Origin of the sequence: Pseudomonas spelaei (assembly GCF_009724245.1) — a bacterium.
In the GTDB taxonomy this organism is placed as follows: domain Bacteria; phylum Pseudomonadota; class Gammaproteobacteria; order Pseudomonadales; family Pseudomonadaceae; genus Aquipseudomonas; species Aquipseudomonas spelaei.
In genome coordinates this window covers 1-56,348 of record NZ_WNNK01000010.1, presented here as the reverse complement: position 1 = coordinate 56,348, position 56,348 = coordinate 1, and the positions used below count along the sequence as shown (strand labels likewise).

54 protein-coding genes and 1 other RNA gene (1 of these 55 running past the window's edge) are annotated in these 56,348 nt (G+C 59.3%); 19 read left to right on the top strand and 36 right to left on the bottom strand.

Annotated features, from left to right (window positions below; all coding sequences use genetic code 11):
- Positions 1 to 284 carry the beginning of a GlxA family transcriptional regulator gene (locus GNF76_RS13550; RefSeq protein WP_155583655.1) on the bottom strand. 682 nt of this gene lie to the left of the window's left edge, so 284 of the gene's 966 nt are visible here — the first part of the coding sequence; the start codon lies at positions 282 to 284; its stop codon lies off the left edge, out of view.
- Between the two features lie 288 nt (positions 285 to 572).
- Here GNF76_RS13550 and GNF76_RS13545 point away from each other — a divergent pair, with 288 nt between their 5' ends.
- Entirely contained in the window at positions 573 to 1,214 is a 642-nt protein-coding gene (locus tag GNF76_RS13545; RefSeq protein WP_155583654.1) for an HD domain-containing protein, read from the top strand.
- Positions 1,215 to 1,342: 128 nt separating this feature from the next.
- On the opposite strand, the gene GNF76_RS13540 is transcribed toward GNF76_RS13545, so the two are convergent.
- The 8 genes from GNF76_RS13540 to GNF76_RS13505 form a co-directional block, all read right to left on the bottom strand.
- Complete coding sequence (locus GNF76_RS13540) at positions 1,343 to 2,227, bottom strand: ABC transporter permease subunit (protein WP_155583653.1); 885 nt, start codon at positions 2,225 to 2,227, stop codon at positions 1,343 to 1,345.
- Positions 2,224 to 3,144, bottom strand: coding sequence for an ABC transporter permease subunit (locus tag GNF76_RS13535; protein WP_155583652.1), 921 nt, complete (start codon positions 3,142 to 3,144; stop codon positions 2,224 to 2,226). The genes GNF76_RS13540 and GNF76_RS13535 overlap by 4 nt, the downstream gene beginning before the upstream one ends.
- Positions 3,141 to 4,283 carry an ABC transporter ATP-binding protein gene (locus GNF76_RS13530; RefSeq protein ID WP_155583651.1) on the bottom strand — a complete coding sequence of 381 codons (1,143 nt, stop codon included), beginning with the start codon at positions 4,281 to 4,283 and terminating at the stop codon, positions 3,141 to 3,143. The genes GNF76_RS13535 and GNF76_RS13530 overlap by 4 nt, the downstream gene beginning before the upstream one ends.
- Positions 4,284 to 4,358: 75 nt before the next feature.
- Complete coding sequence (locus GNF76_RS13525; RefSeq protein ID WP_155583650.1) at positions 4,359 to 5,453, bottom strand: polyamine ABC transporter substrate-binding protein; 1,095 nt, start codon at positions 5,451 to 5,453, stop codon at positions 4,359 to 4,361.
- 240 nt (positions 5,454 to 5,693) lie between these two features.
- The gene (locus GNF76_RS13520; RefSeq protein WP_155583797.1) at positions 5,694 to 6,788 is read right to left on the bottom strand and encodes a polyamine ABC transporter substrate-binding protein; all 1,095 of its coding nucleotides are present in this window, start codon (positions 6,786 to 6,788) and stop codon (positions 5,694 to 5,696) included.
- Positions 6,789 to 6,988: 200 nt separating this feature from the next.
- Entirely contained in the window at positions 6,989 to 8,353 is a 1,365-nt protein-coding gene (locus GNF76_RS13515) for an aspartate aminotransferase family protein (protein ID WP_155583649.1), read from the bottom strand.
- Between the two features lie 57 nt (positions 8,354 to 8,410).
- Complete coding sequence (locus GNF76_RS13510) at positions 8,411 to 9,769, bottom strand: glutamine synthetase family protein (protein ID WP_155583648.1); 1,359 nt, start codon at positions 9,767 to 9,769, stop codon at positions 8,411 to 8,413.
- 39 nt (positions 9,770 to 9,808) lie between these two features.
- Complete coding sequence (locus tag GNF76_RS13505) at positions 9,809 to 10,588, bottom strand: gamma-glutamyl-gamma-aminobutyrate hydrolase family protein (protein WP_155583647.1); 780 nt, start codon at positions 10,586 to 10,588, stop codon at positions 9,809 to 9,811.
- A 278-nt stretch (positions 10,589 to 10,866) separates the two neighbouring features.
- Between GNF76_RS13505 and GNF76_RS13500 the strand changes: the two genes are divergently transcribed.
- Complete coding sequence (locus tag GNF76_RS13500) at positions 10,867 to 12,243, top strand: glutamine synthetase family protein (RefSeq protein WP_003213894.1); 1,377 nt, start codon at positions 10,867 to 10,869, stop codon at positions 12,241 to 12,243.
- Between the two features lie 220 nt (positions 12,244 to 12,463).
- Entirely contained in the window at positions 12,464 to 13,105 is a 642-nt protein-coding gene (locus GNF76_RS13495; RefSeq protein ID WP_155583646.1) for a TetR/AcrR family transcriptional regulator, read from the top strand.
- Positions 13,106 to 13,234: 129 nt separating this feature from the next.
- Here the strand turns inward: GNF76_RS13495 and GNF76_RS13490 are convergent, their stop codons facing one another.
- The 8 genes from GNF76_RS13490 to GNF76_RS13455 form a co-directional block, all read right to left on the bottom strand.
- Positions 13,235 to 13,450 (bottom strand): TOBE domain-containing protein, encoded by a 216-nt coding sequence (locus GNF76_RS13490; RefSeq protein ID WP_003213899.1) that lies wholly within the window; start codon positions 13,448 to 13,450, stop codon positions 13,235 to 13,237.
- 28 nt (positions 13,451 to 13,478) lie between these two features.
- Positions 13,479 to 14,285 (bottom strand): aliphatic sulfonates ABC transporter ATP-binding protein, encoded by an 807-nt coding sequence (ssuB, locus tag GNF76_RS13485; RefSeq protein ID WP_155583645.1) that lies wholly within the window; start codon positions 14,283 to 14,285, stop codon positions 13,479 to 13,481.
- Positions 14,282 to 15,070, bottom strand: coding sequence for an aliphatic sulfonate ABC transporter permease SsuC (ssuC, locus tag GNF76_RS13480; protein WP_155583644.1), 789 nt, complete (start codon positions 15,068 to 15,070; stop codon positions 14,282 to 14,284). The genes ssuB and ssuC overlap by 4 nt, the downstream gene beginning before the upstream one ends.
- Positions 15,071 to 15,079: 9 nt before the next feature.
- The gene (ssuD, locus tag GNF76_RS13475) at positions 15,080 to 16,228 is read right to left on the bottom strand and encodes an FMNH2-dependent alkanesulfonate monooxygenase (protein WP_155583643.1); all 1,149 of its coding nucleotides are present in this window, start codon (positions 16,226 to 16,228) and stop codon (positions 15,080 to 15,082) included.
- Between the two features lie 25 nt (positions 16,229 to 16,253).
- On the bottom strand, positions 16,254 to 17,222 hold the full coding sequence (locus GNF76_RS13470) for a sulfonate ABC transporter substrate-binding protein (protein ID WP_155583642.1): 969 nt from the start codon (positions 17,220 to 17,222) through the stop codon (positions 16,254 to 16,256).
- Between the two features lie 92 nt (positions 17,223 to 17,314).
- Positions 17,315 to 17,908 (bottom strand): NADPH-dependent FMN reductase, encoded by a 594-nt coding sequence (gene ssuE, locus GNF76_RS13465; RefSeq protein ID WP_155583641.1) that lies wholly within the window; start codon positions 17,906 to 17,908, stop codon positions 17,315 to 17,317.
- Between the two features lie 282 nt (positions 17,909 to 18,190).
- Positions 18,191 to 18,829, bottom strand: a complete 639-nt coding sequence (locus GNF76_RS13460; RefSeq protein WP_155583640.1) for a peroxiredoxin — start codon at positions 18,827 to 18,829, stop codon at positions 18,191 to 18,193.
- A 271-nt stretch (positions 18,830 to 19,100) separates the two neighbouring features.
- Positions 19,101 to 20,429, bottom strand: a complete 1,329-nt coding sequence (locus tag GNF76_RS13455) for an OprD family porin (RefSeq protein ID WP_155583639.1) — start codon at positions 20,427 to 20,429, stop codon at positions 19,101 to 19,103.
- 369 nt (positions 20,430 to 20,798) lie between these two features.
- Here GNF76_RS13455 and tauA point away from each other — a divergent pair, with 369 nt between their 5' ends.
- The gene (gene tauA / locus GNF76_RS13450) at positions 20,799 to 21,785 is read left to right on the top strand and encodes a taurine ABC transporter substrate-binding protein (RefSeq protein ID WP_155583638.1); all 987 of its coding nucleotides are present in this window, start codon (positions 20,799 to 20,801) and stop codon (positions 21,783 to 21,785) included.
- 157 nt (positions 21,786 to 21,942) lie between these two features.
- On the opposite strand, the gene argA is transcribed toward tauA, so the two are convergent.
- Together argA and argE are read right to left on the bottom strand one after the other, a co-directional pair.
- Positions 21,943 to 23,241, bottom strand: coding sequence for an amino-acid N-acetyltransferase (argA, locus tag GNF76_RS13445; protein ID WP_155583637.1), 1,299 nt, complete (start codon positions 23,239 to 23,241; stop codon positions 21,943 to 21,945).
- Positions 23,242 to 23,375: 134 nt separating this feature from the next.
- On the bottom strand, positions 23,376 to 24,524 hold the full coding sequence (argE, locus tag GNF76_RS13440) for an acetylornithine deacetylase (protein WP_155583636.1): 1,149 nt from the start codon (positions 24,522 to 24,524) through the stop codon (positions 23,376 to 23,378).
- A 159-nt stretch (positions 24,525 to 24,683) separates the two neighbouring features.
- On the opposite strand from argE, the gene GNF76_RS13435 reads away from it, so the two are divergent.
- On the top strand, positions 24,684 to 26,051 hold the full coding sequence (locus tag GNF76_RS13435) for a CYTH domain-containing protein (protein ID WP_155583635.1): 1,368 nt from the start codon (positions 24,684 to 24,686) through the stop codon (positions 26,049 to 26,051).
- Between the two features lie 103 nt (positions 26,052 to 26,154).
- Here the strand turns inward: GNF76_RS13435 and GNF76_RS13430 are convergent, their stop codons facing one another.
- Complete coding sequence (locus GNF76_RS13430; RefSeq protein WP_155583634.1) at positions 26,155 to 26,628, bottom strand: Lrp/AsnC family transcriptional regulator; 474 nt, start codon at positions 26,626 to 26,628, stop codon at positions 26,155 to 26,157.
- A gap of 127 nt (positions 26,629 to 26,755) precedes the next feature.
- Here GNF76_RS13430 and GNF76_RS13425 point away from each other — a divergent pair, with 127 nt between their 5' ends.
- Positions 26,756 to 27,094: a hypothetical protein gene (locus GNF76_RS13425; protein ID WP_155583633.1), complete on the top strand. Its 339-nt coding sequence runs from the start codon at positions 26,756 to 26,758 to the stop codon at positions 27,092 to 27,094.
- Positions 27,095 to 27,179: 85 nt separating this feature from the next.
- On the top strand, positions 27,180 to 28,919 hold the full coding sequence (tfpB, locus tag GNF76_RS13420; RefSeq protein WP_155583632.1) for a type IV pilus assembly ATPase TfpB: 1,740 nt from the start codon (positions 27,180 to 27,182) through the stop codon (positions 28,917 to 28,919).
- A 10-nt stretch (positions 28,920 to 28,929) separates the two neighbouring features.
- Here tfpB and GNF76_RS13415 read toward each other — a convergent pair whose 3' ends face one another.
- Positions 28,930 to 29,946 (bottom strand): hypothetical protein, encoded by a 1,017-nt coding sequence (locus GNF76_RS13415; RefSeq protein WP_155583631.1) that lies wholly within the window; start codon positions 29,944 to 29,946, stop codon positions 28,930 to 28,932.
- A gap of 164 nt (positions 29,947 to 30,110) precedes the next feature.
- Between GNF76_RS13415 and GNF76_RS13410 the strand changes: the two genes are divergently transcribed.
- From GNF76_RS13410 to GNF76_RS13395, 4 genes are all read left to right on the top strand, one after another.
- A complete protein-coding gene (locus GNF76_RS13410) occupies positions 30,111 to 31,031 on the top strand; it encodes an SPFH domain-containing protein (RefSeq protein ID WP_155583630.1) in 921 nt (306 codons plus the stop codon).
- A gap of 10 nt (positions 31,032 to 31,041) precedes the next feature.
- The gene (locus GNF76_RS13405; protein ID WP_155583629.1) at positions 31,042 to 31,488 is read left to right on the top strand and encodes an NfeD family protein; all 447 of its coding nucleotides are present in this window, start codon (positions 31,042 to 31,044) and stop codon (positions 31,486 to 31,488) included.
- 69 nt (positions 31,489 to 31,557) lie between these two features.
- Positions 31,558 to 31,875, top strand: coding sequence for a DUF2388 domain-containing protein (locus GNF76_RS13400; protein ID WP_041161049.1), 318 nt, complete (start codon positions 31,558 to 31,560; stop codon positions 31,873 to 31,875).
- Between the two features lie 164 nt (positions 31,876 to 32,039).
- Entirely contained in the window at positions 32,040 to 33,179 is a 1,140-nt protein-coding gene (locus tag GNF76_RS13395) for a DegT/DnrJ/EryC1/StrS family aminotransferase (protein WP_155583628.1), read from the top strand.
- A gap of 42 nt (positions 33,180 to 33,221) precedes the next feature.
- On the opposite strand, the gene gcvH is transcribed toward GNF76_RS13395, so the two are convergent.
- From gcvH to GNF76_RS13355, 8 genes are all read right to left on the bottom strand, one after another.
- On the bottom strand, positions 33,222 to 33,605 hold the full coding sequence (gcvH, locus tag GNF76_RS13390; RefSeq protein ID WP_088422155.1) for a glycine cleavage system protein GcvH: 384 nt from the start codon (positions 33,603 to 33,605) through the stop codon (positions 33,222 to 33,224).
- A 51-nt stretch (positions 33,606 to 33,656) separates the two neighbouring features.
- Positions 33,657 to 34,739: a glycine cleavage system aminomethyltransferase GcvT gene (gene gcvT / locus GNF76_RS13385; RefSeq protein WP_155583627.1), complete on the bottom strand. Its 1,083-nt coding sequence runs from the start codon at positions 34,737 to 34,739 to the stop codon at positions 33,657 to 33,659.
- Between the two features lie 156 nt (positions 34,740 to 34,895).
- A complete protein-coding gene (locus tag GNF76_RS13380; RefSeq protein WP_155583626.1) occupies positions 34,896 to 36,512 on the bottom strand; it encodes an ABC transporter permease in 1,617 nt (538 codons plus the stop codon).
- Positions 36,513 to 36,710: 198 nt separating this feature from the next.
- Complete coding sequence (locus tag GNF76_RS13375) at positions 36,711 to 37,715, bottom strand: extracellular solute-binding protein (RefSeq protein ID WP_155583625.1); 1,005 nt, start codon at positions 37,713 to 37,715, stop codon at positions 36,711 to 36,713.
- 104 nt (positions 37,716 to 37,819) lie between these two features.
- Positions 37,820 to 39,037 carry a 2-octaprenyl-3-methyl-6-methoxy-1,4-benzoquinol hydroxylase gene (locus GNF76_RS13370; RefSeq protein ID WP_178123335.1) on the bottom strand — a complete coding sequence of 406 codons (1,218 nt, stop codon included), beginning with the start codon at positions 39,035 to 39,037 and terminating at the stop codon, positions 37,820 to 37,822.
- Positions 39,038 to 39,110: 73 nt separating this feature from the next.
- Positions 39,111 to 40,298: a 2-octaprenyl-6-methoxyphenyl hydroxylase gene (gene ubiH / locus GNF76_RS13365; protein ID WP_155583623.1), complete on the bottom strand. Its 1,188-nt coding sequence runs from the start codon at positions 40,296 to 40,298 to the stop codon at positions 39,111 to 39,113.
- Entirely contained in the window at positions 40,295 to 41,617 is a 1,323-nt protein-coding gene (gene pepP / locus GNF76_RS13360; protein ID WP_155583622.1) for a Xaa-Pro aminopeptidase, read from the bottom strand. Before pepP ends, ubiH begins: the two co-directional genes overlap by 4 nt.
- A 20-nt stretch (positions 41,618 to 41,637) precedes the next feature.
- Positions 41,638 to 42,195, bottom strand: a complete 558-nt coding sequence (locus tag GNF76_RS13355; protein WP_155583621.1) for a YecA/YgfB family protein — start codon at positions 42,193 to 42,195, stop codon at positions 41,638 to 41,640.
- 138 nt (positions 42,196 to 42,333) lie between these two features.
- Here GNF76_RS13355 and GNF76_RS13350 point away from each other — a divergent pair, with 138 nt between their 5' ends.
- The 4 genes from GNF76_RS13350 to GNF76_RS13335 all read left to right on the top strand — a co-directional run bounded on the left by GNF76_RS13350 (position 42,334) and on the right by GNF76_RS13335 (position 43,743).
- On the top strand, positions 42,334 to 42,543 hold the full coding sequence (locus GNF76_RS13350; protein WP_003213954.1) for a TIGR02449 family protein: 210 nt from the start codon (positions 42,334 to 42,336) through the stop codon (positions 42,541 to 42,543).
- Positions 42,540 to 42,857 carry a cell division protein ZapA gene (locus tag GNF76_RS13345; RefSeq protein WP_003213956.1) on the top strand — a complete coding sequence of 106 codons (318 nt, stop codon included), beginning with the start codon at positions 42,540 to 42,542 and terminating at the stop codon, positions 42,855 to 42,857. Before GNF76_RS13350 ends, GNF76_RS13345 begins: the two co-directional genes overlap by 4 nt.
- Before the next feature lie 30 nt (positions 42,858 to 42,887).
- Positions 42,888 to 43,066: non-coding RNA, 6S RNA (gene ssrS, locus GNF76_RS13340), on the top strand.
- A 56-nt stretch (positions 43,067 to 43,122) separates the two neighbouring features.
- A complete protein-coding gene (locus GNF76_RS13335; protein WP_155583620.1) occupies positions 43,123 to 43,743 on the top strand; it encodes a 5-formyltetrahydrofolate cyclo-ligase in 621 nt (206 codons plus the stop codon).
- A gap of 17 nt (positions 43,744 to 43,760) precedes the next feature.
- Here the strand turns inward: GNF76_RS13335 and GNF76_RS13330 are convergent, their stop codons facing one another.
- Positions 43,761 to 44,075, bottom strand: a complete 315-nt coding sequence (locus tag GNF76_RS13330; protein ID WP_155583619.1) for a hypothetical protein — start codon at positions 44,073 to 44,075, stop codon at positions 43,761 to 43,763.
- Positions 44,076 to 44,106: 31 nt separating this feature from the next.
- Between GNF76_RS13330 and GNF76_RS13325 the strand changes: the two genes are divergently transcribed.
- Positions 44,107 to 44,556 (top strand): EVE domain-containing protein, encoded by a 450-nt coding sequence (locus GNF76_RS13325; protein ID WP_155583618.1) that lies wholly within the window; start codon positions 44,107 to 44,109, stop codon positions 44,554 to 44,556.
- A gap of 34 nt (positions 44,557 to 44,590) precedes the next feature.
- Here GNF76_RS13325 and GNF76_RS13320 read toward each other — a convergent pair whose 3' ends face one another.
- Entirely contained in the window at positions 44,591 to 44,998 is a 408-nt protein-coding gene (locus GNF76_RS13320) for a flagellar basal body-associated protein FliL (RefSeq protein WP_178123325.1), read from the bottom strand.
- A 149-nt stretch (positions 44,999 to 45,147) separates the two neighbouring features.
- Between GNF76_RS13320 and GNF76_RS13315 the strand changes: the two genes are divergently transcribed.
- Together GNF76_RS13315 and glpT are read left to right on the top strand one after the other, a co-directional pair.
- Positions 45,148 to 46,128 (top strand): NADPH:quinone oxidoreductase family protein, encoded by a 981-nt coding sequence (locus tag GNF76_RS13315; protein ID WP_155583617.1) that lies wholly within the window; start codon positions 45,148 to 45,150, stop codon positions 46,126 to 46,128.
- Between the two features lie 297 nt (positions 46,129 to 46,425).
- Complete coding sequence (gene glpT / locus GNF76_RS13310) at positions 46,426 to 47,763, top strand: glycerol-3-phosphate transporter (RefSeq protein ID WP_155583616.1); 1,338 nt, start codon at positions 46,426 to 46,428, stop codon at positions 47,761 to 47,763.
- Here the strand turns inward: glpT and GNF76_RS13305 are convergent.
- Both GNF76_RS13305 and GNF76_RS13300 read right to left on the bottom strand, forming a co-directional pair.
- Positions 47,760 to 48,413 (bottom strand): gamma-glutamylcyclotransferase, encoded by a 654-nt coding sequence (locus GNF76_RS13305; RefSeq protein ID WP_155583615.1) that lies wholly within the window; start codon positions 48,411 to 48,413, stop codon positions 47,760 to 47,762. The genes glpT and GNF76_RS13305 overlap by 4 nt on opposite strands.
- A 27-nt stretch (positions 48,414 to 48,440) precedes the next feature.
- Positions 48,441 to 50,828, bottom strand: a complete 2,388-nt coding sequence (locus GNF76_RS13300) for a TonB-dependent receptor plug domain-containing protein (protein WP_155583614.1) — start codon at positions 50,826 to 50,828, stop codon at positions 48,441 to 48,443.
- A 327-nt stretch (positions 50,829 to 51,155) separates the two neighbouring features.
- Here GNF76_RS13300 and GNF76_RS13295 point away from each other — a divergent pair, with 327 nt between their 5' ends.
- Positions 51,156 to 51,632: a sn-glycerol-3-phosphate transporter gene (locus GNF76_RS13295; protein ID WP_155583613.1), complete on the top strand. Its 477-nt coding sequence runs from the start codon at positions 51,156 to 51,158 to the stop codon at positions 51,630 to 51,632.
- A 106-nt stretch (positions 51,633 to 51,738) separates the two neighbouring features.
- Here GNF76_RS13295 and GNF76_RS13290 read toward each other — a convergent pair whose 3' ends face one another.
- From GNF76_RS13290 to GNF76_RS13280, 3 genes are all read right to left on the bottom strand, one after another.
- On the bottom strand, positions 51,739 to 52,707 hold the full coding sequence (locus GNF76_RS13290) for a CDP-6-deoxy-delta-3,4-glucoseen reductase (RefSeq protein WP_155583612.1): 969 nt from the start codon (positions 52,705 to 52,707) through the stop codon (positions 51,739 to 51,741).
- Positions 52,707 to 54,173 carry a 4-hydroxy-3-polyprenylbenzoate decarboxylase gene (gene ubiD / locus GNF76_RS13285; RefSeq protein ID WP_155583611.1) on the bottom strand — a complete coding sequence of 489 codons (1,467 nt, stop codon included), beginning with the start codon at positions 54,171 to 54,173 and terminating at the stop codon, positions 52,707 to 52,709. Before ubiD ends, GNF76_RS13290 begins: the two co-directional genes overlap by 1 nt.
- Before the next feature lie 89 nt (positions 54,174 to 54,262).
- A complete protein-coding gene (locus tag GNF76_RS13280; RefSeq protein ID WP_155583610.1) occupies positions 54,263 to 56,248 on the bottom strand; it encodes an acyltransferase family protein in 1,986 nt (661 codons plus the stop codon).
- Positions 56,249 to 56,348: the final 100 nt, after the last annotated feature.

Here is a 56,348-nt window from a genome sequence, read left to right as displayed (position 1 = left end):
AACCAGTCATCGAACGCCCGGCCAAAATCCAGGAACGGCAGCTGTGGACCGCCGGCCATCAACAGCAAGTCATACGGCTGCAGCGCTTCACTGAAATGCCGATGGGCCTGCAAGGACAAACCGTTGGAACAGGCCATGCTGCCGTGGTCCAGGCCAAGCACCTCCAACTGGTAGTGCTCCTGCGGCGGCAGAAAACGGTTGGCCTCGCAAAACACATCCATAGGGCCGGTCACGTCCAGAGACTGGACGCCGGGGAAGATCAGGATGGCGACGGTTTTGCCCATGGATAGAGACACCTTTTTTTCAACTGAATAAATGCAACCCCCCTGTGGGAGCGGGCTTGCTCGCGAAAGCGTTGGGCCAGTCGACACATGTATTAACTGACACACCGCTTTCGCGAGCAAGCCCGCTCCCACATTTGATCTTCACAGTTTTCAAGAGACTCGTCCGGTTGGCACGATGTGGCAGCACATTGGCCAGGATCGCGCCCTCACGGCGATTGTCCCCTCGCGGGCACGCGACCAGACTGGACTCATCAGCGCCAACCCGGCGCTTTCTTGAGGATAACGACCATGAGCACCACCATCGCCGGCATCAAGATCCCGGACAGCGCCCTGGCCAAAGCTACCACTGAATACATCCGTGATATCGAATCCGACCTGTTGTACCACCATTCCCGCCGGGTATTTCTGTTCGGCGCCTTGAGCGGTGAGCGCCAGCAGCTGGCCTACAACCCAGAACTTTTGTACGTCGGAGCAATGTTCCATGACCTGGGCCTGGTGGAAGGCCACCGCAGCGACGACGAACGCTTCGAAGTAGACGGTGCCAATGCCGCCGCCGACTTCCTCAAGCCTTACGGGCTGAGCGATGACGATATCGAACAGGTCTGGTTATCCATCGCCCTGCACACCACGCCGGGAGTGCCCAAACATCTGCGCCCTACCGTCGCCTTGCTCACGGCAGGCGTGGAAATGGACGTGCTGGGCATGGAATACGCCGCCTTTACTCAGGTGCAGCGCGAAGCCGTGGTGCATGCGCATCCACGCGGTGAAGGGTTCAAGGAGTGCATCATCTGCGCCTTTGCCGACGGCCTGCGCCATCGCCCGCAGACCACGTTTGGCAACGTGAAGACGGATGTGCTGGTGGATCAGGAGCCGGGGTTCAAGCCGATGAACTTTGTCGAGGTGATTCGCAAGTCGCCTTGGAGCGCCTGAAACACAATCTGCAGCAGTGTGGGAGCTGGCTTGCCTGCGATGGCGGCGGATCAGTCGGCAGATATGCCAACTGACAGGACCTCATCGCAGGCAAGCCAGCTCCCACATTTTCAAACCGGTCCAGTCAATTAGACCGGGGCTTGCGCCCGACGCGCATCCGGCTGTTTCCAGCCATCAGCCGCCGCTTCTTCGATGGCCTGCTGGATCGCTTTCTTGCGCAGCTCTTCGGCACGACGGCTGAAGAACCACACCAGGAAGGTCACCAACGACACCGCCAGCAGAATCAGGCTGGCCACGGCGTTGATCTCCGGTTTAACCCCCAGGCGCACCGCCGAGAACACTTCCATCGGCAAGGTCGTGGAGCCCGGGCCGGACACAAAGCTGGCCAGTACCAGGTCATCCAGAGACAGCGCGAAGGACATCATCCCCCCCGCCGCCAACGACGGCGCGATCATCGGGATGGTGATCAGGAAGAACACCTTCCACGGCCGCGCGCCCAAATCCATCGCCGCTTCTTCAATCGACAGGTCCAGCTCACGCAAACGTGCCGACACCACCACCGCCACATACGCCGCACAGAACGTCGTGTGGGCAATCCAGATAGTGACGATGCCACGCTCCTGGGGCCAACCGATCATCTGCGCCATGGCCACGAACAGCAGCAACAGCGACAGACCGGTGATGACCTCGGGCATTACCAGCGGCGCAGTCACCAGGCCGCCAAACAGCGTGCGGCCCTTGAAGTGGCTGATACGCGTCAGCACGAACGCCGCCAACGTACCCAGCGCCACTGCGGCCACCGCCGTATAGCAGGCAATTTCCAGGGAGCGGGCCACCGAGCCCATCAGTTGGGTGTTATCCAGCAAACCGACGTACCACTTGATCGACCAGCCGCCCCACACCGTCACCAGTTTGGATTCGTTGAACGAGTAGATCACCAGGATCAGCATCGGCAGGTAGATGAACAACAACCCCGCCACCAGCATGAAGCTTGAGAAACTGACGCGCTTCATATCTTGCCCTCCATCTCTTTGGCTTGGCTGCGGTTGAACAGAATGATCGGCACGATCAGGATCGCCAGCATCACCACCGCCAGGGCAGACGCCACCGGCCAGTCACGGTTGTTGAAGAATTCTTGCCACAACACTTTACCGATCATCAGGGTTTCCGGGCCGCCCAGCAGTTCCGGAATCACGAACTCGCCCACCACCGGGATAAACACCAGCATGCAGCCGGCGATGATGCCGTTCTTGGACAGCGGCACGGTGATTTTCCAGAAGCTGTTGAAGGTGCTCGAACCCAGGTCCGATGCCGCTTCCAGCAGGCTCTCATCATGTTTGACCAGGTTGGCGTACAGCGGCAGGATCATGAACGGCAGGTAGGAATACACCACGCCGATATACACCGCGATATTAGTGTTGAGGATCTGCAACGGCTCGTTGATCAGCCCCATGGACATCAGGAAGCCGTTGAGCAAGCCGTTGTTGCTGAGGATGCCCATCCACGCATAAACGCGGATCAGGATCGCGGTCCAGGTCGGCATCATGATCAGCAGCACCAGCACGGTCTGCATTTCCTTGCGGGCGCTGGCAATGGCGTAGGCCATCGGGTAGCCGATCAGCAGGCACAACACCGTGCTGAAAAACGCCATCTTCAGCGAGCCCAGGTACGCGGCGATGTACAACTCGTCGTCGCCCAGCATCGCGTAGTTGGCCAGGTTCAACACCAACTGCAGTTTCTGCTCAACGAAGGTGTAGATCTCGGTATACGGCGGGATCGCTACGTCGGCTTCGGCAAAACTGATCTTCAAGACGATGAAGAACGGCAGCATGAAGAACAGGAACAACCAGAGGAAAGGGATCCCGATGACCACATGCCGGCCACCGGGGGTTATTCGTTGCAACTGGCGCTTGAGCTTCTTCATGTTCATGAGCGAAGTACCACGCCGCTGTCGTCTTCCCACCACACGTAGACCTGGTCGCCCCAGGTAGGCCGTGCGCCACGACGTTCGGCGTTGGCGACAAAGGATTGCACCAGCTTGCCGTTCGGCAGTTCGACGTAGAACACCGAATGCCCGCCCAGATAGGCGATGTCGTGCACCTTGCCGCTGGACCAGTTGTGTTCACAGGTCGGCATCTCGGAGGTGACCAACAGTTTTTCAGGGCGGATGGCGTAGGTCACCGACTTGTCTTCTACCGCCGTGGCAATGCCGTAGCCGACGTAGATGTCGCGGTCCAGGTCCGCGCACTTGAGCACCGCGTGACCTTCGGCGTCGTCCACCACCTGGGTTTCGAAGATGTTGACGTTGCCGATGAACTCGCACACCAGGCGGCTGGTAGGGGTTTCATAGATGTCGATCGGGCTGCCGATCTGGGCAATCCAGCCCAGGTGCATGATCGCGATGCGCTCGGCCATGGTCATGGCCTCTTCCTGGTCGTGGGTCACCATCACGCAGGTCACGCCGACGCGCTCGATGATCTCCACCAGCTCAAGCTGCATCTGCGAACGCAGCTTCTTGTCCAGCGCACCCATCGGCTCATCCAGCAGCAACAGCTTCGGACGCTTGGCCAGGGAACGCGCCAGAGCCACCCGCTGACGTTGACCGCCAGACAGTTGATGCGGCTTGCGCTTGGCGTACTGGCTCATCTGCACCAGCTTGAGCATCTCGGCCACACGGGCGTCGACCTCAGACTTGGGAATCTTGTCCTGTTGCAAGCCAAACGCGATGTTCTGGGCCACAGTCATGTGGGGGAACAAGGCGTAGGACTGGAACATCATGTTGATCGGCCGCTCGTAGGGCGGCATGTCGGTGATGTCCACACCGTCGAGGTAAATGCGTCCTTCCGTTGGGCGCTCGAAGCCTGCGAGCATGCGCAGCAAGGTGGATTTGCCCGAACCTGACCCGCCGAGCAAGGCGAAAATCTCGCCTTTCTTGATTTCCAGGGACACATCGTCCACGGCGATCGTCTCGTCGAATTTTTTCGTGACCCGGTCGATTTTGACCAACACCTTTTTCGGTGTCTGGTCGCCCTCGAGGGCTTTCTTATAGGCGCCGGAGGCAACTGCCATTTACGAAACTCCCAGAAAAAAAAGAGTGCAGCGGGCCCAATACGGGCCAGCCTTGGATAGTTTGAGCTTTAAGCCTTATTTGCCCGTCTTGACCTTGGTCCAGCTACGGGTCATCAAACGTTGCACTTTCGGGGGTAACTCGAAGTTGACAAAAGTCCGGTCGAGAACCGCCTGCGGTGGGTAAACCGCTTCGTCGGTGCGTATCGATTGCTCCATCAGTTTGTCCGCCCCTGGGTTAGGGTTGGCATAACCGACGTAATCACTGACCTGAGCGATCACTTCAGGTTGCAGTAAATAGTTGATGAAGGCGTGGGCCTCTTTGACGTTGGTGGCGTCCTTGGGGATGGCCAGCACGTCGAACCAGAGGTTGCCGCCTTCTTTCGGAATCGCGTAGGCGATGTTCACGCCTTTGCCAGCCTCGGCCGCACGGGCCTTGGCCTGGAATACATCCCCGGAGAAACCGGCAGCCACGCAGATGTTGCCGTTGGCCAGGTCAGAGATGTATTTGGAAGAATGGAAGTAGGTCACGTAAGGACGCACTTTCAGCAGTTTCTCTTCAGCCTTTTTGTAGTCGGCCGGGTTTTCGCTGTTGGGGTTCAAGCCCATGTAATTGAGGACCGCCGGCAGCATTTCATCCGCCGAGTCCATGAAGGACACGCCGCAGCTGGCCAGCTTCTTCATGTTTTCCGGCTCGAACAACACGGCCCAGGAGTCGATCTTGTCGACGCCCAGCACTTCTTTGACTTTATCGACGTTGTAACCAATGCCGTTGGTGCCCCATAGATAGGGAACAGCGTACTGGTTGCCCGGGTCGTTCTTTTCCAGGCGCTTGAGCAACGCCGGGTCAAGGTTGGCGTAATTAGTCAGCAACGACTTGTCGATCTTCTGGAACGCCCCGGCCTTGATCTGCTTGCCGAGGAAATGGTTGGACGGCACCACCACGTCATAACCGGTACGGCCGGCCAGGAGTTTGCCTTCCAGGGTTTCGTTGGAATCGAACACGTCGTAGACCGGCTTGATGCCGGTGGCCTTTTCAAAGTTGGCCAAGGTGTCGGGGCCGATATAGTCCGACCAGTTATAAATATGCACGGTCGGCGCGGCCTGCACGCTGACAGCCAGCGTGATACCTGCACCCACCAGCAAGGCTTTGCGAAATAAAGAAATTGGCAAGTGGAGGTCCTCTTGAATAGTTGGGCCCAAGTTGCCCGGGTCGCACGGTAGTAAACCCGCTCGACTTTTAAACCGGCGCGCAACTTACCCTCGATAAACCGATCCGGCAAAACTTTTATGTGGTTCAAATTCCCTGTAGCCGCTGCCGAAGGCTGCGATCGATGGCGAGGCCGACGCGCTCTTGCCATCGCTGGGGACCTTCGGCCCCATCGCAGCCTGGCGGCAGCGGCTACAGAGGTGTTACTTACCGGACTTGATCTTGGTCCAGCTGCGCGTCATTTCACGCTGAGTTGCAGCGGGCAAGTCAGCAATGGCATACAGCTTGGCTTGCACATCAGCCGGCGGGTAGATGCCTGGGTCGCTGGTAATGCTCTTGTCGACCAGAGCGGTCGCCTTCTCGTTGCCGTTAGGGAAACGCACGCTATCCGTGATCGCGGCCATCACTTCAGGCTTGAGCAGGTAGTTCATGAACTTGTAGGCGGCGTCGACGTTTTCAGCATCTTTAGGGATGGCGACCATGTCGTAGAAGCTACCTGCACCTTCTTTCGGAATGTCGTAGGCAACCTTGACCTTGCCACCGGCTTCAGCAGCACGGGACTTGGCCTGCTGGATATCACCGGAGTAACCGACGGCTACGCAGATGTTGCCGTTGGCCAGGTCGGAAATGTACTTGGAGGAGTGGAAGTAACCGATCGAAGGACGCAGCTTGAGGAACAGTGCCTCAGCTTGCTTGAGGTCTTCTTTCTTCTGGGTGTCGGTCGGCAGGCCCAGGTAATGCAACGCCACCGGCAGCATTTCGGTTGGCGAATCAAGGAAGCTCACACCACAGCTCTTGAGCTTGGCAATGTTCTCTGGCTTGAGCAGCACGTCCCAGGAGTCGATCTTGTCGACACCCAGTGCAGCCTTGACCTTCTCCGGGTTGTAGCCGATGCCGATGGAGCCCCACATGTAAGGGAAGGCGTGCTTGTTGTCCGGGTCGCTGATGGACACGGCTTTAAGCAGCGATTTGTTCAGGTTGTCGTAGTTAGGCAGCTTGGACTTGTCCAGCTCCTGGTAAACGCCAGCCTTGATCTGCTTGGCCAGGAAGTTGTTCGACGGCACAACGATGTCATAACCGGATTTGCCGGCCAGCAACTTGGCTTCCAGGGTTTCGTTGCTGTCGAACACATCGTAGACCACCTTGATCCCGGACTCTTTTTCAAAGTTCGCGATGGTGTCCGGTGCAATGTAGTCGGACCAGTTATAGATGTGCAGTACTTTATTGTCGGCCTGTGCCGCGCCTGCCATCGCCCCCATCAGGGACAAGGCCAGGAGGGTCTTGCCAGCGTTCTTCAAACCTAATGCCTTCATTCGGTCATGCTCCAATTTTTCTTTTTTGGGCCACAGCTTTTTTACAGTGTTGAGTGGCCTGTTGAAGGGCAACAAAACAGGGCGACAGTCTGGCAAGTTCAAGGGCCGGCTTTCAACCAAAGCCCTACATTTATAACGTTTCCAGACGGAGCCCCTTGCAGGCGACTCCGCACTGAGCCTAGCACTTAGCCTTGCAATGCCGCCAAGGTCAGGTCCAGGCAGTGGCGCGCCTTGGTGACCAACTCGTCAACTTCAGCCTTAGTGATCACCAGCGGCGGCGAAATGATCATGGTGTCGCCAACGGCGCGCATGATCAGGCCGTTATTGAAGCAGAACGTGCGGCAAATCATGCCGACGCCACGGCCTTCATAACGCTTGCGTGTGGCCTTGTCCTGCACCAGTTCAATCGCACCCAACATGCCAACACCGCGCACTTCACCCACCAGCGGGTGATCGGCAAGCTCACGTAGACGCTTCTGCAAATAGGGTGCCGTTTCGTCGTGAACGCGGCTGACAATTTTTTCATCGCGCATGATGCGGATGTTTTCCAGAGCGACCGCAGCCGCCACCGGGTGACCGGAATAGGTGAAGCCGTGGTTGAAATCGCCACCTTCATTCAGCACCGCGACCACCTCATCGCGCACGATCAGGCCGCCCATCGGGATGTAGCCCGAGGTCAGGCCCTTGGCGATAGTCATCATGTCGGGTTTGAGGTCGTAGAAATCGCTACCGAACCATTCACCGGTGCGCCCAAAGCCACAGATCACTTCATCGGCGACAAACAGGATGTCGTACTTGGCGAGGATTTCCTTGATGCGCGGCCAGTAGCTGTCTGGCGGCACGATCACGCCGCCGGCACCCTGGATCGGCTCGGCAATAAAGGCACCGACGTTGTCCACGCCCAGTTCCAGAATCTTCTCTTCCAACTGGTTGGCCGCCCAGACCCCGAACTCTTCGGGGCTCATGTCGCCGCCTTCGCCGAACCAGTACGGCTGGGCGATGTGGACGATGCCCGGGATCGGCAAGTCGCCCTGTTCATGCATATAAGTCATGCCGCCCAAGCTGGCGCCGGCCACGGTGGAACCGTGGTAGCCGTTCTTGCGGCTGATGATGGTTTTCTTGCTCGGCTGGCCTTTGATCGCCCAATAGTGGCGGACCATACGCAGCATGGTGTCGTTGCCTTCGGAGCCGGAACCGGTGAAAAACACATGGTTCATGCCTGCCGGGGCGATGTCGGAGATCGCCTTGGCCAACTCCAGAACCGGCGGGTGGGCGGTCTGGAAGAACAGGTTGTAGTACGGCAGTTCTTTCATCTGCTTGGCGGCGGCGTCAGCCAGTTCATCGCGACCGTAACCGATCGCCACGCACCACAGGCCGGCCATGCCGTCGAGGATCTTGTTGCCTTCGCTGTCCCACAGGTACACACCGTGGGCTTTGGTGATGATCCGGGGGCCTTTCTCTTTCAATTGCTTGAAGTCGCTGAACGGCGCCAGGTGGTGATCATTGCTCAAGGCTTGCCATTCACGGGTTTGCGGGTTGTTGCTAGTCATACCAATCTCCAAAAGTAGCAGGTGAAGGTGCGGCGTCTGACAGCCGCACCCGGCGCATCAGACGGCAAAGAGCAGGAATTCCCGCTCCCACGAACTGATCACGCGCTTGAAGTTTTCATGCTCGGCCCGCTTGACCGCGACGTAGCCTGTGATGAATTTTTGACCCAGGTATTTCTCGATGGTCTTGCTGTTTTCCATACGCTCCAAGGCGTCTTCGATGGTCAACGGCAGGCGCAGGTTGCGTCTCTCATAACCACGGCCGACCACTGGCGCACTTGGGTTAATGCCTTCGACCATGCCGATGTAGCCACACAACAGGCTGGCGGCAATCGCCAGGTACGGGTTGGCGTCAGCACCCGGCAGGCGGTTTTCCACCCGACGGTTTTGTGGGCCGGCGTCCGGTACGCGCAGGCCGACGGTGCGGTTTTCTTCGCCCCATTCCACGTTCACCGGTGCCGAGGTGTCCGGCAGGAAGCGGCGGAACGAATTGACGTTGGGCGCGAACAGCGGCAACAGCTCGGGGATGAATTTCTGCAGGCCACCGATGTGGTGCAGGAACAGCTCGCTCTTGGAACCGTCTTCATTAGAGAAAACGTTCTTGCCCGTGGCGATGTCGATGATGCTCTGATGCAGGTGCATGGCGCTGCCGGGCTCGCCGGTCATCGGCTTGGCCATGAAGGTGGCCGCCACGTCGTGCTTGAGCGCCGCTTCGCGCATGGTGCGCTTGAACACCAGGATCTGGTCGGCCAGGGACAGAGCATCGCCGTGACGGAAGTTGATTTCCATCTGCGCCGTGCCGTCCTCGTGGATCAGGGTATCGAGATCCAGCTCTTGCAGTTCGCACCAGTCATAGACGTCTTCGAACAACGGGTCGAATTCGTTGGCAGCTTCTATAGAGAAGGACTGGCGACCGGTTTCCGGGCGCCCGGAACGGCCGATCGGCGGTTGCAGCGGGAAGTCCGGGTCTTCGCAGCGCTTGGTCAGGTAGAACTCCATCTCCGGCGCCACGATGGGCTGCCAGCCTTTGTCGGCATAGAGCTTGAGAACTTTCTTGAGCACGTTGCGCGGCGACAGCTCGATCGGGTTGCCCTGCTTGTCGTAGGTATCGTGGATTACCTGGGCCGTAGGCTCGATGGCCCAGGGCACGAGGAATACCGCGTTCTCGTCCGGGCGGCAGATCATGTCGATGTCAGCCGGGTCGAGCAGTTCGTAATAGATGTCGTCTTCGACATAGTCGCCGGTCACGGTCTGCAACAGAACGCTCTCGGGCAGGCGCATGCCTTTTTCGGCGATGAACTTGTTGGTCGGCGAGATCTTGCCCCGGGTGATACCGGTGAGGTCGCCAATCATGCATTCGACTTCTGTGATCTTGTGGTCTTTCAACCAATCGGTGAGCTGGTCGAGGTTGTTACTCATAAATGCCTCTGGGCTGTGTTTCCTGACGTCCATTAAAGGTCAGGCGTTGGTTGACGCAGTATCCGCGTCGCGTTGCATCGCCCGCTTTCGACAGGCGTTGCCAAATGCCTGGAAGATCGCGAGATAGTGCGGGTTAGAGCTTACCTGCCATTCGGGGTGCCATTGCACTCCTAAAGCAAAAGCCTTGCCCTCTTTCACCGAGAAGGCTTCGATCAAGCCATCCGGAGCTGTCGCTTCAACCTGTAAACCCGGTGCCAGTCGATCAACGCCCTGGGAGTGAATCGAGTTGACCTGGATCGTCTCTGGCAGCCCCAGGCTTGCCAATACCCCATTCGGGGAGATCGTCACCGGGTGCGCCGGGCCGTACTGGACTTCCAGTGGCTGGGTGTCGTCTTCACGGTGATCCATCATGCCCGGCACTTCGTGAACCTTCTGGTGCAGGCTGCCGCCGAAGGCCACGTTCATTTCCTGGAAACCACGGCAAATCCCCAGTACCGGAACGCCTGCCAACAGGGCGGCGCGGATCAACGGCAAGGTGGTTTGGTCCCGTGCAGGATCATGAGCAGTCCCGGGCGCACTGGCCGGACCGTCGTAGTGAAAGGGCTCGATATTGGAAGGTGAACCGGTAAAAAGAATGCCGTCCAGGCCGTCAAGAATATTGGCCGGCGCGAGCAAATCCGCCAAAGACGGAATAATCAATGGCAAGCCCTTGGCAGCGGTGGCCACGGCACGGACGTATTTGTCGCCACTGATGTGATAAGCATGCAGACCGACCTGTTTGGAGCAGGCGGTGACGCCGATTAACGGCAGGCGAGACATGAAGCACCCCGGTATTATTGCTGTTATGGGTTTGAATCGAGCTTAGCCTTGTTCATTTTTTTACACAACACCCCCGTAAAAAATACAACACGGCCCGCTCAAGCGTGCTGGGTCCAAGGCCCCCAAACACAAAAAATCGCCCCAAAAAGCCACAAAAATGCCCTCAAGGCGCTTTTTTAGGGCAAAAAAGGCCTCGCTTGACTTCGGCATGCCGTTCGGGTTGACTGAAACCCGAAGAGATCAATGATTGATATTTTTAACAACAAAGGTGTTGCATCATGTCGGTACCCCCGCGTGCCGTTCAGCTTAACGAAGCGAACGCGTTCCTTAAGGATCATCCTGAGGTTCTGTACGTAGACCTTCTAATTGCGGATATGAATGGTGTGGTGCGCGGTAAGCGCATCGAACGCACCAGCCTCCACAAGGTTTACGAGAAAGGCATCAACCTGCCTGCCTCTCTATTTGCCCTGGATATCAACGGCTCGACGGTGGAAAGCACCGGCCTGGGTCTGGATATCGGTGATGCTGACCGAATCTGCTATCCAATCCCCGACACCCTGTGCAATGAACCTTGGCAAAAGCGCCCAACCGCGCAATTGCTGATGACCATGCACGAACTCGAAGGTGAACCTTTCTTCGCCGATCCTCGCGAAGTGCTCCGCCAAGTTGTAAGCAAATTTGACGACCTCGGTCTGACCATCTGCGCCGCATTCGAGCTTGAGTTCTACCTGATCGACCAGGAGAACGTGAATGGCCGGCCACAACCGCCCCGCTCGCCGATCTCCGGCAAACGCCCGCACTCGACACAGGTCTACCTGATCGACGACCTCGATGAATACGTCGACTGCCTCCAGGACATTCTGGAAGGTGCAAAAGAGCAAGGCATCCCTGCCGACGCCATCGTCAAGGAAAGTGCCCCGGCGCAGTTCGAAGTGAACCTGCACCACGTTGCCGACCCTATAAAGGCCTGCGACTACGCGGTACTGCTCAAGCGTCTGATCAAGAACATCGCCTACGACCATGAGATGGACACCACCTTCATGGCCAAGCCTTACCCAGGCCAGGCAGGCAACGGCTTACACGTACACATTTCGATCCTGGACAAGGACGGCAAGAACATCTTTGCCAGCGAGGATCCCGAGCAGAACGCCGCATTGCGTCACGCGATCGGCGGTGTGCTGGAGACCCTACCCGCCCAAATGGCGTTCCTGTGCCCTAACGTCAACTCCTACCGTCGTTTCGGCGCACAGTTCTACGTGCCGAACTCGCCGTGCTGGGGCCTGGATAACCGCACCGTGGCGATTCGCGTACCGACCGGTTCGTCCGACGCCGTACGTATCGAACACCGTGTGGCCGGCGCCGATGCCAACCCTTACCTGCTGATGGCTTCGGTCCTGGCGGGCGTGCATCACGGTCTGACCAACAAGATCGAACCGGGCGCTCCGGTGGAAGGCAACAGCTACGAGCAGAACGAGCAAAGCCTGCCGAACAACCTGCGCGATGCCCTGCGCGAGTTGGACGACAGTGAGGTGATGGCCAAGTACATCGATCCTAAATACATCGATATCTTCGTCGCCTGTAAGGAAAGTGAGCTGGAAGAGTTTGAACACTCCATCTCTGACCTTGAGTACAACTGGTACCTGCATACCGTGTAAGCGGTTGCAGTAAAAAAAGAACGCCGCAGGCTTTTGGCCTGCGGCGTTTTTTTTGGGGTTGATCAGGTAGCCCGAGGTGACTTCATCGCAGGCAAGCCAGCTCCCACATTTTGATTTGTGAACTCATTCAAAGGTGGGAGCTGGCTTGCCTGCGATGGCGGCTTTGAAGACAACACACCTCCCTGCTCATACAATGCCCTCTGCTTTGTAGGAGACATCCATGACAACCCGCCCCGCCGCCCCTCGCAAACCCCGCGCCCGCAGCCAGGCCCGGATCGACGCGATCCTCGACGCCGCCCGCACCTTGCTGGCCGCCGAAGGCGTGGCCAGTCTGTCGATCTACAGCGTGGCCGAACGGGCGCAGATTCCGCCGTCGTCGGTGTACCACTTCTTCGCCAGCGTACCGGCGTTGCTGGAAGCGCTGACCGCTGATGTCCACGCCGCTTTCCGCGCGGCGCTGCAAGCCCCTATCGATCACGCAACACTCAACCACTGGCGCGATCTGTCCCGCGTTGTAGAACAACGCATGCTCAGCATCTACAGCAAGGATGCCGCCGCTCGCCAGTTGATCCTCGCCCAGCACGGACTGACCGAGGTCATGCAGGCTGACCGCCAGCATGATCTGGAGTTGGGGGACTTGATGTACGAAGTGTTCAACCGCCACTTCGAAGTGCCGGCCTTGCCCACTGACGTCGCCGTCTTCGCCCTGGCCCTGGAGCTGAGCGACCGCGTATATGCGCGCTCGGTGCAGCAGCACGGGCAGATCACGCCGCGCATGGAGGAGGAAGGGATGCGGGTGTTTGATGCGTATGTGGGGCTTTATTTGCCGGTGTTTTTGCCTAAGCGGGTGGCTGCGCCCTGAGTGATGTTTGGCCTGTTCCGGCCTTATCGCGGGCAAGCCCGGCTCCCACATTTGAATGAGTTCACAAATCAAAATGTGGGAGCTGGCTTGCCTGCGATAACGGTTTCAAGAGCGACAGGAACCGTTTGGTCACAACTTGGCGATCGACACCTCGGTTGATTTCACGAACGCGATCACTTCACTGCCAATCACCAGCTCCAACTCTTTCACCGAACGCGTAGTGATAACCGACGTCACGATGCCAGACGCGGTCTGCACATCGATTTCCGACAGCACGTCGCCTTCGACGATTTCCTTGATGGTGCCTTTGAACTGGTTACGCACGTTGATGGCTTTAATAGTCATGGTCTTCTTCCTTCAGGGGACAAGTGAGTTATTGAGCCCAACGCAATTGCGTAGGCAGCGGTGAAACAGGTTCGGGGTCCGGCGCAGAGCCGGGCAGCGACAGCACACGGTTAAGCACTTCGGTTTCCAGGGCTGCCAGGCGGTGGGAGCCACGGACCCGCGGGCGTGGCAGCTCCACGTGCAGGTCGAGGCCGACTTCACCGTCTTCGATCAGGATCACCCGGTCGGCAATGGCCACGGCTTCGCTGACATCGTGGGTCACCAGCAATACGGTGAAGCCGTGCTTGCGCCAGAGGTTCTCGATCAGTTGCTGCATCTCGATCCGGGTCAGGGCATCCAACGCGCCCAGGGGTTCGTCCAGCAGCAACAGGCGCGGCTGGTGAATCAAGGCGCGAGCCAGGGCAACGCGTTGCTTCTGGCCACCGGACAACGCCGCCGGCCATTCATTGGCACGTTCGGCCAGGCCCACCGCTTCCAACGCTTCCAAAGCCTGGGGACGCCAATGGCCCTTGAGCCCAAGACCGACGTTGTCGATGATCTTTTTCCACGGCAGCAGGCGCGCTTCCTGGAACATCAGCCGCGTGTCTTCAATGGCCTCGCTCAGCGGTGCGGAGCCGGCGAGCAACTCACCGCCGCTGGCCTTGTCCAGACCGGCCAGCAGGCGCAGCAACGTACTTTTGCCACAGCCGCTACGGCCAACGACCGCAACGAACTGGCCTGCCGGAATGTGCAGATCAATGTCCTTCAGCACTTCACGAGCGCCAAACGACTTGCGCAACTTGTGCACCGCCAGCGGAATCCCCCGCAGCAGGCGTGGAGGTTGTTGAGCGGTCATGCCGCACCTCCTTTACTCACTTGATAGGCCGGATGCCAGCGCAGCCAGACGCGCTCCAGGCCACGCGCCGCCAGGTCCGCCAGCTTGCCGAGTACGGCGTACAGCACGATCGCCAGCACCACGACGTCGGTTTGCAGGAATTCACGGGCGTTCATCGCCAGGTAACCGATGCCGGAACTGGCCGAGATGGTTTCCGCAACGATCAAGGTCAGCCACATAAAGCCCAGGGCAAAGCGCACGCCTACCAGGATCGAAGGCAAGGCACCCGGCAGGATCACTTGGCGGAACAGACTGAATCCGGACAAGCCATAACTGCGGGCCATTTCCACCAGCGCCGGGTCGACGTTGCGGATGCCGTGATAGGTGTTGAGGTAAATCGGAAACAGCGTGCCGAGGGCGACCAGGAAAATCTTCGCCGTTTCGTCGATGCCGAACCACAGGATCACCAGCGGAATCAGCGCCAGGTGCGGCACGTTGCGGATCATCTGCACCGAGCTGTCCAGCAGGCGCTCGCCCCACGTCGACAGGCCGGTGATAAAGCCCAAGGCCAGGCCGATACCGCCGCCGATCACAAACCCCAGGCCGGCACGCCAACCACTGATCGCCAGGTGGGTCCAGATTTCACCGCTGCGGACCAGGTTGACGCCCGCTTCGATCACGGCGCTGGGAGCCGGCAGGATTCGTGTCGATAACCAGCCGGCAGACACCGACAACTGCCATATCGCCAGCAACAGGACCGGCAGCGCCCAAGGCGCCAATCGATGGCTTAGCTTTTCAAGGTTCATGGCGGCGCCTCAGCTCTGGGACGCAGCTTTGGGAAGGATATCGTTGGCCACCATCTCGCCGAACGGGCTGACATAGCCGGCGCTTTTTGGAAGCTCCGGACGCTCGATGTCCAGGTGCGGGAACAGCAGCTCGGCCACCCGATACGATTCTTCCAGGTGTGGATAACCGGAGAAGATAAAGGTGTCGATGCCCAGGTCCGCGTATTCCTTGACCCGTGCGGCCACGGTCGGGCCATCGCCCACCAGCGCCGTGCCGGCACCGCCTCGCACCAGGCCAACGCCCGCCCACAGATTGGGACTGACTTCCAGGTTATCGCGGCTACCACCATGCAACGCGGCCATGCGTTGCTGGCCTACGGAGTCGAAACGCGCCAGGGAGGCCTGGGCGCGAGCGATGGTTTCATCGTCCACGTGAGAGATCAGCTTGTCGGCGGCTTGCCAGGCTTCGGCGTTGGTCTCGCGCACGATCACATGCAGGCGAATCCCGAAACGCACAGTGCGCCCGAGCTTGGCAGCCTTGGCCCGCACCTGTTCAATTTTTTCCGCCACGGCGGCAGGTGGTTCACCCCAGGTCAGGACCATTTCCACCTGTTCGGCTGCCAGGTCCTGGGCGGCTTCGGAGGAGCCACCGAAATACAGCGGCGGGCGTGGCTGCTGGATCGGCGGGTAGAGCAATTTGGCGCCTTTGACGCTGATGTGCTGGCCGTCGTAGTCGACGGTTTCGCCCTCAAGTACGCGGCGCCAAATCCGGGTGAACTCCACCGACGCCTGATAACGCTCTTCATGGCTCAGGAACAGACCGTCGCCGGCCAATTCTTCCGGATCACCACCCGTGACCAGATTGAACAACGCGCGGCCACCTGACAGGCGATCCAGGGTCGCCGCCTGACGCGCCGCCACCGTTGGGGAAATGATCCCCGGGCGAAGCGCGACAAGGAATTTCAGGCGCTGGGTCACCGGAATCAGCGACGCCGCCACCAGCCACGAATCTTCGCAAGAACGCCCGGTCGGGATCAGTACCCCACCGAAACCCAGGCGGTCTGCCGCCTGGGCCACTTGCTGCAAATAACCGTGATCGACGGCGCGGGCGCCTTCGGCGGTGCCAAGGTAATGGCCGTCGCCGTGGGTAGGCAGGAACCAGAAAATATTGAGGCTCATGGAGTTGTCTCCTGAAGAAGTCGGATTACGGCGCTTTGGCAACGGCGGCGGGTGGGGTCCAGATCACGTCCTTGATGCTCAAGGGTTTGGGGATCAATTTGAGTTGGTAGAAGCTGTCAGCGATTTTCTGTTGCGCGGCCACCACTTCCGGGGTCAGGAACAACGCACCGTAGCCTTGGCGTTTCACGGAAGTCAGGGTGATATCAGCCGGCAGGCCGAGCAGCGGTGCGACCTGGGCGGTCACTTCTTGCGGATTGGCCTTGGACCATTCACCCACCGCGCGCACTTCTTCCACCAGCGCCTTGATCACTTGCGGATGTTTTTCGGCATAAGGCTTGGTGGCCAGATAGAACTGATGGTTGTCGGCGATACCGGTGCCATCACGCAGGGTGCGGGCTTGCAGTTGCTTCTCGGCGGCAGCCTGGTACGGGTCCCAGATCACCCAGGCGTCGACACTGCCACGCTCGAACGCGGCGCGGGCATCGGCGGGCGGCAGGAATACAGTCTGCACGTCGGTGTATTTCAGGCCCGCGTCTTCCAGGGCGCGCACCAAGAGGTAATGCACGTTGGAGCCTTTATTGAGGACGACTTTCTTGCCCTTGAGGTCTTGCACCGATTTGATCGGCGAATCCTTGGGCACCAGGATCGCTTCACTGGTAGGGGCTGGCGGCTCGTAGGCGACGTAAAGCAGGTCGGCACCGGCCGCCTGGGCGAATACCGGTGGGGTTTCACCGGTCACGCCGAAGTCGATGGAGCCGACGTTCAGCCCTTCCAGCAACTGCGGGCCACCAGGAAACTCGGTCCATTGCACCTGCACGCCCTGCTCGGCCAAGCGCTTTTCCAGCGAGCCCTTGGCCTTGAGCAGCACCAGGGTGCCGTATTTCTGATAACCGATCCGCAAGGTTTCGGCCGCTTGAACTTGAACAATGGCGCCGAAGGACACAGCCGCAGCAAACAGTGCGACCAGACCACGACGCAAGATGACAGTGCGCATGGCGCTCTCCAAATATGCGATGAGGGTGTTGGCTGCACCTGCTTGGCCGTTGGCGGCTGAGTAAGGTGAGTGTTTCTAAATCAGCGCGAAGCTCAAATGCTCCAGCGAGCACTCAACAAACGTTCATTCAACACATGAGGGTCAAGGGGTTTCGGCCGGCGGGCCATGGCGCTGTAGAACTGCTCCAGGGCCTCGCTCAAGCGTTGCTCGAGGATCGGCACCAGTTGCGCCTGGGCGCTGCCTTCCCCGTAAGCGATCTGGCTGTCTTCGGCAAAAATCCCGTGGAGCAATTCCTGGGCTTTCAGCGCCGACAGCACCGGTTTCAAGGCGTAATCCACCGCGAGCATGTGGGCAATGCTGCCGCCGGTGGCCATCGGCAATACCACTTTGTGGGCCAGGGCGCGTTCGGGCAGCAGGTCGAGCAGGGTTTTCAGCGCTCCGGAAAACGAGGCCTTGTACACCGGCGTGGCGATCACCAGGCCGTCGGCGTTGGCCACTTGTTGCAGCAGGTCGATGACTTTCGGGCTGTCGAAACGCGCGTGTAGCAAGTCTTCGGCCGGGAAGTCCCGTATCTGATAACTCACCACCTCCACACCCTGCTGCTGCAACCAGCGCCGGGAATGCTCCAGCAAAACCCCGGAGCGGGAGCGTTGGCTGGGACTGCCACCAAGTGTTACGACCAGCATGTAGGAAATTCCTTGAGCAAGTGTCGGCGGTTCGCTATGTGGCGATGGCGCCAAGATGGAACAGACCATATCAGTCAATTTATATATCTATAAATCTCATTTTTTCATTTGTTTATTCTTTAAATGAATATACAAAAACATAATCGCCGGGCGAAAAAAAAGGCCGTCGAAACGGCCTGAAAACCCCTGCTTTGTGATTCAGTTTGCAACTTAAGCCCGGCTCCCACAGGGGAATGCGGTCAACTGTGGGAGCCGGGCTTGCCCGCGATAGCGGTATCAGCCTTAACGATTCGGTTGAGGCGTCAGCCGCAGATACGGCTTCACCGCCCGATACCCTTTCGGAAAGCGCTTCTTGATCTCTTCCTCGTCCTTGAGCGACGGCACAATCACCACCTCATCACCGTCCTGCCAGTTGGCCGGGGTGGCGACTTTGTAGTTGTCGGTCAGCTGCAGCGAGTCGATGACCCGCAGGATTTCGTGGAAGTTGCGGCCGGTGCTGGCCGGGTAGGTGATGGTCAGGCGCACCTTCTTGTTCGGATCGATCACGAACAGGGAGCGTACGGTGAGGGTGTCGTTGGCGTTCGGGTGGATCAGGTCGTACAGGTCGGAAACCTTGCGATCGGCATCGGCCAGGATCGGAAAGTTGACCACGGTGTTCTGGGTTTCGTTGATGTCTTCGATCCACTTGTGGTGCGAATCCACCGGGTCTACCGAGAGGGCGATGGCCTTGACGCCGCGTTTGGCGAATTCGTCCTTGAGCTTGGCGGTGAAGCCAAGCTCAGTGGTGCACACCGGGGTGAAGTCCGCCGGGTGAGAAAACAGCACACCCCAGCTATCGCCCAGCCACTCGTGGAAACGAATCTTGCCGGCGCTGGAATCCTGTTCAAAGTCGGGGGCGATGTCGCCCAATCGTAGGCTCATGGTGTGGCTCCTGATGGGTGCTTATGGAGCCCACTGTGCCTGCATACCGGATTATTTAAAAAGAATAAATATCGATTTATTTAGACGATAAAGGAATATTAAAAATGTGTTCACTGGACCTGGGAACGAGCGAGGATCAACATCCACTTCAAGGTTCGAGAAGGCCTTGAGACGCTGTAAAAAGAGGATTCAGGAAGGGCTTGCGGGGGTTGAGCCCGACTTGAAAAGCAAGACACCTTGCCCGGCATTGCGCCGGGCAAGGTTTACAGTCTTACAACAGCGGGATCGAGTAGCTGACGATCAGGCGGTTTTCGTCCTGGGAACGAGTGTTCGCCAGGTCGGTACGCCACATCGCGTTTTTCCAGGCTACGCCCAGGTTTTTCAACGGGCCTTCTGGAACAACGTAAGCCAGGGTCAGGTCACGTTCCCATTCGCTTTTGCTGCCGACGGAAGTGTCGATGTTGTTGCCTTTGAGGTAGATCACACCGGCGGTCAGGCCAGGTACGCCAATCTTGGCGAAGTCATAGGCGTAGCGAGCTTGCCAGGTACGTTCGCCAGCACGGGCAAACTTCTGGATCTGCATGTCGGTGGTGGTGCTGTTCGACGAACCGTCACCCTGGTTCAGCCAAGGGAAATCGCTGTCACCCTTGGTGTACTGATAGCCAGCGCCGAAGGTGTGACCTTCAACCGAGTACAGAGCCAGGTAGCTGTACAGGTCGTTGTCGACCTTGCCCTTGGTGACTTTGTTGCCGTAGTAACCGGTGGTGTAGTAACCAGCAGTGTCACCGTTGGCACCGTTGTCACGGCTGCGGTAGTAGCGCAAGTCGCTTTTCAGGACGCCAGGACCGATAGCCCAGTTGTGGACCAGGCCCAGGAAGTTCTGCGAGTAGAAGTCCTTCAGCTCACCGAAGTAGTACGACGCGGTCAGGTCTTTGGTGACTTTATAGTCAGCACCCGCGTAGTAGAACTTGTTGACGAAGTTACCGGCATCGTAGTTGGAGCCGCCGTTGGCGCCCGCCAGCGACAGGCCTTCGTTGTTGCTGGAGTTACGGCCTTTGGCGTGCTCGATCTGACCAACAACCAGAGACAGGTCCTTGATCTCGTTCGAGGTGATCTGGCCGCCCTGGAAGGTTTGTGGCAACAGACGACCGTCGTTGGTCTTGATGACCGGGTTGTTCGGTTGCAGGGTGCCGATTTTCAGCTCGGTCTGGGAAATCTTGACCTTACCGGTCAGACCCAGGCTGGCGTAGTCTGGAACTGCACCTTTATTGCCGTCGCTTGGGAAGATCGTGCCGCCGGAAGCCGAACCGCTTGCGTTGCCGCTCTTGGCAGGGCTGGAATCCAGACGCACGCCGTACAGGCCGATAGCATCAACACCGAACTGAACAGTACCTTGGGTGTAACCCGAGATGAAACGCAGATCGAAGCCTTGGCCCCACTCTTCGTTCTTGTTCGCACCAGTACCGTCACGGTTGTCAGTGTTGATATAGAAGTTACGCAGACCCAGAGTGGCCTTACTGTCTTCGATAAAACCAGCGGCGCCTGCCTGCTGGGCGATTGCCCCTACAGCCACAGCCAACGCCAATGTGGACTTCTTCATGTACCGCTCCTCTCATTTCTAATTTTTGTGTTTCTTGGTCTCGGGTCTGACGCCCTTGATCCACAGATGCGCGATTAGCGCCAGATAGTGACTGACAAGTCAATCGTAACCTTGTGTGTCTACTACCTTCGTCTAATCGCAGTTATTGGGTCCTTGCAGGGTAATGAGTTTTTCATACACCCAAAAAGACTTATTTCATCCTTTTTCATACGATCCAGGAATATCACTTTCCATGGGGCGGGCGGTCCGAGAAGGGAAGTGCCGCTCCATAAGCTAATTCCTAAAGGGTATTTGCTGGCCTTTTTTTAGATCGTTTAGTGTTGACATAAAGGTTCATACGTCACTCACGATCAAAAAGGCGACGCCATCATGGCCAAACGGATATCCTCCCGTCAATTTGTTACAGTTTTTGTATCGCTAGCGCTTTCCTTCAGCATCCAGGCGGCCAACCTTACGATTGGCTATCAAACTGGCATCGACCCCAGCAAAGTGCCCCAGGCAGACGGCCTGTACGAAAAAACCATCGGCCAAAAGATCGACTGGCGTCGTTTCAACAGCGGCCCCGACGTCGTGACCGCCATTGCCTCCGGCGATGTACAAATCGGCAACCTGGGCTCCAGCCCTCTCGCAGCGGCGGCCTCACGTAACTTGCCGATCGTGGCGTTTATCGTATCGGCACAGATCAATGCTTCTGAAGCATTGGTGGTGCGCAACGGCAGCGGCATCGACAAACCCGAAGACCTGATCGGCAAAACCATCGCCACACCGTTTGTCTCGACCTCTCATTACAGCCTGCTCGGGGCCTTGAAGCATTGGGGCCTGGACACCTCGAAAGTCAAAGTCGTGAACCTGCAACCGGCAGAAATTGCCGCCGCCTGGAAACGTGGGGATATTGACGGCGCCTTTGTGTGGTCGCCCGCCCTGGGAGAGATCCGCAAGACCGGCAAGACCCTGACAGATGCGGCCCAAGTGGGTCAGTGGGGCGCGCCGACCTTTGAGGTGTGGGTCGCACGCAAGGACTTCGCCGAAAAACATCCTGACGTAGTGGCCAAGTTTGCCAAGGTCACCCTGGATTCCTTTGCCGACTATGCGGCCCATAAATCCAGCTGGACGGCAGATTCAGTACCCGTGCAGAAAATCGCCAAACTGACAGGCGCCAATGCGGCTGACATTCCTGAGTTGCTGGCCGGCTCTGACTTTCCCAATGCACAGGCGCAACAAACCGATGCCTTGCTCAACGGCGGCACAGCGAAGGCGGTTGGGGAAACGGCGAAGTTTTTGAAGGAACAAGGGAAGGTGGAGACAGTGCTGCCGGACTATTCGGCGTATGTGACGGGGAAATTTATTAGCGAGTAAACCTGGCACACCGCAAACAATACGGTGGGAGCGGCGGTGCAACGATTCGACTTGCTCGCGATAGCGGCGGGTCAGCCACCCAATAAAGTGACTGACGCACTGCTATCGCTGGCAAGCCAGCTCCCACATTAGATCTACGGCGTATCGAAGATCAGGCTTACAACGCCTTCTCGAAGATCTTCGAATTACGCTGAAAGTTGTACAGCGAGGCCCGCGCTGACGGCAGCCGGTCCACGCTGCTGGGCACAAAGCCCCGCTCGCGGAACCAGTGGGCTGTACGGGTGGTGAGGACGAACAACGTCTTCAAACCCTGTGCCCGGGCGCGGGTTTCGATGCGCTCCAGCAACTCATCACCCCGGCCGCCATGACGGTACTCCGGATTGACCGCCAGGCAAGCCAGCTCACCAGCGTCCGAGTCGGCAATCTGATACAGCGCCGCACAGGCGATGATCATCCCCTCACGCTCAACCACACTGAACTGCTCGATTTCCCGCTCCAGCACTTCCCGGGAACGGCGCACCAGAATGCCCTGCTCTTCCAGCGGGCTGATCAAGTCCAGCAAGCCGCCGACGTCTTCAATCGCGGCTTCACGCACCAGTTCAAACTGTTCCTGGGCCACCAGCGTACCGCCACCGTCACGGGTAAACAGTTCGGTGAGCAGTGCGCCATCTTCGACATAGCTGACGATATGGCTGCGCCCTACTCCGCCACGGCAAGCTTCGGCCGCTGCGTCGAGCAGTTCCGCCTGATAGTTGTTGCCCAAGCGCTGCAGATGCGCCGGCACTTGCTGCGGCCGCAGTTCACGCACCAGACGGCCGTTCTCGTCGATCAGGCCCAGGTCAGCACCAAACAGCAACAGCTTGTCCGCGCCCAGGTCGATGGCGGCACGGGTAGCGACGTCTTCACAAGCCAGGTTGAAGATTTCTCCGGTGGGCGAGTAACCCAGTGGCGACAACAGCACGATGGAGCGTTCGTCCAACAGGCGATTGATGCCCTTGCGGTCAACCCGACGCACTTCGCCGGTGTGGTGATAGTCGACGCCCTCCAGCACACCGATGGGACGCGCGGTCACCAGATTGCCGCTGGCCACCCGCAGGCGCGAGCCCTGCATCGGCGACGAGGCCATGTCCATGGAAAGCCGCGCTTCGATAGCGATACGCAGATGGCCGACCGCGTCGATTACACACTCCAGGGTCGCAGCATCAGTGATGCGCAGGCCTTCGTGGTAATGCGGGGTCAGGCCGCGGGCGGCGAGGCGGGTTTCGATTTGCGGACGCGAACCATGGACCAGCACCAGCCGCACACCAAGGCTGTGGAGCAGCACCAGGTCATGGACGATGTTGCCGAAGTTCGGATGATCCACACCGTCGCCCGGCAGCATGACCACAAAGGTGCAGTCGCGGTGGGCATTGATGTAGGGCGAAGCGTGACGAAGCCAATTGACGTATTCGGGCATAAAACCTGGGCCTGTAATAAAAAGCAGCCGATAGAGGATGAATCGTGAAAACGCACAGCGGGCTGATGGTTATCGTCGGAACAGGCTTGGCGACACGCTCGCTCTCCTTTATGTACGGATGGGCCGTGGTTAATTTATGCAGGTTTCAGGCAGTAATGCTCAATCAGTTCCCGCAATAGACGCACTGTAGGCGTCAAGCGTGACATTTCAAGGTACTCGCCAGGCTGGTGGGCGCAGGCGATATCGCCAGGGCCAAGCACCAGGGTTTCGCAACCAAGGCGCTGAAGATAAGGCGCTTCGGTGCCAAACGCTACTGCTTCGGCACGATGGCCGGTGAGTCGTTCCGCAACCCGCACCAGTTCTGCATCTTCGGCCTGCTCAAAGGGCGGCACTTCCGGGAACAGCGGCGCGTAGTCGATCTTCACCTGATGGCGCTCGGCCAAGGGTTCAAGCTTCTGCCGGATGGCCGCGCGCAGCACCTGGGGATCCATACCGGGCAAGGGCCGCAGGTCGAACTCCAGGGAGCACTGGCCACAAATACGGTTGGGGTTGTCACCACCGTGGATACAACCGAAGTTCATGGTCGGCTGGGGCACGCTGAATTGCGGATTGCGGTATTCCCGCTGCCAGGCCAGGCGCAAGCCTCGCAGTTCGCCGATGGCATCGTGCATGGCCTCCAGCGCGCTGTGGCCCAGGCTCGGGTCCGACGAATGGCCGCTTTGCCCGAGGATGTCGATGCGCTCCATCATCACGCCCTTGTGCAGGCGAATCGGCTTGAGGCCGGTGGGTTCACCGATCACTGCCGCACGGCCCAATGGGCGACCGGCCTCGGCCAGCGCACGGGCGCCGGCCATGGAGCTTTCTTCGTCGCAGGTGGCGAGGATCAACAAGGGTTGCTTGAAGGGTTGGTCCAGCAACGGCTGTACGGCTTCGATCACCAAGGCGAAAAAGCCCTTCATGTCGCAACTGCCCAGTCCTACCCAACGGCCGTCTACTTCCGTCAACTTGAGCGGATCGGTCTGCCACAGGGCGCCGTCGTAAGGCACGGTATCGCTATGCCCGGCGAGCACCAGGCCGCCAGGGCCAGTGCCGAAGCTGGCGAGCAGGTTGAATTTTCCGGGGCTGACCTGCTGGATGTCGCAGGCAAAGCCCAGATCCCCCAGCCATGTGGCGAGCAAATCAATCACCGGACGGTTGGATTGATCGAGAGACGCCTGGGTGCAACTGACCGAAGGCGCGGCAATCAGCGCGGCAAACTGCTCTTTCATGGACGGTAACGGCATGCGCGGTCTCTCAACTTCCACAGATGAAACCCATCATAGAGCTATCTGCGCCGCACAATAAACCGTTGCGGCGCGTTGCCCGGCTCAGTCCTGTACACTGCACGACCTTGGCAGCCACACATTTCCCCGGCTGCGCTCCCGATCCTGGATTTTCCGGCCATGCAGAAAGAAACCGAAATCAAGCTCCGCGTCAGCCGCGAAACCCTCGCCGCGCTGCGTGAGCACCCGTTACTGAAAAAACGCAACAAAAGTGGCTGGGAACGCCGTGAGTTGATGAACCAGTACTTCGACACCCCTGAGCGCGACCTCGCCCAGGCCAAAGTGGCCCTGCGCCTGCGCAAAGACGGCGACGAAGTGATCCAGACCCTCAAGACCCGTGGCCACAGCGTCGCCGGCTTGTCGGAACGTAATGAGTACGACTGGAAACTGCCCAAAGCCAAGCTCGACGTGAAGAAACTCGACGGCGAATGCTGGCCCGAGCAACTGGCCGAGCTGGACAAGAAAACCCTCAAGCCAATCTTCACCACCGATTTCGTTCGCGAGCGCGCCGAAATTGCCTGGGGCCGCGGCAAGGCCAAAGTGGTGATCGAAGCCGCCCTGGACCTGGGCCAGGTGATCGCCGGCAAGCAAAAAGAAGAAATCTGCGAGCTGGAACTGGAGCTGCGTGAAGGCGACCCGGCCGCACTGCTGGAACTGGCCGCTGAATTGGCGGCGACCCTGGCACTGATGCCCTGCGATATCAGCAAGGCTGAGCGCGGCTACCGCCTGTTCGACGCCAACAGCTACTCCCTGAGCCTGCCAGCGCCGGTGCTGCATGCCGAAATGCCGCTGGACGATGTCTTCGCCGCCCTGACCTGGCACTTGCTGGGCAGCAGCCAGCGCCTGGCTGAACAGTACCGTTTCAATGGCCACTGGCGCCTGTTGCAGGACTGGGTGGAAAACCTCGGTGAACTGCGCGCCTTGATCGGCAGCCTCGGCCAGGCTGCCCCGCGTCAATCCACCAGTGACCTGCGTGCGGCGCTGGATGCCCTGCTGGAAGACTGGCGTCCGTTGGTCCAGGCCGGTGACGACGACGAAGACATACGCAAAGCCGCGCCGGAACAGTTCGCCGAAGAACTGGAAGACGTGCGCTGGGGCCTGTTCTCCCTGAACCTCTCGCGCTGGCTGCTGGCTCGTACCTGGACCGCCAACCGCAACGTGCGCGGCAACCGTCAGGGCGCAGCACAAATCACCAACTGGCTGCCACGCCTGCTGGCCGACGAAGCAGTCGCCCTGCAACTGCCGCGTTACCAGCAACAGCCGGAAGACCTGGCTGAGCAACTGCCGCGCATCGAACGCATCCAGGCGTGGCTGCACCATGCGCGCCAGGTGGTGGACATCCCGGAACTGGATCGCCTGTATGGCGAGCTGAACAAATTGGCGCTATTGGCCAACCAGCCGATTACCGATGAGTCGCTGGATGCACGTATGCATCAGGCGATTGCGGTGTATCAGAACCGGGCGTGGAAGATGTTGCTGCGTCTGTAAAACCGTCATCGCGGGCAAGCCCGCTCCCACATTGGATGGTATACACCAGACCTGTGTGGGAGCGGGCTTGCCCGCGATGGGGCCAATACCAACACCGCAAAACCTACCCGCGCATCACCGGCAAACTGGTCGTCGACTTGATCTCCGACAGCGCCACGATGGAGTTGACCTCCTGAATCCCCGGTACCATCGATAGCTTCTCGAAGAAAAACCGCTCATACGCCTCAATGTCCGACGTGACAATCCGCAACAAGAAATCCACCGCGCCCATCAGCACATAACACTCCAGTACTTCCGGAAAACCCCGAATCGCCTCGGTGAACTCGGTAAAGTTGGAGCGTCCGTGGGCATTGAGTTTGACCTCGGCAAAAATCTGCGTATTCAGGCCAATCTTCTTGCGATCCAGCAACGTCACCTGGCCACGAATCACCCCCTCCTCCTTGAGCCGCTGAATCCGCCGCCAGCACGGTGACTGCGACAGGCCAACCTGTTCGGCGATCTGCGCGCTGGAAAGGGAAGCGTCTTCCTGCAACAACGCCAGGATGCGTCGATCGTACACGTCCAGCTCACTGTGCATAAAAATACCTTTAACTATGACCTATACGAATTTATTGATTCGTTTATCGGCTTATTTTGCCAATCTTAGATAAGAAATCTCCCGAGGCGAATGTAAAAATTTCCCCAGTCGAATCCGGAGAGTCTTCATGCACGCAGTCGAAGCCAGCAGCCCCGCCCCTCGCGTCGACGCCTGGGCCGTCAATAGTGCTCATTGCCAAGTCCACTATCAGATCCTCGCAGAAGCAGAACCTGACGTGTTGTGTCGGGTGCTCAACTATTTCGCCCTGCAATTCCTCGTCCCGAGGGAAGTGAATGTGCTGCGCGAAGATGACGTGCTGGCGATCGATATCGTGATAGACGTCTTGAGCTGGCACCGGGCCCAGGTGATCGGTGAAAAACTTCGTAACCTGATCAGCGTTTGCTCGCTGGAACTGCGACCGACTGAATTGGCGCGGCCTCAGGCCGTGCAAGCTGCCAGTCAGTAAAAGCCTGCAATAAACCCCTGGAGGGCGATGTTCAAGACATGACTAGGCTGGGGACTACGCCTAAACGTTGCCCAGGAAAGCCTCCATGTCCGTTGCCCCAAACCCTCAGGATCACCTGCTGGAACTCGATCAGCTGTTGCCGGCTCTGGTCGATCAGGGGCTGATACCTACCGATGTGGCGCAACGCTTATCGAGCACGACGACGAACAACGCGCTACATCCCTTGGAATGCATCGCCTGCCAGGGGTTATCCCTGGAAACCCTGACCGAATGGCTCGCTCGCCACGTTGGCCAGCCCTACCTGCGGATTGACCCGTTAAAGATCGACGTGGCGACCGTGGTGCCGTTGATGTCCTACGCCTTTGCCCAACGCCACGGGATTCTCGCGGTGGCGGTGGATGCCGATACCGTTACCGTCGCCAGCGCCCAGCCTCATGTGAGTAGCTGGGAAGCGGGGCTGGCCCACGTCTTGAGGCGCTCGATCAGGCGAGTGGTGGCCAACCCCCAGGCCATTGCACGTTGCACCGTGGCGTTTTACCGGCTGGCAAAATCAGTAAGCGGCGCCTCCAGTGCGGATCAACCAAGCCCTGCTTCCACTATCGAACAGTTACTCAACCTCGGCGCCAGCGACCAGGAGCCCGACGCCAACGACGCGCACATCGTCAATATCGTCGACTGGCTGCTGCAATATGCATTCGGCCAGCGTGCCAGTGATATTCATATCGAGCCTTGTCGCGATCAGGGCCGTGTGCGTTTTCGCATCGACGGCCTGCTCCACGACGTCTATCAATTCCCAGCCCACGTGACGATGGCAGTGGTCAGCCGCCTGAAAAGCCTGGGGCGTATGAACGTCGCCGAAAAACGCAAACCCCAGGACGGCCGGGTGAAGACCAAAAGCCCCGCGGGTGGTGAAGTCGAGCTGCGGCTCTCGACCCTGCCCACCGCATTTGGCGAAAAACTGGTGATGCGGATTTTCGACCCTCAGGTGTTGCACAAAGACTTTCAGCAACTGGGGCTTTCCAGCGACGATGTGCAGCGCTGGCAAGCTATGACCTGCCAAACCAACGGCATCATTCTGGTAACCGGCCCTACCGGCTCGGGCAAGACCAGCACCCTCTACACCACCTTGAAGCAGCTGGCGACCCGAGAGATCAACCTGTGCACGGTCGAGGACCCGATCGAAATGGTAGAACCCGCCTTCAACCAGATGCAGGTCCAGCACAACATCGACCTGACCTTTGCCAGCGGCATCCGCGCGCTGATGCGCCAGGACCCGGACATCATCATGATCGGTGAAATCCGTGATCGGGAGACCGCCGAAATGGCTATCCAGGCGGCGCTCACCGGGCACCTGGTGATATCGACCCTGCACACCAACGACGCGCCAAGCGCCATCAGTCGACTGCTGGAGCTGGGTGTTCCTCACTACCTGATCAAGGCTACGTTGCTAGGGGTCATGGCCCAGCGACTGGTGCGCTTGCTCTGCCCTCACTGCAAAAGCCATGTGGCGTTGGCGGATGGCGACTGGCAAGCCTTGAACCAATCCTGGCCCCGCTCCAGACCTGAAGGAATCTATCAGGCCCGTGGCTGCCCGGAATGCCGGGAAAGTGGTTATCACGGACGCGCCGGGGTCTACGAAATCATGTTGATGAAGGATGACATCAAGGCATTGATCTGCGCCGATACCGATGTGCAGGCATTGCGACGTGCGGCGCTGAAGGAGGGTATGTGCAGCCTGCGACTGTCGGGGGCGTACAAGGTGGCGGCAGGACTGACGACACTGGAGGAGGTATTGCGGGTGACGCCACCGAGCGATGCGCGATGACGAGGATTGTTCAAGGGCTCAGTACCGACCACTCAAGCACTCCGACCTCGCTGTTGGCCTTGATCGCCAAAAACGTCCCGTCACTGCGTTGCTGCAAGATGGAGCGTCCACTGGCAACCGTCTCACCCGTGCGCTCGTTGCGTGCAACGCCTGCGCCCGAAGGTGAAAAGAGCAGGACACCCGACGCGCTACCACGCAGTTGGGTCCCTTCGGGGTAATGCCACTCACCGACATTCGCCGGCGCAGCCAGCAAACCGTCCCAGCGTTTGGGTGTCCGTTGCACATCAAGGTCCAGGCTGAGATAAGCCAAGCGGAGCCCATCCACCGCGAGCATCTCGTCATCCTCTGCATGCAAGGTCCAGCCTCTGCTGCTGCGCATGACCCGCGTACCGGTCGGCCAGTCGATACCCGATATCCGCACCGCTGTTGCCAGCTCACATTGGGCAAAGCGCCACCGATCAGGCTGCAACATCGTCTCCTGCTCACGGTTGAACGACACCCACTGGCCTGCAGCACAGCGCCAACCGTCAAGCGTCTGCTCCTGGCTGAGCCGCAAACGCGAAGAGTAGTAACCCGGCATCAAATCAATGGCCGTCACTTGCAGGCCACGAACTTCGATTGGCTGCGCAAGCTCGGCCAGTTTCAGGCTTTGCAAACCATGAGGCTGGGGTCGGCCCTGCCAGTCGAGCGGCTCCAGGGTTTCCAGTTGCACCTGACTGCCTGCCGGAAAGTAAAAATCTCCCAGTTGCAGGTCCTGCTCCAATCGCGGATTCAGCGCCTGATGATCCTGCTCGATTTGCGCGCTGATCCGCTGATCCTCCAGCACCATCAGCCCGCCAAACCCCACGAATACCAGCGCCAGCAGCATCAATATCCCGTAGCGCCATGGATGCCCCAAAACATGCCTGCGCGAACGAAGGAACAGCAACGCCACCAGCAACGCTGACAAACCGGCCAGCGCAAGCGCTGCCAGCAACATCAGCACACCTATTAGCAGGATGACCGAAGGATCAGGACCAAAGATCATGAACGCACGCCGTACAAGGGGTGAGGGATATTCCGAGGGTTTGCCAAACTACCACGAGTCACGCAATCCCTTGCCTGTTCGCCGAGTAAACCGTTCTTTCTCAGGCAAGCCCGTTACAATCATCCTAACCTCGTTTTATCGTCACCATCAGATAGGGAATCGTTATGCAGATCGGAACCGTACTGCTGCTTTTCATAGGTTTGGCCGCAGCCATCCTCTTCATGGGCTTCAAGGTGGTCCCACAGGGCTACCAGTGGACGGTGGAGCGCTTCGGTCGCTACACCAACACTCTCAAGCCGGGCTTGAACATCATCATCCCGGTCATGGACCGTATTGGTCGCAAGATCAACGTGATGGAAAGCGTGCTGGATATTCCACCCCAGGAAGTCATCACCGCCGACAACGCCACTGTGCAAATCGATGCCGTGTGCTTCTTCCAGGTGGTGAACACCGCCCAGGCTGCCTACGAGGTGAACAACCTCGAACACGCCATCCGCAACCTGCTGCAAACCAACATCCGTACCGTGCTCGGCTCCATGGAACTGGATGCGATGCTCAGCCAGCGTGATGGCATCAACGAAAAACTGCTGCGCACCGTCGACGAAGCGACCGCACCATGGGGCATCAAGATCACCCGGATCGAGATCAAGGACATCAGCCCGCCTGCGGACCTGATGGCTGCCATGTCCGGCCAGATGAAGGCCGAGCGGATCAAGCGTGCGCAGATCCTGGAAGCCGAAGGCCTGCGGGCATCGGCCATCCTGACCGCCGAAGGCAAGAAGCAGGCGCAGATTCTTGAAGCTGAGGGTGGTCGTCAGGCCGCCTTCCTGGAATCCGAAGCCCGTGAGCGCCAGGCCGAAGCAGAGGCCCGGGCTACCCAAGTAGTGTCGCAAGCCATCGCCACCGGTAATGTTCAGGCCATCAACTACTTCGTCGCGCAGAAATACATCGACGCACTCGGCAAGCTGGCCTCGGCCAACAACAGCAAAGTGATCCTGATGCCGCTGGAAGCCAGCCAAGTGATCGGGGCTGTCGGCGGTATTGGCGAGATCGTCAAGGCGACCTTCGACAACAAGAAAGCCTGAGGCACGCGCCATGTGGGAATTCCTGCAGCACCTGTCGTTCTGGGACTGGCTGGCATTGGGCACGGTGCTGCTCATCCTTGAAATATTCGGCGCCGGTGGCTACCTGTTGTGGATGGGCATCGCGGCCGCCGCCGTGGGTGTGCTCAAGTTCCTGATTCCGGGGCTTGGGCTGGAGTGGCAATTGTTGCTGTTCGCCGTGCTGTCGATCCTGACCGCCGTGTACTGGTGGAAACGCCAGCGCAGCAGCGCCAAGGTCAGCGACCAGCCAGGATTGAACATGCGTGGTTCGGAGCTGGTCGGGCGCACCTTTATGGTGCATCAAGCGATCATTGAGGGTCGAGGCAAGATCAAAGTCGGCGATGGCGTGTGGATCGTTACAGGCCCTGATACGCCTGTAGGGGCACAAGTGCGGGTCACTGGTCAGAATGGCGTAATATTGCAGGTTGAAACTGTTTAGTCAGGCATGGAACTAGGCTGGGCTATCTATAATCAAACCGTTCAGATAACCCAGTCGGAGTCACCCATCATGCGTCTCAAATATGCTGTCGCCACGCTCGCCGTGCTATCCCTTCCTGTCGGTTCAGCCATGGCCGACAGCTTCTGGCGGAATGTCATCTCGTCGGGCGCCACCACCGGCTCGACCTACCTGACCTTCAAGGACCACAAATTGGTGGTCGCCGCCCAAGACGACGCCGGCAGCTTCGTTGCCAGCGACGGCGGCATCCGTGGCCCGTACCTGGAGGCCGCCATGCAGAAGGTCCGTGCCGATAACCCTGGCCTGAAAGCCACGGATATGGAGCTGGCCAACGCCATCCTGGCGAAAAATGCCATTGCTTCCGAGTAACACCGCCCGCTGAAAAATGCCGCTTCCAGAAGCGGCATTTTTTTGCCCGCACGGTGACGATTCGTTCACAGGTGACAGGCTATATTCAGTCGGCTCGTGCAATTATGCCCAGCCTTGATATGATTTTTCCTCATCGTCTATCTGAAACGGATGCCCACATCGTCATGAGCCAACTGCCTTTTCTGCCGTTTTCCAAACCTACCATTGATGAAGCCACCATCTCGGCGGTCGGTGATGTGCTGCGTTCCGGCTGGATCACCAGCGGGCCGAAAGTGCAGGCGTTCGAAGCGCAGTTGTCGGAATATTTTGGCGGCCGGCCAGTACGCACCTTCAACTCCGGTACCTGCACCATGGAGATTGCCTTGCGCATCGCCGGTGTCGGCCCGGGCGATGAAGTCATCACCACACCGATTTCCTGGGTTGCCACGGCTAACGTGATTCTCGAAGTAGGCGCCACGCCGGTATTTGCCGATATCGATCCGGTGACCCGCAATATCGACCTGGCCCAGGTAGAAGCGGCTATCACCCCGCGTACCAAAGCGATCATTCCGGTATTCCTGGCTGGCCTGCCTCTGGACATGCCGATGCTCTACGCATTGGCCAACAAACACGGCCTGCGCATCGTCGAAGATGCCGCCCAGGCGCTGGGGTCCACTTGGGATGGCGAGCGTATCGGTGCCACCGGCGACTTCGTGTCGTTCAGCTTCCAGGCCAACAAGAACGTCACGTCCTCCGAAGGCGGCTGCCTGGTGTTGAACAACGCTGAAGAAGCGCGCCTGGCGGAGAAGTATCGCCTGCAAGGCGTTACCCGTACCGGTTTCGACGGCCTGGACGTGGACGTCCTGGGCGGCAAGTTCAACATGACAGACATTGCCGCGGCCATCGGACTGGGCCAGTTTGCCCACATCAAGGAAATCACCGCCCATCGCCAGGAGCTGGCCCAGCATTATTTCGAGTGCTTCGGCAGCGACTTTGAAGAGAAGTACGGTGCGCAACTGCCACCGGCTGACTTCGAAAACAGCAACTGGCACCTGTTCCAGTTGGTGTTGCCGGAACGTCAGGATGGCCTACCGGCACGCGCTACCTTTATGGAACAGATGCAGGCCCATGGCGTAGGCATTGGCTATCACTACCCGCCGATCCACCTGCTGAGCCTCTATCGGGCACAGGGGTTCAAGGAAGGCATGTTCCCGGTTTCGGAAAAAGTGGGGCGTTTGATCGTATCGTTGCCGATGTTCACGGCGATGACGAAAGCGGATGTAGAGCGTTCGGTAGCGGCGGTAAAAGCGGTATTGAAGCGCTGATCAAACTTTTGCGGGAGCCGATTGCCAGCTCCCGCAGCAGGATCACTCGCCGATGGCAGCCTTGTAACCGGCAGCGTCCAGCAGTTTTTCCAGATCAGCCGGGTTGCTTGGCTTGAGCTTGAAGATCCAGGCACCGTAAGGGTCGGAATTCAACAGCTCTGGCTCGCCGCCCAAGGCGTCGTTCACTGCGATCACTTCGCCAGCAATTGGCGAGTAGATATCCGAAGCGGCTTTCACTGATTCAACCACACCCGCCTGCTGAGTCGCCTCAAACACGTTGCCGACTTCGGTCAACTCAACGAACACCACATCACCCAAAGCCTCTTGGGCATGGTCCGAAATCCCGACGGTAACAGTGCCGTCAGCTTCCAAACGTGCCCATTCGTGGCTTTCGGCAAAACGCAGGTCGGCAGGGATATCGCTCATAATCTGTGTCCTCAAGAAGTAATGTCAGCGGCCATTGGCCCGCCGGAAAAGTTAGATCAAGGTTTTGCCATGGCGCACGAAGGTCGGTTTGACCACTCGAACCGGGTACCACTTGCCGCGGATTTCCACTTCGGCCCGATCGGCAGTCGCCATCGGTACGCGCGCCAAGGCAATGGATTTGCTTAGCGTAGGAGAGAAACTACCACTGGTGATCTCTCCTTCGCCAACATTGGCGATACGAACCACCTGATGAGCGCGTAAAACCCCGCGTTCTTCCAGCACCAGCCCTACCAGCTTGAGCTTCACACCCGCCGCCCGCTCGGCTTCCAGGGCAGCACGGCCAATGAAGACGCGACTGGCAGGTTCCCAAGCGATGCTCCAGGCCATGTTGGCGGCCAGAGGCGATACTGCCTGGTGAATATCCTGGCCATAAAGGTTCATGCCAGCTTCAAGACGCAAGGTATCGCGAGCGCCAAGGCCAATGGGAGAGATGCCCGCTCCAACCAGATCGTTGAAGAACGCCGGGGCCTGATCCGCCGGCAAGACGATTTCCAGGCCATCCTCGCCGGTGTAACCGGTACGGGCAATAAACCAGTCGCCGTCGGCCTGGCCTTCAAAGGGTTTGAGCTGGTGGATCAAGGTGCCGCGAGACTGGGTCACCAGTTCGGCGATCTTTTGCCGGGCATGAGGGCCTTGAATAGCGAGCATGGCCAACTCGGGCCGCTCGTGCAGTTGCACCTGATAGCTATCGAGCTGGGCCTGCATCCAGGCCATGTCCTGGTCGCGGGTGGCGGCGTTGACCACCAGCCGATAACCGTCCTCGGTGCGATAGACAATCATGTCGTCCACGACCCCACCCTGCTCGTTGAGCATGGCGCTGTACAACGCACGACCGCAGCCGTGCAGACGGTCAACATCATTGGCCAGCAAATGCTGGAGCCATTCCTTGGCCTGGAGGCCTGTGACATCGATCACGGTCATATGAGATACATCGAACACGCCGCAGTCACGTCGCACCTGATGGTGCTCTTCAACTTGCGAGCCGTAGTGCAGAGGCATATCCCAACCGCCAAAATCGACCATTTTCGCGCCGAGGGCGAGATGCAGGTCATACAGAGGCGTACGCTGTCCCATGGGTTTCTCCTTCCGGGCGTGGCGAAGGTGCGGACGGTTGCCGTTCGGGCCGCGCACCTTGAAATACAAGGTTTGCAACCGCGCTCAGTCACCGGATCTGAAAGATCGACCGCACCGAATGCCGCGCATTGTAGCCGCAAGCCGTAGGACTGGCACCTAACCGATGCGTCGAGCCGAGCGTCGGATCAACCCGATGACCGGCAGCAGCCCCACCAACACCAAGGTCAGCGCGGGCAGGGAGGCCCTTGCCCACTCCCCTTCGCTGGTCATTTCAAAAATTCGAACTGCCAGTGTGTCCCAGCCGAACGGGCGCATCAGCAGGGTGGCGGGCATTTCCTTGAGCACATCGACGAATACCAGCAGCGCCGCGCTCAAGGTCCCGGGCAGCAACAACGGCAGATACACTTTGAAAAACAGTCGTGGACCACTCACCCCCAGACTGCGGGCCGCTTCCGGCAAGGAAGGCCGGATGCGCGCCAGGCTGTTTTCCAGCGGACCGTAGGCCACCGCCATAAACCGCACCAGATAAGCCAGCAAGAGCGCCGACAGGCTGCCCAACAGCAAGGGCTTACCCGTACCACCCAACCATCCCGACAGCGGAATCACCAGCTCACGATCCAGGTAACTGAACGCCAGCATGATCGATACCGCCAACACTGAACCCGGCAACGCATAACCGACGTTGGCCAGACTGATCCCGGAGCGAACGGCCCGGGTAGGCGACAGTCGATGGGCAAATGCCAGCAACATAGCCACGCTAACGGTAATCAAGGCAGCCATGGCGCCCAGGTACAGCGTGTGAACGATCAAACCGGCGTAACGCTCGTCCAGGTCGAACCGCCCACGCTGCCAGAACCAGGCCATTAATTGCAGCATCGGAATCACAAAGGCGCAGGCAAAGACCAAGCCACACCAACCACTGGCCGCAGCCGCCTTGAACCCACGCAAGTGATACAGCGCCTTGCCGCGCGGTCGCTCATTGCTGGGCCGACTGGCGCCCCGTGCGCGACGTTCGCCATACAGCACCAGCATCACGACCAGCAGCAACAAGCTCGCCAGCTGCGCTGCGCTGGAGAGACTGAAAAAGCCATACCATGTCTTGTAGATGGCCGTGGTGAAGGTGTCGAAATTGAACACCGACACTGCCCCGAAGTCCGCCAGGGTCTCCATCAACGCCAGTGCCACACCGGCACCGATGGCTGGACGCGCCATGGGCAGGGCCACGCGCCAGAACGCTTGCCACGGCGACTGCCCCAACACCCGCGCCGCTTCCATCAAACCCTTGCCCTGGGCCAGAAACGCCGTACGTGCCAGCAGGTAGACGTAGGGGTAGAACACCAGCACCAACACGATGATCACACCGCTGGTGGACCGTACACGGGGCAGACGCAGCCCGCTGCCAAGCCATTCGCGCATCAGGGTTTGCACCGGCCCGGAGAAGTCCAACAAGCCGACAAAGACAAACGCCAGGACATAGGCAGGAATAGCAAAAGGCAGCATCAACGCCCAGTCCAGCCAGCGTCGGCCGGGGAATTCGCAGAGGCTGGTCAACCAGGCCAGGCTGACGCCCAGCACGGTAACGCCAACGCCAACGCCCAACACCAGGGTCAGGGTGTTGCCCAGCAGGCGCGGCATCTGGGTGTCCCACAGGTGGGACCAGATCTGTTGGTCGATGGTTTGCCAGGACAACAACAGGACGCTCAGCGGCAGCAGCACCAGGGCGGCGGCGGTGAAGACCGGCAGGTACCAGCGGCGTTGAGCGGGGTGGGCCAAGGAAAGACTCTCTGGGGGGCAGGTATTTTGAGACCGCCGCAAAACGGTGTGGGAGCTGGCTTGTGTGGGAGCGGGCTTGCTCGCGAATACGGAGTGTCAGTCAAATATGTATCAACTGACCCACCGCTTTCGCGAGCAAGCCCGCTCCCACACAAGCCCACTCCCACATTTAGATCTGCGGCGTATTACAGATTGTATTTAGTTCCAGCCAGCCCGATCCATCAGGCGAATGGCCTCGGCCTGACGCTTACCCGCCACTTCCACCGGCAGGGTGTCTGCCACAAACTTGCCCCAGGTGGCCACTTCAGCCGACGGCGGTACCGCCGGGTTGGCCGGGAATTCCTGGTTCACGTCGGCAAAGATCTGCTGCGCTTCAGGCGTGGTCATCCACTCCACCAGGGCCTTGGCCGCCTCCGGGTGCGGCGCATGTTTGGTCAGGCCAATGCCCGACAGGTTAACGTGCACGCCACGGTCGCCCTGGTTCGGCCAGAACAGTTTCACCGCCAGGTCAGGCTTCTGCTTGTGCAGGCGGCCGTAGTAGTAGGTGTTGACGATGCCGACATCGCACTGCCCGGCGTTGATCGCCTCCAGTACCGCGATGTCATCGGAGAACACGTCGGTGGACAGGTTGTTGACCCAACCCTTGACGATTTCTTCGGTCTTGGCCGCGCCGTGGGTTTCGATCAGCGTGGCGGTCAGCGACTGGTTGTAGACCTTCTTCGCCGTGCGCAGGCACAGACGGCCTTCCCATTGCTTGTCAGCCAGAGCCTCGTAGGTGGTCAGGTCGCCCGGCTTCACACGTGCGGTGGAATAGGCGATGGTCCGCGCCCGCAGGCTCAAACCGGTCCAGGCATGGGCCGATGAGCGATATTGCAGGGGGATATTGGCGTCGATCACCTTGGAGGTGAACGGTTGCAGGATGCCCATTTGCTCGGCTTGCCAGAGGTTGCCGGCGTCGACGGTGAGCAGCAGGTCGGCGGTGGCGTTTTCACCTTCGGCCTTGATGCGCTGCATCAGCGGCGCTTCCTTGTCGGTGATGAACTTCACCTGCACACCGGTCTTCTTGGTGTAGGCGTCAAACACCGGCTTGATCAGTTCATCGATGCGCGAGGAGTAGACCACGACTTCGTCGGCCGCCTGTACGGTGGTGGTGCCGATGAGGGTGAGTGCCAGGGCAGTCAGGAGGCGCTTGGGTGCCAACATGGGTGCGGTCTCTCGTAGCGAAGTGAGCGCAAATGATAAGGACTCACATTTGCCTTCTCAACTGAACACTTGGCGCAGAGGTTACGAGATGTTGCACAGCCGCTTCAGGCCTTGGCCAGCGCCGGTAAATCCCCGGTCAAACCCAACGCTTGGCGTACAAACAGCGCCTTGACTTCGGGCATTTGATCCACCCTCTTCAACCCGGCATTACGCAACCAGCGCAATGGCAGTTGATCGGCCTGGAACAAGCGCTCGAACCCTTCCATCGCCGCCATCAACCCCAGGTTGTGAGGCATGCGCCGACGCTCATAGCGACTGAGCACCTTCACATCCGCCAGACGCTCGCTCCGCTCGTTGGCCTGCAACAGCACCTCCGCCAGCACCGCAGCATCGAGGAAGCCCAGGTTCACACCTTGCCCCGCCAGCGGGTGGATGACGTGAGCCGCGTCGCCGATCAACGCCAGGCCTTCGGCCACATAACGTTTGGCGTGACGTTGGCGCAAGGGCACGCACAGCCGTGGGTCAGCATTCAGCACACTGCCCAGGCGGCCTTCAAAGGCTCGCTCCAATTCACGGCAGAAGCTTTCATCGTCCAACGCCATCAGGCGTTCGGACTCACTGGGCGTGGTCGACCAGACAATCGAACACCAGTCCTGCTGCCCGTCTCGTTCCAGTGGCAGAAATGCCAATGGCCCATGATCGGTAAAACGCTGCCAGGCCGTCTTCTGATGCGGCTGGCTGCAGCGCACGCTGGTGACAATGGCGTTATGCAAATAATCCCACTCTCGGGTCACCGTGCCGGTGAGGCGGCGCACTGCTGAATTGGCGCCATCGGCGGCGATCACCAATGGTGCGCGCAACGTCCGGCCATCGGCCAGGGTCAGCAGCCAGTCATCGCCGGAGCGGCGCATCTGCTCCAGACGTGCATTGGCCAACAGCCCCAGGTCGCAATCATGCAGGCGGTCGAGCAAGGCGTCCTGAACCACACGGTTTTCGACGATATGCCCCAACACCTCGGCATGTACGCTGGCCGCTGAAAAGTGGATCTGCCCGGTGCCGCTGCCATCCCACACCTGCATCTCGCCATAAGGGCTGGCACGGCGACCGATGATGCCGTCCCATACGCCAAGGCGTTCGAGGATGCGTTGGCTGGCCGCCGACAAGGCACTCACCCGCGGTTCGAACGGTGCATCAGTGTCGAACGGCTTGACGCTCAATGGGCTGCCGTCGAGCAGTAACACCTGCAGGCCACTGCCCTGCAATGCCAGCGCCAGTGCGCTTCCGACCATTCCGGCCCCGACAATCAGCAGATCTGCGCGCATGTCCATGCTTTAAGCCTTGTCTCGCGTGCGGCGTGTGCCGCAGGTAAAGGAATGAGTAAGTGTTGCGGGCCGCTCAAACATCGGGACGCGTACCCAGGCCCATGGCTTGACGGGCGAACCAACGTTTGGCCGGTGGCAGCAGATCCAGGCCCAGCAAACCCATGTTGCGGCCCATGGCTACCAGCGGCTGGCCACTGCCAAACAGGCGTGTCACCTGATCGGAAAAGCCCACGGTCAGTTTCTGATCCAGACGCTGGCGCTCACGGTAGGCCTGCAAGGTCGCCAGGTCACCCGGCACCGCTGGCCCGGCCAAGAGAGATTCGGCCAAGGCATAGGCATCGCGCAGGGACAAGTTGAAACCCTGACCGGCAATCGGGTGCAGGCTGTGGGCAGCATTGCCCAACACCACCAGATGTGAACGCACCTGCTCCTCGGCTTCCACCAGGGTCAACGGGTACAAGTGACGAGCACCCACCTGCTTCAGGGTGCCGAGGCGATAACCGAATACACCCTGCAACTCACTGAGGAAACTGCGCTCATCCAGGCTCGCCAGACGCTGGGCATCCATGCCGACGCGGGTCCATACCAGTGCGCAACGGTTATCCGGCAGCGGCAACAGCGCCATCGGCCCTTCGTCGGTAAAGCGCTCGAAGGCCTCACCGTTATGGGATTCGCTGGGGGTGATGTTGGCGATCAGTGCGCTCTGGTTATAGGGCCGCTGTTTGACACCGATACCCAACTGCTCGCGTAAACCGGAGCGGCCGCCATCGGCCAATACCGCAAGGTCGCATTCGAGAACGGTTTCGTCGTTGAGGGTCAGGCGATAGCCGTCTGCCAGAGGTTCCATGTGCGTGACTTCGGCCGGGCAACGCCAACTGATCACGTCCTTGTCCAAGCCTTGCCACAGGCATTGACCCAGCCAGGCGTTTTCCACCACATAACCAAGAGCAGGAACACCTTCTTCCATGGCCGACAGCCGCGCGGTAGAGAAGCGCCCGCGGTCCGACACATGAATCTGCTTGATCGGCTCGGCACGGCGGGAGATCTCCTGCCACACGCCCAGGCGCTGATAAATCTGCCGCGCCCCGAATGACAGCGCCGACGAACGAGCATCGTAGCTCGGCTGATACGTATCGCCGGGAGCAAACGGCTCGATCAGCACGATCTTCCAGCCACGCGCCTTGGCCCCGGCCTGCAATGCCAACGCCAGGCTGGCGCCCACCAGGCCGCCACCGATAATCGCCAGGTTGACCCGACTCATCGGGCGGCCGCCATCAGGGTTTCAATCTCGGCAACGGTCTTGGGCACGCCGCCGGTCAGAATTTCACAGCCTTGCTTGGTCACTACCACGTCGTCCTCGATGCGTACGCCAATGCCACGCCATTTCTTCGCCACGTTCTGGTTGTCCGGAGAGATGTAGATACCCGGCTCCACGGTCAGGGCCATGCCGACTTCCAGCACGCGCCATTCACCGCCCACCTTGTACTCGCCCACATCATGCACATCCATCCCCAACCAATGGCCGGCGCGGTGCATGTAGAAGGCTTTATAGGCTTCGCTGGCGATCAGTTCGTCCACGTCGCCCTTCAACAGCCCCAGTTTTACCAGCCCGGCGGTGATGACGCGCACCGTCGCTTCGTGGGCCTGATTCCAGTGCTTGTTCGGTGCGATCTCGGCAAAGGCGGCCTCCTGAGAGGCGAGCACGACTTCGTAGATCGCTTTCTGCTCCGGCGAAAACGTGCCATTGACCGGCCAGGTGCGGGTGATGTCACTGGCGTAGCAGTCGATCTCGCAACCGGCATCGATCAGCACCAGGTCGCCGTCCTTGAGCACCGCGTCATTCTGCTGGTAATGCAGGATGCAACTGTTGCGCCCCGAAGCGACGATGGAGCCGTAGGCCGGCATCTTCGCCCCGCCCTTGCGAAACGCGTAATCGAGCTCCGCTTCCAGGCTGAACTCATGCAGCCCCGCACGACTGGTTTGCATCGCACGCACATGGGCCGCGCAAGAAATCCGCGCCGCTTCGCGCATCACCTTCACTTCTGCTGCCGATTTATACAGGCGCATGTCGTGCAGCAGATGATCCAGGGCAACAAACTCGTTCGGCGGCTGGGCGCCCAGGTGTGCTTTGGAGCGAATCACGTTGATCCACTCCATCACATGCCGGTCGAACTCGGCATTGCTGCCCATGGCCGAATACACCCGGTCCCGGCCTTCAATCAGCCCGGGGAGGATGTCGTCGATGTCGGTGATGGGGAAGGCATCGTCGGCACCGAAGTCACGGATAGCGCCTTCGGTACCGGCCCGCAGACCATCCCACAGCTCGCGTTCAGCATTGCGTTCACGGCAGAACAACACGTACTCGCCATGCTGGCGACCGGGCATCAGCACGATCACCGCTTCGGGTTCGGGGAAGCCGCTCAGGTACTGAAAGTCGCTGTCCTGGCGGTAAACGTGCTCGACATCACGGTTGCGAATCGCCACGGCGGCGGCCGGCAGGATGGCGATGCTGTTGGGTTCCATCTGCGCCATGAGCGCCTTGCGGCGACGGGTGTATTCCGCTTTGGGGATATGGATCATGGGCAGATGGGGGTCCTTTCTCAGTGCAGCGAAGGCTTGGGAGCAGCCGGCTCAGCCGATTTCTTGGTCTCGGTGAACAGCAACAGCGGCGCGACACGCAGGTATTCCATGACTTCCATATAGTCGCTTTCGCCGTCCTCGGATTCTTCCAGGGCATCTTGCACCTGGGAGATGGCCGCGAGGTCTTGCAGCACTTCCTTGGCGTCGGTGCTCAGTTCCAGGCCGCCGGCGTTCACGCCGAAACCGTGGAGGAAACCCTGGCACCATTGGCCCAGGGCAGCAGCGCGCTCGGTGAGCGGCGCGTCGTCGGTCGGCAGCAGCAGGACCACGGTGACGTCATCACCGGTCAACTCGCCCTTGACCATCTCTTGCAGGCCGATCAACGCGTTGCGCACGTTCTCGGTGGGTTCGGTTTCCAGCAGCTCGGCGACGTCAGCCAGCCAGTTGTCGGCATCAAAGCCGACGCCGGTGCAACTGCGGCCCAGCAACACGCCGTGAAGCTCGGCAGGCGAGCAAGGATGACCGCTGGAACTCAGCAGTTTGGAGAAAGCGTCGTACGGGGAATTCTGAATGGGCATGGTGAGCTAGGCGCCAGGCGGCGCAATGTCTAGAATGAAGCGCTGTATCCTAGCACCGGCAGACGCGCCAAGACTATCGAGGGCGTCAGATCGTTTATCCAGCAGTTGCCATTCATCAGACAAATCCAGTGGAACCCAATGGAAGACACCGACCTGCAAGCGCTGATGGCCAGACTCGAATTGCTAATTAACCGGGTTGAGCAACTAAAGAGCCAAAATGGACTCCTATTAGCTCAGGAAAAGACCTGGCGCGAGGAACGCGCGCACCTCATTGAAAAAAACGAAATCGCCCGGCGTAAGGTCGAATCGATGATTTCGCGCCTGAAGGCCCTGGAGCAAGACTCATGAGTTCAAGCAATAGCGTCACCGTGCAGATTCTCGACAAAGAATATTCGATCATCTGCCCCCAGGAAGAACGCAGCAATCTGGTGAGCGCCGCGCGCTACCTGGATGGCAAAATGCGCGAGATCCGTAGCAGCGGCAAAGTGATCGGTGCCGATCGCATCGCCGTGATGGCTGCCCTGAATATCACCCATGATTTATTGCACAAGCAGGAACGCCCTGACGTGCAGGCCAGTGGCTCGACGCGCGAGCAGGTGCGTGACCTGCTGGAGCGGGTTGATCTGGTACTTTCTACCGACCCAGAGCCACCCAAGGGCTGATTGCGGCGTCGGTTTCGGGTATACTCGCCCCACTCCCTGGCGTGCTTGCCAGTCGGCGATGTCCCTGAGCCGATTCGCACTACCCTGGAAGTTGCACGTTGGGCTGGTGTGCATGTCCGCTAGACGGAAAGCCTTAAAGCCTACTGCTTCTTCCACCTTGAACTTTCGGGTTCAAGGGCTAAGTCGACAGCGGTTCTGTCGGGGAGCCTGATTCCCAAACTCAATGCCAGTCTTATGACTGGCATTGTTTTATGAGCCGAAAACCATGACCGAACCTGCGCCGCTTTCCCGTCCGCAACTTCGACGCATGTTGCGCAAGGCCCGCCGCGCCCTGACGCCGAACGAGCAGCGCCAGGCCGCCCTTGGCCTGTATCGGCAACTGGCGCAGCACCCCCTGTTTCGCCGGGCCAAACATATCTCTTTATATCTACCGACGGACGGTGAAATCGATCCGCGCCTGCTGCTGCGTGCCGCCCAGCGTCGGGGCAAAGCCACCTATCTGCCAGTGCTCAGCGCCTGGCCGCGAACCAAGATGGTGTTCCAGCGAGTACGCCCAGGGGACAAGCTGTCGCCCAATCGCTTTCGCATTCTGGAACCACAGGTCAACGCCAACCGGCAACGCAAAGTCTGGACACTGGATCTGGTGCTGTTACCGCTGGTGGGGTTCGATGATGTGGGCGGGCGGCTCGGAATGGGCGGCGGCTTTTATGACCGCAGCCTGGCGTACCTGGCCCGTAGAAAAACCTGGTGCAAGCCAACGCTGCTGGGCCTGGCCCATGAATGTCAGAAAGTCGAACGGCTGGCACAGGCAAGCTGGGATGTACCGCTTGAAGGCACGGTCACCGATAGGCATTGGTATGTTGCAGAGGGGACGCCGTCAGAATAGACGGCGCCGGAGTCGCTTCAACGCTTGAAGGGTTGTGGCTGTTGCTGTGCAAGCTCAACGGGAGCATCGGTCTTGTTCGACCACAAACTTTGCGCATAGCCGGTAGTCACGACGCCCAGACCAAACAAAATAACCAATATCCATAGTAAATCCGGTTTGCGTTGCATCGATTGCCCCCCTTCAGGCATCTCACACACGATGACAGCAACGTTCCATAAGTAGCCCGTTGTAGCTGCGTCAAGCTTAAAATCCCGGCATTCTGCGTTAACGTGAACCAACACGCAAACCTTGACGTCAACCGACTGTCGGTTTGTCATGAAATTGCCGGACAAGTTGCCCAATCACCTTTTCAGGAGCCCAAACATGGCCTATTGGCTGATGAAATCCGAGCCCGATGAACTGTCCATCAAGGACCTGGAAAAGCTCGGCGAAGCGCGCTGGGATGGCGTGCGCAATTACCAGGCACGCAACTTCCTGAGAGCGATGGCGGTGGGTGACGAATTCTTCTTTTATCACTCCAGCTGTCCGGAGCCTGGGATTGCCGGAATCGGTAAGATTGTCGAGGCGGCCTACCCGGACCCAACAGCACTCGAGCCTGACAGTCATTACTTCGATGCCAAGGCCAGCCCCGACAAAAACCCGTGGACTGCAATCAACGTGGCCCACGTCGAGACCTTTCCCAAAGTGCTGGGGCTGGGCTACCTGAAACAACAGGCCGCCCTCGACGAGATGCCTCTGGTGCAAAAAGGCAGCCGACTCTCGGTGATGCCAGTTACCGCTGAACAGTGGGCTGTCGTTAAGACCTTGCGCTAATTCGGCAACGACTACTAGAACCTGTAGTGCCGGCTTACTGGATGATCAGGTTGTTGAACAACAAATCTTCAACCACCGGCTTGCCGGTCTCGTCGCTCATCACTTGCTGGGTTTGCTTCAGGGCTTCCTGGCGCAGCTTCTCCTTGCCATCGACGCTGCTCATGGCCTCGGCGGTCTGCTGGGTGAACAGCGCCACCAGTTGATTGCGAATCAACGGTTCGTTGTCCTTGACCGCCTTGGCGGCTTCCGGACCGGTCACCCGCAAAGCGACATCGGCCTTGTACACCCGAAGTTTCGCGCTGCCATCCAGGCCGTAGTTGCCGACGAACGGCGGAGTCAGGCTGAGATAGCTGACCTTCGGCGCTTCGCCTTCCTTGGCCTCTTCAGCCTGGGCAGCCATCGGCAATGTCAGGGCCAGCATCAACAGGATCCACGCTTTCACAGTTCATTCCTCAAATCGATTGCCCGGTAGCATAACGCTAGCAGGCCTGAGCACAAGCTTATGGCGACTTATCAGGCCGGACCATGCTCGTTGACCCGGCGTCTCACCCACCTACACTTATCGGCCACTACGCCAAAAGGAATAGTCCGATGAAAGCTGTGCTGTGCAAAGCCTTCGGCCCCGCCGAAACCCTGGTGCTGGAAGACGTCGAAAGCCCGGCGATCAAGAAGAACGAAATCCTGCTGGACGTGCATGCCGCCGGGGTCAACTTCCCGGACACGCTGATCATCGAGGGCAAGTATCAGTTCAAGCCGCCCTTTCCGTTCTCGCCGGGTGGCGAGGCAGCTGGCGTGGTCAGCGAAGTCGGGGAAAAGGTCAGCCATCTGAACGTCGGTGACCGGGTCATGGCGCTGACCGGCTGGGGCAGCTTTGCCGAGCAGGTCGCAGTGCCGGGCTACAACGTGCTGCCGATTCCACCGAGCATGGATTTCAACACCGCCGCCGCCTTCAGCATGACCTATGGCACCTCGATGCATGCCCTGAAACAACGGGCCAACCTGCAGCCGGGCGAAACCCTGCTGGTACTGGGTGCCTCCGGCGGGGTGGGACTGGCCGCCGTGGAAATCGGCAAGGCCATGGGCGCACGGGTCATTGCTGCCGCCAGCAGTGCGGAAAAACTCGCAGTGGCCAAGGCCGCCGGTGCCGATGAGCTGATCAACTACAGCGAAGCCAGTCTCAAGGATGAAATCAAACGCCTGACCGATGGCAATGGCGCCGACGTGATTTACGACCCGGTAGGCGGCGACCTGTTTGACCAGGCCATCCGCGCCATCGCCTGGAATGGCCGGTTGCTGGTGGTGGGCTTTGCCAGCGGGCGAATTCCGGAACTGCCGGTGAATCTGGCGCTGCTCAAGGGTGCGGCGGTGCTCGGGGTGTTTTGGGGCTCGTTTGCCCAGCGCCAGCCTCAGGATAACGCTGCCAACTTCCAGCAACTGTTTGGCTGGTATGCCGAAGGCAAGTTGAAGCCGCTGGTATCGCAGGTGTACCCACTCGACAACGCCGCTCAGGCGATCAATGACCTTGGCCAGCGCAAGGCGGTCGGGAAAGTCGTCGTTCAAGTCCGCAAGTAATATAGATCTGAAATGCGGTCCGTGTGGGAGCTGGCTTGCCTGCGATAGCGGTGTATCAGATGACAAATACTCAGTTGATCGACCGCTATCGCAGGCAAGCCAGCTCCCACATTTTTTGATCTCCAGCATTCTGCAGAATCCAATCACGCCCCAGACTTATCTATTAGCGACATGTTCGTAAAAGAACATGCAATTGCTCCTGTTTCCTGTACTTGCGGATAAGAGGCGGTGCTATTTTCGGTAACGAAACTGTAACATTCGCATCCGCAGTCAAAACAAGAAATTTGGAGCTCTTGAATGTTTGCTTTCTTCCGTCCTGCCGCACACCAGGCGCCCCTGCCTGAGGAAAAAATAGACAGTACCTATCGACGGCTGCGCTGGCAGATCTTCGCCGGTATTTTCTTCGGCTACGCCGGGTACTACCTGCTGCGTAAAAACTTCTCCCTGGCCATGCCGTACTTGATCGACGAGGGTTACACCCGTGGTCAATTGGGACTGGCAATGTCGGCGATTGCGATTGCCTACGGCTTGTCCAAGTTCCTCATGGGCCTGGTGTCCGACCGCTCCAACCCGCGCTATTTCCTACCCTTCGGCCTGCTGGTTTCTGCCGGGGTGATGTTCATTTTCGGTTTCGCACCTTGGGCAACGTCCAGCGTGACCATGATGTTCATTTTGCTGTTCATCAACGGCTGGGCCCAAGGCATGGGCTGGCCGCCCAGCGGACGGACCATGGTGCACTGGTGGTCGCAGAAAGAACGCGGCGGCGTGGTCTCGGTATGGAACGTGGCACACAACGTCGGCGGCGGCTTGATCGGCCCGTTGTTCCTGCTCGGCATGGCCTGGTTCAACGACTGGCACGCAGCGTTCTATGTCCCGGCCACCGTGGCCCTGATGGTGGCGGCATTTGCCTTCATCACCATGCGCGACACCCCACAATCGGTGGGCCTGCCACCGATCGAGCAGTACAAGAACGATTACCCGGAAGGCTACGACTCGAGTCACGAAGACGAATTCAGTGCCAAGGAAATCTTCGTCAAGTACGTGCTGCGCAACAAAATGCTCTGGTACATCGCCTTCGCCAACGTCTTCGTCTACCTGCTGCGCTACGGCGTACTGGACTGGGCGCCGACCTACCTCAAGGAAGCCAAGCACTTCGACGTGGATAAAACGTCCTGGGCGTACTTCTTCTATGAGTGGGCAGGGATTCCCGGCACGCTGCTGTGCGGCTGGATGTCAGACAAGATCTTCCGTGGCAACCGTGGCCTGACAGGCATTGTGTTCATGGCTCTGGTGACAGTCGCAACCCTGGTTTACTGGCTCAACCCGCCGGGCAACCCGACCATCGACATGATCGCGCTGTTCTCCATCGGTTTCCTGATCTACGGCCCGGTGATGCTGATCGGCCTGCAAGCCCTGGAACTGGCACCGAAGAAAGCTGCGGGTACCGCGGCAGGCTTTACCGGTCTGTTTGGCTATCTGGGCGGTTCGGTGGCAGCCAGTGCGGCCATGGGCTACACCGTGGACCATTTCGGCTGGGACGGTGGTTTTGTCTTGCTGATCGGTGCGTGTGTGTTGGCGATTGCCTTCCTGATCCCCACCTTGTGGCACACCAATAGCGTCAGCGCCGCGCGTTAATCGCAGGCGCCGCCTTTGGAACACCGCTTGAGCCGCGCCTCCAGGTTTTTATCTGGCATGGCGTGGCTACGCAGGGCGTTGACGGTCTGCTCGACATAATCGCGAGTGGTGCCGTAACGCCCGCAAGCGCTTTCGAACACCTGGTTCAGCACACTGTCTGGCAAGTTGCCAGCGTAACTGGGCAAGTGCCGCTCCAATACAAACCCCAACGCCTGCACCTGACTGCCATCTTCCAGACGGCAGCTGAGCCAGTGCGGCCGATAAGATGGGTAAGGCATTTCGCGACACCACAGGGCGTAAAGCGAGGCGTCCAGTTGGTCTTCCGGCAAGCGGTAAGCAAACCCACTGCAAGAGCCGCCGCGATCCAGGCCAAACACCAGGCCCGGTAATTCCGGGGTGCCCCGGTGCTCGTGGGACCACAGGTACAAGCCGCGATGATAGCCATGGACCCGCGCCCGCACCCGCTCCGCCGCCGAACACTCGGGGCGCCAGATCAGCGAACCGTAAGCGAATAGCCAGACCGGCCCACCCTTGTGCCGACCCATGGTGGCCTGCATCGAGCTCATCAACTGTTCGTGAGTGAGTTGCGGCCCAAGATCGAGCCGCGGAGGGTAAGCCAATTGCAGAAGATCAGATTCAATGGCGGTCATGGCAAATAACGTTCGGCACCTGTGTTGTTACCAGTTGTAAGCAACTTTACCGTAATAAAACGCGCCGCTGTAACCGTACGGCGAAAAAGTGCTATAGGCCAGATTGCCACCGCTGCTGGCGTAGGCATTGAGTTTTTCCGGGTACTTGTCGGTGACGTTGTCGCCACCCACCGTAAAGGTCCAGCTCTTCAACTTGTAGTCCGCCGACAGGTCCAGCAGCCAAGCAGCCTTGAAGGTCTGGTCGTTGATCTTGTCAGCCTGGTAGCTGGTGAATTCACCGTAGCGCACCAGGTTGCTGTGCAACGCCCAGTTGCCGAAGCTCAAATCGTTGCCCAGGCTCAGTTTGTGCTGTGGCGTAGTATCGCCCAGCAGTCCGATGCGTTCACGCCGGTCAACTCGCACCAGATTGACGCCCAGCCCGTCCAGTACCGCCGGATTGGCTTTTACGTCGGTGACCTTGGTGTGGTTGTAGTTGTAGCCAACCGTGCTGTTCCAACGGATGCCGTTGTCGAACTGGTAGCGATAGTTGGCCACCAGGTCGACGCCGTCGGTGCTGGTGTCGGTGGCATTGGTGAAATAGCGGGCGCTGGTGTAGTTGATGTTGCCCACGCCGTTGGCTTGCAGGTAGTTGATCGCATTCTGGTTGAGCACCAGGTTGGACGACAGGCTGATGCGGTCACGGATGTCGATGCGGTAGACATCGGCCGTCACCGTCAGGTTATCCACCGGCTCAAGCACCAGCCCAAGGCTGTAGTTGCGCGACTTCTCGGCCTTGAGGTCGTCGGCGCCGAGCAAGCGCGCCACTTTACTGTTGGCCGGGAAGGTGCCGGCTTCCTGGATCGTATTGCCGATCAGTTGCGACGAGGTGTAGGCAAAGTTCTGCTGGGCCAGGGACGGCGCGCGGAAACCGTTGGAAATGCTGCCGCGTAAGGCCACGTGCGGGGTGAAGTCATAGCGGGCCGAGAGCGAGCCGCTGACGTTGGAACCAAAATCACTGTAGTCCTCATGGCGCACGGCGGCCGAAGCGCTGAGCTTTTCGGTGAAGTTGGTTTCCAGGTCCAGGTATTGGGCCCAGTTGTGGCGCGTGGCACTGCCGGCGTCGGCATCGCGGAAGCCACCAAGGCCGGAACTGCCGGTCTGGTAGTAGGAAGCCGGATCGCCCGCCTGGATTTCGTAGCCTTGGTGCAGGTATTCACCGCCAAAGGCAACGGACACCGGATACGGCAGCCAGCCCACGTCGAACTCACGGGACAGATCCAGGCTCACTTGTTTCTGCTCGTTGCTCAGGGTGCCATTGTCGAATTTGCGCGGCGTCGCCAGTCCCAGGGAAGTGTTGATGGTTTCGGTGCTCAGGTCGTACTGGTTCTTGCCGTAGTTGGCCGACAGGTCGTAGTGCCAGTCGTAGGCCAACAACCCACGCAAACCCACCACCAGGGACGTGTCTTCCAGGCTGCCGCGGATCAGCGGCAGGTAGCCGTTGGGGTAGATCGCCCGGATGTTGTTGGAGGCATTGCTGGCCCGGTAGAACGCCGCTGTCTCGCCGCGTCGTTTGCTGTAGCCGCCAAAGGTGTAGAACTCGGCCGCGTCGTTGAAGGAATATTCGGAGTTAAATTGAAACTTGCCTTCATTGGTCGACGGCTCGCCCTGACGGAACACCCGCTGGCCGTAGGTGGTTGAACCAATACTGCCCGGGCGCAAGTCGTCGCCAGCACGGTTGGTGTAATCGTTGTCGGCGCCTTCGCCCGAGAGATTGATAAAACCTCTGTCCCCCAACGCCAGACCGGTGTTGCCGCTGATGTTGCGCTGGATACCATCGCCCTTTTTGTACTCACCGAACTTGGTGGAGATCGAACCACCGTGGTCAGCGTGTTTGAGGATCACGTTGATCACCCCGGCAATCGCGTCGGAACCGTAACGGGCGGACGCGCCGTCACGCAGCACTTCAATATGGTCCACGGCTGACAACGGGATCGCATTCAAATCCGCCGGTGCCGAGCCCCGTCCCACTGCACCGCCTAAGTTGACGAAGGCGCTGGTGTGGCGACGCTTGCCGTTGACCAGCACCAGTACTTGATCCGGCGACAGGCCACGCAGTTGCGCCGGACGCACCAGTTCAGCGCCGTCTACCAGGCTGGGGCGCGGAAAGTTGATGGACGGAATCAAACGCGCCAGCACTGCGCCAAGTTCGTCGGAGCCGGTGCTGCGCAGGGCGTCGCCGGAAATCACATCGATGGGTGACAGCGAAGCACTGGCCGTACGTTCCTGGGCCCGGGTGCCGGTGACGATTACCGTGTCGAGTTTCGGTGAATCGGCAGTGGCCGTCTCGGCGACTGCGACTGAGCTGAAGCCCACAGCGGTCAGCAAATTGGCCGACAAAATCGCTGTGTATAACCGGTGTTGCGTGGTGCTCCCCATACCGCTCCCCTTGGAATCAAAAGTCAGAACGTCAATGCTCTGAATTCATACGATCGATCCGTGTGGCGAACGGTGGCGGTCATTTATTGGCTATTGGCACAAAATCGGTAGTCCGTTGTCATATAGCTTAATGGTATCCATCAGGCAAATTAAATACCGTAAAAGAATAAGCAAAGGCATAAGCGCAGGCGACCCACTCATCAGGATTGACTCCTTCAATCCCGGTACCTTCAGCGCCCGTTCAGCCTTTGTGGGGGTTGAGCCTTCAAAATAGGCACCTGTCACGACCCACTTAGCCGACAACTTACCGACTATCGAGGTCGCACGATGAAATACCGACTTTCAGGCCTGCTGCTTCTGGCACAGGCCACCACCGCCCTGGCCGTCGAAACACCGACCCAGGATGAAAAAGGCTTCTGGTACGTCCAGACCAGCGTCTACACCCGGCACTTCTCACCTGACCCGGATCACAATAACAACCAGGACCTGATCGGCCTGGAGCGTAATGAGGCTTCGGGACTGGTGTATGGCGGGGCGACCTTTCGCAACTCGTTCAGCCAGCGCTCGTACTACGCCTATGCCGGCAAACGCTATGACATGACGGATTACCCGGTGTACCTGAAACTGACCGGGGGGCTGATTCAGGGCTATACCGGCAAATACAAGGACAAGATCCCCCTTAATGGCCTGGGGGTGGCGCCCGTGATCATCCCGTCAGTGGGTGCGCATTACGGGCCGGTAGCGGCTGAGTTGGTGCTGCTCGGCTTCAATGCGGCAATGGTCACCGCCGGTGTGCGGTTCTAACCCTGTAGCCGCTGGCGCAGCCTGCGATCGGCTGCGCAGCAGTCGCCAGGATCTTGAACCGCTGAAGGTCCTGCGCCCTTATCGCAGCCTCGTGCCTCGGCAGCGGCTACGGTCTTGGCGCGTAGGCGAATACGTCGGCGCGCATCTGGTGCGGATCCATTCCGGCGTTGACCAGCGCATCCAGCGTTCCATAGATCATGGCCGGTGAGCCGCTGGCATAGACGTGCACGCCCTTGAGGTCGCTGATGTCTTCGCACACGGCTTCATGCAACAGGCCACAACGCCCTTCCCAACCGCACAGGTCGCTGACCACTTTGTGCAGGAACAGATTGGGCAATTGCTGCCACTGGTCCCAATGCTCGATCTGGTAGAAGTCCTCCGGACGACGCACGCCCCAGTACAGATGCACCGGGTGTTTGAAACCGGAAGCTCGGCAGTGTTCGATCAGGCTGTGCATCTGCGCCATGCCGGTCCCGGCAGCGATCAGCACCAACGGTCCGTCCGGCAGCTCCGCCAGGTGGGTATCGCCAAACGGCAGCTCAACACGGGCCATCTGGTTACGCTGCAACTGCTCGATCAGGTTCCGGGCGCTGTCTTCGCGCACCAGCACGTGCAATTCCAGCTCACGTCCGCCGTGGGGCGCCGAGGCCAGGGAAAAGGCGGATTTCTCGCCGCTTTCCCGCTCGATCATCAAATACTGGCCAGCGTGATAACGCACCGCCTTGCCGGCCGGTGCCCGCAGGCGCACGCGCCAGACATCACCACCGATGTCCACACACTCCGTCAGTTGGCAGGACAGTTTGCGCACTGGCAACTCCCCCGGTGCCAGCACGCCGTCCCACAAGACAATGCAGTCCTCCAGTGGCTCGGCAATGCAGGTATAGAACTCTCCATGGTCACGCACCTCACCCGCTTGCTGCACCCGCCCTTCCACCAACAATGCCGCACACACGTGACACACGCCATTGCGACAGGCCTGGGGGCAATCGTAGCCCAGGCGCCGCGCGCCCTCGAGAATCCGCTCGCCGGGCGTCAATTGGAGTACCGCACCGGAAGGCTGCAGGGTTACACGCATCAATCTATTCCTAATTCTTTCCAGAGCGCATCGACACGGGCAGTCACCGCGTCATCCTTGACGATCACCCGACCCCACTCGCGGGTGGTTTCACCCGGCCATTTGTGGGTGGCATCCAAGCCCATCTTCGAACCCAGGCCCGACACCGGCGAGGCGAAGTCGAGGTAGTCGATCGGCGTGTTATCGATCATCACCGTATCGCGCTTGGGGTCCATGCGCGTGGTGATGGCCCAGATCACGTCGTTCCAGTCCCGGGCGTTGATGTCGTCATCAGTGACGATAACGAACTTGGTGTACATGAACTGTCGCAAAAACGACCAGACACCCAGCATTACCCGCTTGGCGTGGCCCGGGTACGACTTCTTCATGGTCACGATGGCCATACGGTACGAGCAGCCTTCGGGCGGCAGGTAGAAGTCGGTGATTTCCGGGAACTGTTTCTGCAGGATCGGTACGAACACCTCGTTCAACGCCACGCCGAGGATCGCCGGCTCATCCGGCGGACGGCCGGTGTAGGTGCTGTGGTAGATCGGTTTGATACGGTGGGTAATGCGCTCGACGGTAAATACCGGGAAGCTGTCGACTTCGTTGTAATAGCCGGTGTGGTCGCCGTACGGGCCTTCATCAGCCATCTCGCCCGGATGAATCACCCCTTCGAGGATGATTTCAGCGGTGGCTGGCACTTGCAGGTCGTTGCCACGGCATTTCACCAATTCGGTGCGGTTGCCACGCAACAGGCCGGCGAAGGCGTATTCAGAGAGGCTGTCGGGCACCGGGGTCACGGCGCCGAGGATGGTCGCCGGGTCTGCGCCGAGGGCCACGGACACCGGAAATGGTTTGCCAGGGTATTTTTCGCACCACTCGCGAAAATCCAGCGCGCCACCACGGTGGCTCAACCAACGCATGATGACCTTGTTGCGGCCGATCACTTGCTGGCGATAGATGCCGAGGTTCTGGCGGTCCTTGTTCGGCCCCTTGGTGACGGTCAGGCCCCAGGTGATCAGCGGGCCGACGTCGCCGGGCCAGCAGGTCTGCACGGGCAGCATGCCGAGGTCGACGTCATCGCCCTCGATGACCACTTCCTGGCACACCGCGTCCTTGACCACTTTGGGGGCCATGGCGATGATCTTGCGGAAGATCGGCAGCTTCGACCAGGCGTCTTTCAGGCCTTTAGGTGGCTCGGGTTCCTTGAGGAACGCCAGCAGCTTGCCTATCTCGCGTAGCTCGCTGACCGCCTCGGCGCCCATGCCAAAGGCCACGCGCTCGGGGGTACCGAACAGGTTGCCGAGCACCGGGATATCAAAGCCCACCGGGTTTTCGAACAGCAGTGCCGGGCCCTTGTTACGCAAGGTGCGGTCGCAAATCTCAGTCATTTCCAGGACCGGGGAAATCGGCACCTGGATACGTTTCAACTCTCCGCGCTGCTCAAGTTGCTGCACGAAATCCCGAAGATCCTTGAATTTCATTAACCATGCCACCCGTAAAATAGGCGTACATCCTACCTGCTCTTACGGCCGCTGGCAGCTTATTGAGTGCCATTGCAGGCGACGCATGCCTAAAGAGACGATGCCTCTGTTTGATGGCGCAGGCTAAGGAACAAAGGTTCAAGGAACGCCTCGACATACCGAGCGCCTACGTCCGAGAGATGATTGTCATCGGTGTACAAGGCTCGCCCGCCAAACTCCACGCGGCACCAACCGGTTGCATTACACAGCCGTGGCGCAGGATCCAGCAGCTTCACGCCAGGATCGGCTGCGGCGATTTGCTCGAACACGCTGCTGATATAGGCCTGGCGCTTGAGATGATCCTCCAGCGGCAGACCCTCGCGGTCGGTGGGTCGACCCAGCATCGCCAGACGACTGAGCCGATAAGGCACGCTGAAGTCCTGCAGCGGTACTTCCTTGACCAGCCACACCCGACGACCGCTGGCACGCACTTGCTGCACCAGCGCGCGCAAGGCCTCGCTGAAGCGCTGCTCGGCGACGGCACGATCATATTTCCCGGTCGTCGGGTCCAACAGTGAGGCGCCGGTATCGCCGGAGCGCTCCCCGTAGACGTATAAGCTCCAACGCGCCACCAGCACCACATCGCTGAATGCTTCCTGGCTCAACACCTGGGTGACACGCTGGTTGAACTTCACACAACCCGGGGTACTTTCTTGCCTGCTGAAAGGTACGCAACCGGAATAGCCGGCCTGAGTGACACTGGCGCCATACGTGCTCACGCCATCTTCCAGGGCCGGGATCAAGGCCGAAGCATGACTGTCGCCCCAAACCAAAGCACGCGTCGCTCCGAACTGAGGACCAAAACGGCACAGCTCACGGTGGTTGTTTTTCTTGTCATCCGACAAGCAGGCCATCAACTCGGGGCTCCACGTACGCGCCTGGGCGAATTGCAAGGCATTGGGCGACAAGCGCCAAGGCACCCCATCCGCCCATCCCAGGCTTTTTCCGATCAATCCCAACCCAAGGATCGCGATGCCTGCCGCTGCCAGGATCTGTCGTCGTCCTGCCAACAATCGCCGCTCGCGAAACGGGGCCTCGATAAAACGCCAGGACGCATACCCCAACAACAAGCTCAATAGAAACAGGCCGCCGAGCTGCCAGGGGCCAAGGTCATCAACACTGGCGTAGTTTCCAAATACGAACACTGGCCAGTGCCACAGGTACCACGAGTAGGAAATCAGCCCGACACCCACCATCAAACGGCTGCCCAGCAACTTACCCGTCAGGGTCAATTGCTGGCCGTTGGCCCAAATCAGACAGACCACTCCCACAACCGGTAACAAGGCAGCGGCGCCAGGAAAAGGAGTACTTGGGTCATAAGCAAATATCGCCAGCAGAATCAGGCCGAGGCCAGCAAGGCTGACGGCCTGCGCCAGAGCCGGGCTCGCACGCCAATCCCGTGCAGGCACTACCGCCAGCATCGAACCGGCCAATAGCTCCCAGGCACGCATCGGCAACAGGTAAAAGGCCTTCTCGGGATAGTGAGCCACCGCCCACACACTCAGGGCGAAAGATGCCAGCAACAGCGTGAATAGAGCCATGCGCCAGTGTTTCAAACGGCTCGACAGCAACGTCAGCAACAGCGGGAAAATGATGTAAAACTGCTCTTCAACCGACAGCGACCAGGTGTGCAGTAACGGTTTCAGGTCGGAGGCCACATCAAAATAGCCATCTTGACGCATGAACAGCAGGTTTGAGGTAAACACCACCTGATAGTGCACCGAGCGCCCCAACTCGTCGTAGTCCTTGGGCGCAAGCAGAAACCACCCTGCTACCAACGCGCCAAGCATCATCACGAACAGTGCCGGCAGAATCCGTCGGGCGCGCCGGGCCCAGAAGTCCACAAAGCTGAAACGCTGCGCCAGGCGCTCCCGCCAGATGATCGAAGTGATCAGGTAACCGGAAATCACAAAAAAAATGTCGACGCCAACAAAGCCACCTGTGAAGCCTGGAACACCAAAGTGAAACAGAACAACCGCAATGACGGCGATTGCGCGTAGGCCGTCAATGTCTCTTCGATAAGCAAGCGTGGTCATAAATCGTATGGTCTGCCAGTTACGGATGGAGGCGAGTGTAGTCGTGCTCACCTTTTTTGTTTCTTAACTGACACACGCAGCGCTCAATCCTCCCTTTTTC

Excerpts from the sequence above, each read along its gene's own strand:
- GNF76_RS13500 (WP_003213894.1), top strand. The coding sequence starts at position 10,867 with ATGTCGGTACCCCCGCGTGCCGTTCAGCTTAACGAAGCGAACGCGTTC.
- GNF76_RS13345 (WP_003213956.1), top strand. The coding sequence starts at position 42,540 with ATGAGTTCAAGCAATAGCGTCACCGTGCAGATTCTCGACAAAGAATAT.
- GNF76_RS13395 (WP_155583628.1), top strand. The coding sequence starts at position 32,040 with ATGAGCCAACTGCCTTTTCTGCCGTTTTCCAAACCTACCATTGATGAA.
- GNF76_RS13350 (WP_003213954.1), top strand. The coding sequence starts at position 42,334 with ATGGAAGACACCGACCTGCAAGCGCTGATGGCCAGACTCGAATTGCTA.
- GNF76_RS13435 (WP_155583635.1), top strand. The coding sequence starts at position 24,684 with ATGCAGAAAGAAACCGAAATCAAGCTCCGCGTCAGCCGCGAAACCCTC.
- GNF76_RS13505 (WP_155583647.1), bottom strand. The coding sequence starts at position 10,588 with ATGTCTCGCCTGCCGTTAATCGGCGTCACCGCCTGCTCCAAACAGGTC.
- tfpB (WP_155583632.1), top strand. The coding sequence starts at position 27,180 with ATGTCCGTTGCCCCAAACCCTCAGGATCACCTGCTGGAACTCGATCAG.
- ubiD (WP_155583611.1), bottom strand. The coding sequence starts at position 54,173 with ATGAAATTCAAGGATCTTCGGGATTTCGTGCAGCAACTTGAGCAGCGC.
- tauA (WP_155583638.1), top strand. The coding sequence starts at position 20,799 with ATGGCCAAACGGATATCCTCCCGTCAATTTGTTACAGTTTTTGTATCG.
- GNF76_RS13375 (WP_155583625.1), bottom strand. The coding sequence starts at position 37,715 with ATGTTGGCACCCAAGCGCCTCCTGACTGCCCTGGCACTCACCCTCATC.
- GNF76_RS13510 (WP_155583648.1), bottom strand. The coding sequence starts at position 9,769 with ATGAGTAACAACCTCGACCAGCTCACCGATTGGTTGAAAGACCACAAG.
- GNF76_RS13335 (WP_155583620.1), top strand. The coding sequence starts at position 43,123 with ATGACCGAACCTGCGCCGCTTTCCCGTCCGCAACTTCGACGCATGTTG.
- GNF76_RS13410 (WP_155583630.1), top strand. The coding sequence starts at position 30,111 with ATGCAGATCGGAACCGTACTGCTGCTTTTCATAGGTTTGGCCGCAGCC.
- GNF76_RS13290 (WP_155583612.1), bottom strand. The coding sequence starts at position 52,707 with ATGCGTGTAACCCTGCAGCCTTCCGGTGCGGTACTCCAATTGACGCCC.
- GNF76_RS13280 (WP_155583610.1), bottom strand. The coding sequence starts at position 56,248 with ATGACCACGCTTGCTTATCGAAGAGACATTGACGGCCTACGCGCAATC.
- GNF76_RS13540 (WP_155583653.1), bottom strand. The coding sequence starts at position 2,227 with ATGAAGCGCGTCAGTTTCTCAAGCTTCATGCTGGTGGCGGGGTTGTTG.
- GNF76_RS13325 (WP_155583618.1), top strand. The coding sequence starts at position 44,107 with ATGGCCTATTGGCTGATGAAATCCGAGCCCGATGAACTGTCCATCAAG.
- GNF76_RS13305 (WP_155583615.1), bottom strand. The coding sequence starts at position 48,413 with ATGACCGCCATTGAATCTGATCTTCTGCAATTGGCTTACCCTCCGCGG.
- GNF76_RS13405 (WP_155583629.1), top strand. The coding sequence starts at position 31,042 with ATGTGGGAATTCCTGCAGCACCTGTCGTTCTGGGACTGGCTGGCATTG.
- GNF76_RS13355 (WP_155583621.1), bottom strand. The coding sequence starts at position 42,195 with ATGCCCATTCAGAATTCCCCGTACGACGCTTTCTCCAAACTGCTGAGT.
- GNF76_RS13495 (WP_155583646.1), top strand. The coding sequence starts at position 12,464 with ATGACAACCCGCCCCGCCGCCCCTCGCAAACCCCGCGCCCGCAGCCAG.
- gcvT (WP_155583627.1), bottom strand. The coding sequence starts at position 34,739 with ATGGGACAGCGTACGCCTCTGTATGACCTGCATCTCGCCCTCGGCGCG.
- GNF76_RS13530 (WP_155583651.1), bottom strand. The coding sequence starts at position 4,283 with ATGGCAGTTGCCTCCGGCGCCTATAAGAAAGCCCTCGAGGGCGACCAG.
- GNF76_RS13535 (WP_155583652.1), bottom strand. The coding sequence starts at position 3,144 with ATGAACATGAAGAAGCTCAAGCGCCAGTTGCAACGAATAACCCCCGGT.
- GNF76_RS13545 (WP_155583654.1), top strand. The coding sequence starts at position 573 with ATGAGCACCACCATCGCCGGCATCAAGATCCCGGACAGCGCCCTGGCC.
- GNF76_RS13460 (WP_155583640.1), bottom strand. The coding sequence starts at position 18,829 with ATGAGCCTACGATTGGGCGACATCGCCCCCGACTTTGAACAGGATTCC.
- GNF76_RS13300 (WP_155583614.1), bottom strand. The coding sequence starts at position 50,828 with ATGGGGAGCACCACGCAACACCGGTTATACACAGCGATTTTGTCGGCC.
- GNF76_RS13425 (WP_155583633.1), top strand. The coding sequence starts at position 26,756 with ATGCACGCAGTCGAAGCCAGCAGCCCCGCCCCTCGCGTCGACGCCTGG.
- pepP (WP_155583622.1), bottom strand. The coding sequence starts at position 41,617 with ATGATCCATATCCCCAAAGCGGAATACACCCGTCGCCGCAAGGCGCTC.
- GNF76_RS13400 (WP_041161049.1), top strand. The coding sequence starts at position 31,558 with ATGCGTCTCAAATATGCTGTCGCCACGCTCGCCGTGCTATCCCTTCCT.
- GNF76_RS13415 (WP_155583631.1), bottom strand. The coding sequence starts at position 29,946 with ATGATCTTTGGTCCTGATCCTTCGGTCATCCTGCTAATAGGTGTGCTG.
- ubiH (WP_155583623.1), bottom strand. The coding sequence starts at position 40,298 with ATGAGTCGGGTCAACCTGGCGATTATCGGTGGCGGCCTGGTGGGCGCC.
- ssuE (WP_155583641.1), bottom strand. The coding sequence starts at position 17,908 with ATGCTGGTCGTAACACTTGGTGGCAGTCCCAGCCAACGCTCCCGCTCC.
- ssuC (WP_155583644.1), bottom strand. The coding sequence starts at position 15,070 with ATGAACCTTGAAAAGCTAAGCCATCGATTGGCGCCTTGGGCGCTGCCG.
- argA (WP_155583637.1), bottom strand. The coding sequence starts at position 23,241 with ATGCCCGAATACGTCAATTGGCTTCGTCACGCTTCGCCCTACATCAAT.
- ssuB (WP_155583645.1), bottom strand. The coding sequence starts at position 14,285 with ATGACCGCTCAACAACCTCCACGCCTGCTGCGGGGGATTCCGCTGGCG.
- GNF76_RS13295 (WP_155583613.1), top strand. The coding sequence starts at position 51,156 with ATGAAATACCGACTTTCAGGCCTGCTGCTTCTGGCACAGGCCACCACC.
- GNF76_RS13370 (WP_178123335.1), bottom strand. The coding sequence starts at position 39,037 with ATGCGCGCAGATCTGCTGATTGTCGGGGCCGGAATGGTCGGAAGCGCA.
- GNF76_RS13430 (WP_155583634.1), bottom strand. The coding sequence starts at position 26,628 with ATGCACAGTGAGCTGGACGTGTACGATCGACGCATCCTGGCGTTGTTG.
- gcvH (WP_088422155.1), bottom strand. The coding sequence starts at position 33,605 with ATGAGCGATATCCCTGCCGACCTGCGTTTTGCCGAAAGCCACGAATGG.
- ssuD (WP_155583643.1), bottom strand. The coding sequence starts at position 16,228 with ATGAGCCTCAATATTTTCTGGTTCCTGCCTACCCACGGCGACGGCCAT.
- glpT (WP_155583616.1), top strand. The coding sequence starts at position 46,426 with ATGTTTGCTTTCTTCCGTCCTGCCGCACACCAGGCGCCCCTGCCTGAG.
- GNF76_RS13515 (WP_155583649.1), bottom strand. The coding sequence starts at position 8,353 with ATGACTAGCAACAACCCGCAAACCCGTGAATGGCAAGCCTTGAGCAAT.
- GNF76_RS13470 (WP_155583642.1), bottom strand. The coding sequence starts at position 17,222 with ATGCGCACTGTCATCTTGCGTCGTGGTCTGGTCGCACTGTTTGCTGCG.
- GNF76_RS13490 (WP_003213899.1), bottom strand. The coding sequence starts at position 13,450 with ATGACTATTAAAGCCATCAACGTGCGTAACCAGTTCAAAGGCACCATC.
- GNF76_RS13455 (WP_155583639.1), bottom strand. The coding sequence starts at position 20,429 with ATGAAGAAGTCCACATTGGCGTTGGCTGTGGCTGTAGGGGCAATCGCC.
- argE (WP_155583636.1), bottom strand. The coding sequence starts at position 24,524 with ATGCCGTTACCGTCCATGAAAGAGCAGTTTGCCGCGCTGATTGCCGCG.
- GNF76_RS13315 (WP_155583617.1), top strand. The coding sequence starts at position 45,148 with ATGAAAGCTGTGCTGTGCAAAGCCTTCGGCCCCGCCGAAACCCTGGTG.